This window comes from Nocardia brevicatena NBRC 12119, from assembly GCF_000308495.1.
Lineage (GTDB): Bacteria > Actinomycetota > Actinomycetes > Mycobacteriales > Mycobacteriaceae > Nocardia > Nocardia brevicatena.
This window is the reverse complement of sequence record NZ_BAFU01000058.1, coordinates 113,676-171,346: the sequence shown is the minus strand read 5'-3', so window position 1 is coordinate 171,346 and position 57,671 is coordinate 113,676. Positions and strand designations below refer to the sequence as shown.

The window sequence follows — 57,671 nt, the reverse complement described above, 5'->3', positions numbered from 1 at the left end:
AATTGGTGCGCCGCAACCGGGCGAGTGCCTCGTAGAGCGTGGTGCCGGCCAGGACGGTGGGCAGCGGTCGGATATCGGTGCGCGGAATGGGGGTGTCCGGACCCGCCGATTCGTCGGTGACCTTGTCCAGGACGTCCTTGACGTGCAGGTACCCGACCAGGGAGCCGCTGTCGGCGCGTACCGGGTACCGGGAGAACCCGGTCTCGGCCACCGCGTTCTCGATATCGCCGAGGGTCGTGCCGTCACCGCGCAGCGGGACGGTGCGGGTCTGGGACAGCGGCACCATCACCTCGCCGACGAGCCGGTCGCCGGTGCCCAGCGCCTGGGTGAGGCGGCGGTGTTCCTCCTCGTCGAGCAGGCCCTCCGAACGGGATTCGCCGATCATCTCCGCCAGCTCGTCGCTGGAGACCGTGCCCTCGAGTTCGTCCTTGGGCTCGATCCGCAGCATCCGCAGTGTCAGGTTGGCGGCCGTGTTGTACACGGCGATGAGCGGGCGGGCCAGCCGCAGCCACATCAGGTGGATCGGCACCAGCAGCAGGGCGCTGCGTTCCGGACCGGCCAGGGCGATGTTCTTCGGGATCATCTCGCCGAACAGGATGTGCAGGATCACCACGATGATCAGCGCGATGGTGAACGCCACCGGGTGCAGCAGTTGGTCGGGAATACCGAGCAGGTGGAACGGATATTCCAGCAGATGCGCCACCGCGGGCTCGCCGATACGGCCCAGCAGAATGGAGCAGATGGTGATGCCCAACTGGGCGGCCGCCAGCATCATGGACAGGTTCTGTCCGGCCCGGATCACCGTCTCGGCCTGCCGTTTGCCCTGGGCGGCCATGGCCTCGAGGCGGTCGCGGCGGGCGGAGATGAGGGCGAATTCGGCGCCGACGAAGAACGCGTTACCGGCCAGCAGGACAACGGTCAGCGCGACGGCGAGCAGGTCACCCATGATGATGCTCCCGTTCGCGGTGTGCCGGTTCCTGCCGTGCCTGTTCGGCGAGTTCCTCGGCATCCACCGGGACCAGCCGCACCCGGTCGATGCGGCGGCCGTCCATTCGGTCGACGCGGGCGAGCCAGCCACCGGGAGTGTCCGGCTGATGCCGGTCGTGCGGACGGCGCTCGGGCAGGACCACGATATCCCCGGTTCCCGGGATCCGGCCGAGCTGGTGCAGCATCAGCCCGCCCAGGGTTTCGTATTCGCCCTCGGGGGCCTCGTAGCCGGTGGCGCGGAAGAGTTCGTCGATGCGCAGCAGCCCGGAGCAGTCCCAGCCGTCGGAGACCCGACGCACATCGCGTTCCTCCTCGTCGTGCTCGTCGCGGACATCGCCGAGGATCTCCTCGATGATGTCCTCCATGGTCACCATGCCCGCGGTGCCGCCGTATTCGTCCACTACCAGCGCGACCTGCATTCCGTGGCCGCGGACTCGTTCGAGTACCTCGTCACCGTCGAGGCTGGCCGGTACCACCGGCACCGGGCGGGCGAGCTGCTGCAGGGTGACGCCGCCGCGGTGCTCCGCCGGATAGGTGAACGCCTGTTTGACGTGCACCACGCCGAGGGTGTTGTCCATATCGCCGTCGACCACCGGGAACCGGGAGTAGCCGGTGCGGGCGGCGGCGGCGAGCAGATCGGCGATGGTGTCCGACCGGTCCAGCGATTCGATCTTGACCCGCGGTGTCATCAACTCCTCGGCGCTGCGTTCGCCGAACCGCAGCGAGCGGTCCATCACCAGCGCGGTGCGCTGGTCCAGGGAGCCGCGCTGCGCGGAGGTGCGCACCAGCGAGCCGAGTTCGGCCGGGGAGCGGGCCGAACGCAGCTCCTCGGCCGGTTCCACCCCGAAGCGTCGCACCATCCAGTTGGCGGTGCCGTTGAGGAAACGGATCATCCACTTGAACACCACCGAGAACGCGACCATCGGTCCGGCCGTAACCCGGGCGGTGGCCATCGGCGCGGAGATGGCGATGTTCTTCGGGACGAGCTCGCCGTAGACCATTGACAGCGAGGTGGCCAGCACCAGCGCCAGCACCAGGGAGATCCCGGTGGCGGCGGTGTCGGACACGCCGAGTGCGATGAAGGCGGGGGACAGCAGGCGGGCCAGTACGGGTTCGGCGATATAGCCGGTGACCAGGGTGGTGATGGTGATACCGAGCTGGGCGCCGGACAGTTGGAACGACAGGGTTCGGTGGGCTTGGCGGACCGCACGGGCGCGAACGTCACCGCTGCGCGCATGCGCTTCGACGGTGCTGCGTTCCAGTGCGGTGAGCGAGAATTCGGCGGCGACGAACAACGCCGTGCCGACGGTGAGCGCCACGAACCCGATCAGGCTGAGTACGGTGAGTGCGACGGCCATATCAGCACCACCGCGCCGGCGCCGTACCCGAGTGGACGGCGGTGGCCGGAGTCGACAGGGAGTCGATCATGCCGTGGTGGGTTGCTGGGGGAGGGAAGGCGCCGGGTTTGTCACCCGGCTCGATAGATGAGCCCTCCTGAGTGGCGCCCTCGGACGCGGGTGACAACTGGTTCCTTTCGCACTGGGAGCGGGGCCGGCGGCCGCCGGCAATCCTCATGCTACCGGCTCATGCACACAGGCGCATGAGCCGGTGCGGTGGGGAGCGGCGCCGGCGGGGGGACGGCCTGGGGTCACCAGCCCTTGGGCAGCGGCCGACCCTCGGCGAAACCGGCGGTCGACTGCACGCCCAGTACCGCCATGGCGTGCAGCTCCGGCAGGGTGCGGGCACCCGCGTAGGTGCAGGCGCTGCGCACCCCCGCGCAGATGTGGTCGATGAGGTCCTCGACGCCGGGGCGTTCCGGATCGAGCCGCATCCGGGAACGGGAGATACCTTCCTCGAACAGTGCCTTGCGGGCGCGGTCGTAGGCCCGGTCGCCGGCCGTGCGGGCGGCGACGGCGCGTTTGGACGCCATGCCGAAACTCTCCTTGTAGGCATTGCCGTCGCGGTCGACCCGCAGGTCCCCGGGCGATTCGTAGGTGCCCGCGAACCACGACCCGATCATGACATTGGACGCGCCCGCGGCCAGCGCCAGTGCGACGTCGCGGGGATGGCGAACCCCGCCGTCGGCCCAGACGTGCACGCCCAGTTCCGCTGCCGCCGCGGCGCATTCCGCGACCGCCGAGAACTGCGGGCGGCCGACGCCGGTCATCATCCGGGTCGTGCACATGGCGCCCGGTCCGACTCCGACCTTGACGATATCGGCCCCGGCCTCCACCAGGTCTCGGGTTCCTTCGGCCGAGACGGTGTTGCCGGCCACCAGCGGCACTCCCAGTCCCAGGTCCCGGATGGCACGCAGGGTTTCCAGCATCTTCACCTGATGGCCGTGTGCGGTGTCGACCACCAGGACATCGGCCCCGGCGTCCACCAGCGATTTGGCCTTGTCCGGCACATCGCCGTTGATCCCGACGGCGGCGGCGATCCGCAGTTTGCCCGCGGCGTCGATGGTCGGGGCGTAGATCCCGGTCCGGACGGCACCGGTGCGGGTGAGTACCCCGGCGAGAGCGCCGTCCTCGGCGAGCAGGACCGCCAACTCGGAGTGCGCGCCGTCGAGACGGTCGAAGATCTCCTGCGGTTGCGCGGTGACCGGCGCGGTGACGAAATCGGGGGTTGCGACATCACGGAGCCGGGCGAACCGGTCCACATCGGCGCAGCCCGCTTCGGTGACCACACCTACCGGTCGGTCCTGTTCGACCACGATCACCGCGCCGTGCGCGCGTTTGTGGATCAGCGCCATGGCATCGGACACCGAATGGTCGGGTGTCAGGGTGACCGGTGTGTCGGCCGTCAGCGACCGGCTCTTGACGAACGCGATGGTCTCGGCCGCCGCGTTCAGAGGCAGATCCTGCGGGAGTACGACGATTCCGCCGCGCCGGGCAACGGTTTCGGCCATCCGGCGACCGGCGACGGCGGTCATGTTCGCCACCACGATGGGGATGGTGGTGCCGGATCCGTCGACGGTGGACAGGTCCACGTCGAACCGGGATGCCACATCCGTGCGGTTCGGGACGAGGAAGACGTCGTCGTAGGTCAGGTCGTACGGCGGCTGATGTCCGGGGAGAAATTGCACTGCTCCGATGGTAATCGGCTCCCCTCACCCGCGGGCCGGTCTCGAGCGGACGATGTCAATCGTGGGATAACCGGACGATTGGGGGCGCCGAGGGATTCGGCGCGCACCGGTCGGGAGTCGAGCACGTGAGCGCGCCGGGGAACGCCCGGTCGCGGCCACCGCGGCTCAGGTTGCGGGGCGTTTGCGGATGCGGCGGGGCGGAGCGGCGCGCCCGGTGCGGCGGTGAGGTCTTCCGGGCGTGTCGGTGGCGCGGGTGGGTGCCGACCGGGATACCCGCGATGCGGTGCCGGGTGGGGTGCGGGCGCCGGTGAGGCGGCGGAGTTCGGGGTCGTCGGGGCGTATTTCGTGCTGCTCGACCGGCATACCGGCCGAGCGGGTGAGTTCGGCGACCTCGGCGCGCTGCTCGGGGGTGACCAGGGTGACGATGGTGCCCGTGGCTCCCGCACGGGCGGTGCGGCCGGCGCGGTGCAGATAGTCCTTCGGATCGGTGGGCGGATCGACGTGGACGACCAGCGAGATGTCGTCGACGTGGATACCGCGCGCGGCGATATCGGTGGCGACCAGGACGTCCACCGAACCGTCGGCGAACGAGTCCAGGGTGCGGGTGCGTTTCCGCTGGACCTTGCCGCCGTGCAGGGCGGCGGCCGCGATACCGGTGTCGCGCAGTCGGCGGGTCAGGCGTTCGGCGCCGTATTGGGTGCGCACGAACAGCAGTGTTCGGCCGGGACGGGCCGCGATCCGGGCGACCGTCGCGAGCTTGTCCTCCGCCCGCACATACAGCAGATGGTGGGTCGCGGGCGGTGCGGTGGTGAACTGTGCTTCCGCGGTATGCGTGACGGGGTCGCGCAGGTATCGGTCGACGAGGGCCTGGACGTCCTGGTCCAGAGTGGCCGAGAACAGCAGGCGCCGGCCGTCGGCGCGGGTCAGGTCCAACAGGCGCCGAACCTGCGGCAGGAAGCCGAATTCGGCCATATGGTCGGCCTCGTCGACGGCGGTGACGCGCACCTCGTCGAGCGCCGCCGCGCCCCGATCGACCAGATCGGCCAGCCGGCCGGGTGTCGCGACGAGCAGATCCAGGCCGCGCAGCAGTCGATCGGCCTGCCGCGCCGCGGGTATTCCGCCGACCGCCGTACCCGAGCGCAGGCCCAGCGCGGTGGCGAAGGGTTCCAGGGCGCGCTCGATCTGCATCGCCAGTTCCCGCGTGGGAGCGAGGATCAGACCGCGCGGGCGGCGCGGTATCGCGGGCGCGTTGGCCAGCCGGGTCAGGATCGGCAGCCCGAAGGCGAGGGTTTTGCCGGAGCCGGTGGGTGCCCGGCCCAACACATCGCGGCCCGCGAGAGCGTCGGGGATGGTCGCCGCCTGGATCGGGAAGGCGTCGGTGATCCCTTCCCGTCGCAATGCCTGGACCAGGGGTACCGGCAGACCCAGCTCGGTGAACGGGAGACGCCCCGGCGGGGTGTCCGGCGGAGCGGGGTCAGGCACGGAACAGCCGGCTCAACTCGACCAGCCAGGGGATGGCCACGGCCAGCGTCGGCACCACGAGGATGGAGGCCGAGGCCAGATAGGCGGCGGCCGCGATCCGCGTATCGCCCACCGGACCGGCCAGCCGCTGGATGCGGATAAGGGTGCTGGGCCCGCCCACCGCCAGCGCGCCGCGCGGAGCGATGGATTTCGAACACGCCACCAGGGCGCGTGCCAGTGGTTTGGGGCCGGTCACCTTCACCGCGGAATCGTCGGCGAGCAGTTCGATGAGCAGCTTCACCGAATCCAACGCCGATTTGCTGCGGACGAACCGGGGGAAGGCCTGGTGGGCCGCGGTGAACGCCTCCAGCACCAGATCGTGCCGGGCCCGCAGATGGGAGCGTTCATGGCTGAGAATGGCGGTGAGTTCCTGCTCGTCCAGGTTGTGCAGGGTGCCCGCGCTGACCACCACCCGCTGCCGCAGACCGGGCAGACAGTAGGCGATGGGTTCGGTGGCCGCGAGCACCCGGATATCGGCGGCGCGGCGCACCGGTCCGCTCTGGTCCAACAGATCGACCAGCATGCGATGGCGGGCGCGGCGCCGTCGGGTGTGCACGCCGACCCGGACCACCGCGTAGATCAGCCGGGCGCCGACCAGCAGGGTGAGGGCGAAGACGACGACATAGGCCAGCCACAGCGGCAGACCCAGGACATCGATCTCGTCGGTGGGGCTGGTGGTCGGCCGTCCGTCGGGGCCGGGGACCAGGAGTTCGCTGGCGATCGCCAGACCGGAGCCGAACGCGCTGAGTACTGCGGCCAAGGCGATGGCCTGCCAGAGTACGAGTGCCGCGCGGGGAGTTCGATGGGTCCACTTCGCCCTGCTGAGCAATTCCGGGGCGGGCCCCGCGAGAAGCAAAGCGAGTCCGGCGAAAACCGGCGCGGTTGCGTTCATCGACTCGACTCACTGCGTTGTGCGGCCAGGGTCGGAGGTCACTTCGACGTGCCGGTGTCCTCCGTTGCTTCGAGCTTGGCGAGCGCCTCGCGGAGCGCCGCGGCTTCGTCCTTGCCGACCTGCTCCACGAAGTGCACCAGGGCCGCGGCCCGGCTGCCTGCCTCGTCGGCCTGCTGTAGGGCGTCCATCATGAGACCGGCCACCAGCTCGTCGCGGGTATGTACGGGAGCGTACCTGTGCGCACGGTCGTCGCGCTGCTGGACCACCAAGTTTTTCTTCGCCAGTCGCTGCAGCACCGTCATCACGGTGGTGTACGCGAGTTCGCGGCGTGCGGACAAGGCCTCGTGCACCTGTCGGACCGTTTGCGGTTCATCGGCCGACCACAACTGGTCCATGACCGCTTTCTCGAGTTCACCAAGACCTGCCATTCCTCGATTTTACGGGTACAACGACAGAGAGGCGTACTACAGGGTGTCGTAACCGGGTGGTAGCTGTGTGGTATTTGTCATAGCTCGCCCGTCGGCGTGTCGGGACCTCCGACGGCGCCGACGATATGCCGCGTACCGATCGGCACGATCATCGGCCGGCCCGAGACCGGATCCCGCAGAACCGAGGCGCGCAGTCCGAAGACCTCGTACAGCAGATCGGCCTCGATGATCTCGGCGGGCACGCCCTGGGCGACGATCCGGCCCGCGCGCATGACCACCAGTCGATCGCTGTAACGGATGGCCAGGTTCAGGTCGTGCAGCACCATGACCACGGTGCGGCCGAGATCGGCGTGTAGCCGGTCGACCAGATCGAGCACCTCGAGCGCGTGCGCGAGGTCCAGATAGGTGGTCGGCTCGTCGAGCAGCAGGATATCGGTGCCCTGCGCCAAGGTCATGGAAATCCAGGCGCGCTGGCGCTGCCCGCCGGACAGTTCGTCCAGCGGCCGGTCGGCCAGGTCTGCGATACCGGTCTGCTCCAGCGCGGCGAGCACCTCGGCCTCGTCGCCGGACGACCACTGCCGCAGCCAGGACTGGTGCGGATGCCGTCCGCGGGCGACCAGGTCGGCGACGGTCAGTCCCTCGGGGGCGACCGGACTCTGCGGCAGCATCCCGAGGACGCGGGCGACCTCCTTCGTCTTCAGCGACGAAATGGCCTTACCGTCCAGGACGACCCGTCCGGCACGCGGCCGCAGCAGTCGCGCCAGCGAGCGCAGCAGCGTGGATTTGCCACAACCGTTCGGACCGATCACGGTGGTCACCACACCCGGGGTGATATCCAGGTGCAGGCCGTCGACAATGGTGCGCTCACCATAGCCGAGGGTGAGGTTCTCGGCGGAGAGCCGATGGTCGAAGGGTGCCCCGGATGGCCCGGCGGACACGGCTCGTCCGGTGGTCACAGCGTTGCCTTCCGATTGATGTGCACGAGCAGCAGAAGCAGGAACGGCCCACCGGCGGCGGCGGTGACGATACCGACCGGCAGATCGACGGGAAACAGCTTCCGGGCGGCGATATCCGCGCCGACCACCACGATCGCGCCGAGCAGCGCCGACCCGATGAGCGGTTCACCGGGCGTACGCAGCAGCCTGCGGGCCAGCTGCGGCGCGAGCAGGCCGACGAAGGCGATCGGCCCGGCCACGGCGGTCGCCACCGAGACGCCCACGACCGCGGTCCCGATCAACACCACTTGCCGGCTCTGGATGCGCATACCCAGCGCGCGGGTGGTATCGGCGCCGAGCCGCAGCGCGGCGAGAGCGTGGGCCGATCCCAGGGCGACCGGTACCATGAGCGCCGTTATCACGGCAGCGGTGACAAGTGTGGAGTAGGACGTCGTGGCGAGCGACCCGGTCAGCCACTGCTGTAGGCGTGTGACCTCGGTGAGCGGCGAGCGAGCGAGCAGCCAGTTGATCCCGGACAGCAGCAGCGAGTTCGCCCCGACGCCGATGAGCACCAGCCGCAGACCGCTCGCCCCCCGATCGCCGGTCGGGTTGCGGCCCCAGGCCAGAAGGTAGATCGCCGCGGCGGTCAATAGTCCCCCCGCGATGGCGGCCAGGGGGACGCCGAGGCCGGCGGCCAGACCCGTCACCGTGCCTCCGGTACCGACCAGCACCGCCACCGCCCCCAGTCCGGCGCCCGCGCTGATACCGAGGACATCGGGGGCGGCGAGCGGGTTGTACAGTACGGACTGGGTGATGGCGCCCGCGAGTCCCAGGGCGGTGCCCACCACGACCGCGGTGAGTGCCCGCGGCAGCCGGGATTCCAGCACGATGAACCGCTGTGAGCGGGTCCCGCTCCCGGTCAGCACCTCGAGCACCTGCGCCGGCGGCAACGGGGTCTCGCCGAAAGCGATATGCAGGCAGAACAGTGTGAGCAGCGCCAGCGCCATCACCGCGACCACGGCCACCATCGTCGGACGCAGCACCAGCGATACGGGACCGAGCCGCAGTGCGGCCGGCAGTGGGGCGGTCCCCGGAGCACCCGGGGTGGTCTTGCGGAGGGAGATGGTCACGGGTTCGCCGGCTTCCGTCGCCGTACCAGGGCGATGAAGAACGGCACGCCCAGTATCGACAGCATCACCCCGGCCTGGAGTTCCGCGGGCCGGGCCACGATTCGTCCGGCGATATCGGCGATCAGCAGTACCGCCGCGCCGAACAGCGCCGAATACGGCAACAGCCATCGGTGGTCCGGTCCGGTACAGGCCCGGGCGATATGCGGAACGGCCAGGCCGAGAAACGCGATCGGTCCCACCGCGGCGGTAGCCGCGCCGCACAGCAGCACCACCGCGGTCAGGCCCACCATGCGGCTGCGGCCGATGTGTACACCGAGCCCGCGCGCCACATCCTCGCCGAGGCCGAGCAGGTTCAGTCCCGGCGCGGCGGCCAGGGCCAAGAGCATCCCCACCACCAGGAACGGTAGAACCTGCCAGAACACCGACGCGTCTCGTCCCCCTATTTCGCCGATCACCCAGAAGCGGTAACTGTCCAGCACGGTCGCGTCGAGCGCGACAATGGCATTGGTCAGGGCCTGCAGGAACGCGGTCATCGCGGCACCGGCCAGGATCAGGCTCAGCGGGCCGCCCCGGCCCGTGCCGACACCCGAGGCGGCGAAGACCGCCAGGCCCGCCAGCAGTGCTCCGGCGAAGGCGAACCAGATGTACTGGACGGGTGTGGTGAAGGCGAACAGGTACATGCTCAGCGCGGAGAGGAAACCCGCACCCGCGGTGAGACCGAGCAGTCCGCCGTCGGCGAGCGGATTGCGGGTGTAGCCCTGAATCAGCGCGCCGGTCAGCCCCAACGCCATCCCGGTGACCAACGCCAAGGCGGTACGCGGCAGGCGCAGACCGCGCACGATCTGTTCGTCCGTCGAGCGTGCCGCGCATCGGAACGGGCCGTCGGGGCAGGACAGGGCGTATTCGAGTGCCTGGTAGGCCACGGTGGGCGAGATCGTCCGGCTGCCCACCGCCACCCCGAGGATCAGCAGCGCCGACAGCACGGCGAGCAGTGCGAGACCGGTCGGGCGCCGGCGGCGCGCGGTGCCGAGGATTACCACGCGGGGCGACTCCTTGTTCGAGCGAAATACTTGCTAGGCCTGGTAAGGCTAACCTACCTTTCGGGAAGTCGCTGTGCGACTTCCCGTCCCGAGGAGGCCTTATGTCCGAACTCGCAACCCTTGCGCACCACCCGCTTCTACGAGTCGGCGTTCGGATATGCCTGTTCCCGGCTGCGCGCTGCAACCGGAGCATTCCCGGGTCCATGCCGTGGCGGCCATGGCCGACCAGGGCGAATGGCGGTGGTGGCGGTTGGCCGCCGGTCCCGAGGAGGGCGGACCGAGCTGATGTACCGCCGGTACGCCGCGGAGATGATCAATGCTCGGGCGGCGGCGGAAGTCGTTGCCATGGCGCTGATCCACGCGGTGGTCGGTCGCGTCGTCGCCCTCGTGGTCGCCGACGGACGGGCCTGAGATCCAGGGCTGGAGAACCTGTGGATTCACACCGACAACGACGGCGGTATCGACTGGGCCGGTCTGATGGACACCACGATTCGAGTGGTGGACGGTGACCGGCCGGCCGGTGCACCCAGGGTGGTGGTGCTGCCGTGTGAACAGGCGATGTCGGTGTGGCCGGCCCATCGGTGTGAACCCGCGCTGACCCTGGTGCAGGAGACCCTGGCGCGGTGCGCGGATCTGCCCGCGCGTCGTTTCTGGTCCCTGGTGGACGAATCCGTTTCCGGGGTCGCCGCGTATGTCCCCGATCTGGCCCGAACCGATGCCGTGGCCGGTATGCGGCGCGGTCAGGGCCTGTTGCCGGCATTGGAGGATCGCGGGTTGCCGGTCCGGCGAATCCAATGGTTGTCTAGTTAGGTAAGGCTGACCTATAGTATAGTTCGGCGTCGGATCGCGTGAGAGTCCCGAGGGCTGCGGTGACCCCCGAGCCGACCGCGGCGGGCTCCACTCCGGTGGAGCCCGCCCTTTTCGTAGGGCGCCCTTGCCGTTTCGTCGCGGACCCCTGCGCGGTGGGGCCCCGCCGAGGCCGGCCGGCTCGGCCTTTCGCAGGTCGTGTCATGGTTTAGGCATGACGCAACAGCAAACCCGGGCGCCGCGCTCGCCGGCCGATGTCACCCCCGAACAGCTGACCGAACTCAGCAAGGGCACGTTCAGCGATCTGATCGGTCTGCGGTTCACGGCGCTCGGCCCGGACCTGGTGCGCGGTGAATGGGTCGTTACCCCGCAACTGCACCAGCCCGCGGGGATCCAGAACGGCGGCGTCCTGTGCACCGTCGTCGAAACGCTCGCCAGTACCGGCGCCGGTGCCTGGTACGGGGACCAGGGCACCGTGGTGGGGGTGCACAACAGCACCGACTTCCTGCGTGCGGTCCGGGAGGGCACCCTGTTCGGCGAGGCGACCCCGCTGCACCGCGGCCGGTTGCAGCAGCTGTGGCAGGTGGTGATCACCGACGAGGAGGGCCGGACCGTGGCCCGCGGGCAGGTGCGGCTGCAGAACCTACCCATACGCTCCTGACCTACCGCGGGACGCGAGAGCCCGGCGCCCGGCCGACCGGTCGCCGGGCTCTCGGCCGTGCACGCATCTTTCGGTTTCGGTCACGGGCCGATCTCGACCGTGTCGCGGCAGCCTTCGCGATACCGGGCCGCGCCCCGACGGTTCAGATACCGCCGGTGGAGAGCAGACCACCGTCGACGCGGATGGTCTCACCGGTGATCCAGGACGCCTCGTCGGAGACCAGGAAACCGATCAGCCGGGCCACGTCCTCGGGCGCGCCCAACCGCTTCAGGGGGTACGTCTGCGCCGCGGTCTCTTCGTCGGCGGAATACAGCGCGTCGGCGAACTTGGTCTTCACCACACCCGGCGCCACCGCGTTCACCCGAATCCTCGGGCCCAGCTGCCAGGCGAGCTCGTCGGTGAGTCGGATGAGCGCCGCCTTGGACGCGCCGTAGGCGGCGGTGACTCCCGTCGAACGGATACCGGCCACACTGGCCACGTTCACGATCGCGCCGCCGTTATCGCGCATCCACGTCTTGTACGCCTGTTGGACATAGCCGAGCGCGGCGACGACATTCACGTCGAAGATCTTGCGCACCGCGTCCAGGTCGGCCTCCATCAGCGACCCGTATACCGGGTTGATACCGGTGTTGTTGATCAGGATGTCGAGCGAACCGAATTCGGAGACCACCCGTTCGACGGCGGCCGCGCGCGCCTCGGCGTCCCCGGAATTACCCGCCAACGCCACGACCTCACCCTGGTGACCGAGTTCACGGAGCTCCTTCGCGGCCTGTTCCAGCGGCTCCGGTTTACGTGCGGTGATCAGTACGTTGGCGCCGCGTCGCAGCAGCTCCGCGGCCACGGCGTGGCCGATTCCCCGGCTGGCGCCGGAGACCAGCGCGCTCTTGCCCAACAGATCGGTACTCATGTGCAGGCAGGTTACGGCAGTTATCGGTGTCGGCGTCCGCCGGGGCGGCGCGTGGGGCGGGGTAAAATCGGTGGTTCCGTGTCCGGCGTTCGGCCACACTGCACCGAGGCGGATGTGGGCCGCCCTTTCCCGCGGCCGCCCGCATGAGCCGGACAGCTGCCCTGCGACCATGTGCTGAGGAGACATCTGTGATCACCGCGACGGACCTCGAGGTCCGGGCCGGCATCCGTACCCTGCTGTCGGCACCGGGGCCCGCGCTGCGGGTGCAGACCGGGGACCGGATCGGGTTGGTCGGCCGCAACGGGGCGGGCAAGACCACCACCCTGCGCATCCTCGCGGGTGAGGGCGAACCCTATGCCGGGAAGATCGTCCGCTCGAGCGAGATCGGCTATCTGCCGCAGGACCCGCGTGAGGGCAACCTGGATATGCTGGCCCGCGACCGGGTGCTGTCCGCCCGTGGCCTGGACACCCTCATCCGGGATATGGAGAAGCAGCAAGCGCTGATGGCGGAGGTGGCCGACGACGCCGAGCGGGAACGCGCCGTGCGCAAGTACGGCCGGCTCGAGGAGCGTTTCTCGGCGCTCGGTGGGTATGTCGCCGAAAGCGAGGCCGCCCGGATCTGCCACAGCCTCGGCCTACCCGACCGGGTGCTGGACCAGGCGCTGCGCACCCTGTCCGGTGGCCAGCGGCGCCGAATCGAACTGGCGCGCATCCTGTTCGCCGCCTCCGACGGCAGCGGCGGCCGTTCGGACACCATCCTGCTGCTCGACGAGCCCACCAACCATCTCGACGCCGATTCGATCACCTGGCTGCGTGGCTTCCTCCAGAACCACGACGGCGGTCTCATCGTCATCAGCCACGATGTTGACCTGCTCGCCGATGTGGTCAACAAGGTGTGGTTCCTGGACGCGGTGCGTGGCGAGGTCGATGTGTACAACATGGGCTGGCACAAATACCTCGACGCCCGTGCCACCGACGAACAGCGCCGCCGCCGCGAACGCGCCAATGCCGAGAAGAAGGCCGCGGCCCTACGGGCCCAGGCGGCGAAAATGGGCGCCAAGGCCACTAAAGCCGTTGCCGCCCAGAACATGGTCAAGCGTGCCGACCGCCTGTTGGCGGAACTCGACGAGGTACGGGTGGCCGACAAGGTGGCCCGGATCAAGTTCCCGGAACCGGCCCCCTGCGGCAAGACGCCGCTGATGGCGGAGAACCTCACCAAGGTCTACGGCTCGCTGGAGATCTTCACCGGTGTGGACCTGGCCATCGACCGCGGCAGCCGGGTCGTGGTCCTCGGCCTCAACGGTGCGGGCAAGACGACACTGCTGCGGTTGCTCGCCGGGGTGGAGCAGCCCACCGGGGGACGGCTGGTTCCCGGTCACGGTCTGAAAGTGGGCTATTTCGCCCAGGAGCACGACACCCTCGACGATAACGCCACCGTGTGGGAGAACATCCGGCACGCGGCGCCCGACGCCGGGGAACAAGAACTGCGCGGGCTGCTGGGCGCGTTCATGTTCAGCGGACCCCAGTTGGAGCAGCCCGCCGGAACCCTGTCCGGCGGTGAGAAGACCCGCCTCGCGCTGGCCGGCCTGGTGTCCTCGGCGGCGAACGTCCTGCTGTTGGACGAACCCACCAACAACTTGGACCCGGTATCCCGTGAACAGGTGCTCGACGCGCTGCGCACCTATGCGGGCGCGGTCGTCCTGGTCACCCATGATCCCGGTGCGGCCGAGGCGCTGTCACCGGAACGGGTGATCCTGCTGCCGGACGGCACCGAGGACCACTGGTCGGCGGAGTACCTGGAATTGATTCAGCTCGCGTGAGTTTCGTCCGATGATTTTCCTGATATCGAACGTGACATTACTCACAAGAACTGATTGCTCATCGCTCGCCGAGTGCTTAGCCTGAGGAGGACGCTGCTCGGCGACTCGGAGGAAGCCATGGGCGACAGGCCGGCACAGAGTAAAACCACCAAAACCACACTGGGCAAGGGCACACGCGTCACGGGCAAGTCCCGCGATCGCCTGCAATCGCAGTTGAAGAAGCAATACGAGGCGGGAGCGAGCATTCGTTCGCTGGCCCGGTCCACCGGACGCTCCTACGGCTTCATCCACAATGTACTGGTGGAGTCGCACGTCCAACTCCGCAGCCGTGGTGGGGCCAACCGCCGCAAAGCGCGCTAGACCTCCCATACCGCGAGAACCGGCCGCCTCGCCACACCCGGCGGCCGCTTCCGCACGCCTGCCCACGCCGAGCACGCGGGTGCCCGGCGTACCCGGTCGATCACCATTCATCTCGGCAGTCGCGGCCACGGGCCGGACACCGTGGTGCCTCGGTGCGGGACCATCACCTCGATGGCCGCATCGTGGACCGATCACCCGGCGGTCGCGACCCGCCCGAGTCCGGACCGACGCAGCGGATCCGCGTCCACGGACTCGCGGCAAAAGGGGAGATTCCGGTAGAGCTGTACCGCCAGGTGGTACAGCACCTCCGTGCTCGGGGCCTGCCCGGGGTCTGGACCGACCGGAGCGGATTCGCGCAGGGAAGGAAGATCCGAGGTCACAAGGGCCCCGACCCGCGCCGCCGGGAAGCGGCGCAATCAAACACAGCCCGGCACTGTGCCGTCGCCCCGCACCAGCAGATTGCCAAGGCTGGTGAAGAGGGGAAGCCCCGTCTTGATCTCCAGATAGGCGAACTGTCCCTGGGGGTTGACCTCGAGGAAATAGTACTCCCCGTCCGTGCCGAGCCGGAGGTCGAGCACCCCGAATTCGAGTCCGAGCGCGCCCATCAACGTGGTGAGCGATTTGCTGACCGAGGCGGGAAGTCGAGCGGGGGTGAAATCGACGGATGTATCGAGCCGGGAATCCACTCGCCCGGCGCCCGCCTGGGAGTCGATACGAACCGTCCACGCCACGCCGTCGACCCATACCACCCGCAGATCGCACCGGGCGTCGACGAAGTCCTGGAAAGTGGTGGGCGCCGAACGGATCCCGTCGAGGTGGTCCAGGTCGGCGGCGCCGACGATTCGGGTTTCGGTGAATTCGGCGCGGCTGGTGCCGGTGCGCTTGTACACCACGGTGCCGGGCCGGGATTCGATGAAATCGCGGGCGAGCACAGGGTCATTGGTGATCAGCGTTTCCGGGATCGCGAACCCGGCCCGGGACGCCGTCTCCAATTGCACGATCTTGCGGTGCGCGGTGCGGTCGTGCCCGGGATCGTTGACCCACAGCGCGGGAATCGACCACAGCAGCCCCTGGATGAAACCGTCGCATTCGGCCTGCCGGTAGGCGTCGTCGTCGGCTCGGATACCGAGGGGCACCCGACTCGGGTGCGGGCGCCGCCACCAGACCGCTTGCACCTCGTCGAGTCCGTCCAGATGCGACAGCGATCGGGTGGTCCCCAGCGCGTCGAGTCGGAAACTTCCCGCCGCGGCGGGAAAATCGCGCAGATCGAACCGGAGCGGGTTGACGCGGTGCTGTTCTCGCAGCGTCACTGCCAGGGCGGTCGCATGCAGATCATCGGATTCGGACACAATGAGCACCGAACCCCTCGGCGCCGCGGTCATCCGGACGGCCGCTCAGTAGAGGCTGTCGCGGTTGACGCCGTCGTCGCTGCCGTCCATCGGTTTCGTCTGGCAGAAGGTGAATGTCGCGCCGGTGGCGGGGGAGTCGGCGATCCGGAGTCGGTCCGTCCATGCTTCGGTGAGCCGGCGCAGTTGATCGTCGCCGAACGCCTCCGACGGCGGCGCGGCCAGGGTCATCGGCCGGCCCACTATGTCGATGCGCAGGCGACGGGTGAAATCGGCGGTGGCGCCGGGGCGGATGTCGACCGGTACAGGTTGCCCGGGGGCGTAACTGTCGGTTTCCCGGATATCGAACGCATCGTCGCGCCGGAAGGTCCACGTTCCCTCGGTAACCCTGACACTGATATCGCGGCCGGGCCGAGCGACGAGTATGCCCTGGAGTGCGGGGGCGCGATATCTATCCGGTGCGGCGGGGAGGTGGAGGGCGTCGATCATGGTGGATTCTCCGATCTGGTCGATCTACTGGCTGTTCGCCATAATCCCCGAGTGTGATCCGGATCATATCGCGGTGTGATGTGGTCGCGGCCGATATCGACGGATTTCCGATTTCGGCATACCGATCGGTTTACCGGTATGGGTGGTAAGCGGAAATTTTCCGACGCGGTGTATTCACAATCCGAGTAACTCGGGGTTCTCGGCCAGTTCGCGGAACCGATCGGCGGGATTCGGGAGCAGTTTTCGTGCCTCGAGGTCCAAGAGACCGCCGATCACCCGTATATCGGCGGACAGGGTGCCGTCCAGTTTGCGTGTCTCCTGATGGATGCGAAAGGTTTTGCCGGTGCCCCACTTGAATTCACAGCCGATCCCCACCTCGTCACCGCCGCGCAATTCCCGCCGATAGCTGATCGTGGTCTCCAGTGTCACCGGACCGACGCGGCCGGCACGTAGTTTCTCCTGATCGATACCGGCGGCCTGCAGGCACTCCCATCGTGCGTGCTCGGCATGTTGCAGATATACCGCCTGATTGAGGTGGCCGAGGGCATCCAGTTCGTAGCCGCGGACAGTAACGGGCACGGTGAAGGTCATAGCAGGGCGAACGGCGCGTGCCCCGGCGTTGTTCCCGTTACGGTGGGGACACCGGTCCGAGAGAAAGGCCGCGATGGGCGAGCAGTGGCGGCCCATACGGTGGTGGATGCCCGGCTCAGGGGCGGCGGCGTACCGACGCCTCCACCAGATCCAGGACCGCAGAAAGGTTTTCGTTCGTATGCCCGGACGCGATCCGGGCGATCAGACCGTCCAGCACCAGGTCGAGATAGCCCAGCAGCACATCGGTCGGCACGTCGTCGCGCAGCGCCCCCGCGGCCTTGCGGCGTTCCAGCCGGGCCAGGGTGGCGGCGGTCAGCTCGGCCGAACGCTGGGTCCAGCTCGCCCGGAACTCCGGATCGGTGCGCAGCCGGCGGGCGATTTCCAGCCGGGTACCGAGCCAGTTGTAGGCCTGCGGGTCGGCCAGCATATCCCGCATGACCTGCACGATGCCCTGATTGGCGGCGACTTCGGCCATCCGTCCCGCATCCTCCTGCGCGAGGGCGAGGAACAGTGCGTCTTTGTCCCGGAAATGGTGGAAGATCGCGCCGCGGGACAGCCCGATGGCTTCCTCCAGGCGGCGCACCGTGGCGCCGTCGTACCCGAACTCGGCGAAGCAGCGGCGCGCGCCGTCGAGTATCTGCGAGCGCCGGGCGGCCAGATGATCATCGCTGACCTTGGGCATCGGTCTCCTTCAACGGATATACGAACCCCGCGCGGCGGATCACCGCGCGGGGCCCTCAGATTACGAGCGAGCAAACAAGAGGCCTGTCGGCACCCTCGCAACCCCGCCGGGAGCGAGTTCTACGGGCGATGTTCGCGCCTGTCTCGTCGCGGCGCGCCCGAAGCGCATGCGCCGTAGGCGCGAGTCTCGGGTGCGCCACGAGGAGACCTCAGGGGCGCGAACACGCGCCGCCGGAGGCGGCGCAATCAAGCACGAATCATATTCCGCAGCACATACTGAAGAATGCCGCCGTTGCGGTAGTAGTCGGCCTCGCCGGGGGTGTCGATACGCACCACCGCGTCGAACTCGACCTTCTCGCCGCTGTCCTTGGTGGCGGTCACCTTCACCGTGCGGGGCGTCGCGTCCTCGTTGAGGGCGGTGATGCCCTCGATATCGAAGACCTCGGTGCCGTCCAGCCCCAGCGACTCGGCGGATTCGCCCTCGGGGAACTGCAGCGGGATGACACCCATGCCGATCAGGTTGGAGCGGTGGATGCGCTCGAACGATTCGGTGATGACGGCCCGCACGCCCAGCAGGCGGGTGCCCTTGGCCGCCCAGTCACGCGAGGAACCCGAGCCGTACTCCTTACCGCCCAGCACGACCAGCGGAATACCGGCCTTCTGGTAGTTCTGCGCGGCGTCGTAGATGAACGTCTGCGGGCCGCCCTCCTGAGTGAAGTCGCGGGTGTAACCGCCCGAGACATCGTCGAGGAGCTGGTTGCGCAGCCGGATATTGGCGAAGGTGCCGCGGATCATCACCTCGTGGTTACCGCGCCGCGAGCCGAGGGAGTTGAAGTCCTTGCGCTCCACGCCGTGGGCCTCGAGGTAGTCGGCCGCGGGGGTGCCCGACTTGATGGCGCCGGCCGGCGAGATGTGGTCGGTGGTAACCGAATCGCCGAGCAGGGCCAGCACGCGCGCGCCCTTGATGTCCTCGACGGGGGTCGGTTCCTTGCTCATCCCGTCGAAGTACGGGGCCTTGCGGACGTAGGTCGAGTTCTCGTCCCAGGCGAAGGTATTGCCCTCGGGGGTGGGCAGGTTCTGCCAGCGCTCGTCACCCTTGAACACGTCCGCGTAGGATTTGGTGAACATGTCCTGGCTGATCGCAGACTTGATGGTGTCGTCGATCTCCTGCGACGAGGGCCAGACATCACGCAGGAACACCTCGTTGCCCTGCGGGTCCGTGCCCAGCGGCTGGGTCTCGAAGTCGAAGTCCATGGTGCCCGCCAGGGCGTAGGCGATGACCAGCGGCGGTGAGGCCAGATAGTTCATCTTCACGTCGGGGGAGATACGGCCCTCGAAGTTGCGGTTGCCGGACAGCACCGCGGTGACGGTGAGATCGTTGTCGTTGACGGCCTCGGAGATCTCCTCCGGCAGCGGACCGGTGTTGCCGATGCAGGTGGTGCAGCCGTAACCGCCGAGGTAGAAGCCGAGCTTCTCCAGGTACGGCCACAGGCCGGCCTTCTCGTAGTAGTCGGTGACGATCTGCGAGCCCGGAGCCATATTGGTCTTGACCCACGGCTTGGTCGACAGGCCCTTCTCCACCGCGTTGCGGGCCAGCAGCGCCGCACCCAACATTACCGAGGGGTTGGAGGTGTTGGTGCAGGAGGTGATGCCCGCGACGACGACCGCGCCGTGGTCGAGGATGAACTCACCGCGTTCCTCCGAGACAATCCGTACCGGTTTGGACGGCCGGCCGTCGGCATGGGTGGCCGCGGACTGGACGTCGACCGCCCCGTCGTCGGCGAAGGCCGGGGCCGGGGCCGGATCGGAGGCCGGGAAGGTCTCCTCGACCGCCTCGTCCAGCTGGGTGTGCGGGACCGGATGCTCCTCCTCCACATAGTTGTGGATGTCCTTGCGGAACGCGATCTTCGACTCGCTCAGCAGGATACGGTCCTGCGGACGCTTGGGGCCGGCGATGGACGGCACCACGGTGCCCAGGTCGAGCTCCAGGTACTCGGAGTAGGCCGGCTCTTTCGCCGGGTCGTGCCACATGCCCTGTTCCTTGGCATAGGCCTCGACGAGTGCGAGCTGCTCCTCGGACCGACCGGTCATGCGCAGGTAGTTGATGGTTTCCGCATCGATCGGGAAGATTGCCGCGGTGGAGCCGAACTCGGGGCTCATATTGCCCAGGGTCGCGCGGTTGGCGAGCGGGACCTCGGCCACACCCTGACCGTAGAACTCCACGAACTTGCCGACCACACCGTGCTTGCGCAGCATATCGGTGACGGTGAGCACCACGTCGGTGGCGGTGACGCCCGGCTGGATCTCGCCGGTCAGCTTGAATCCGACCACGCGCGGGATGAGCATCGACACCGGCTGGCCCAGCATGGCCGCCTCGGCCTCGATACCGCCGACACCCCAGCCCAGCACACCCAGCCCGTTGACCATGGTGGTGTGCGAATCGGTGCCCACGCAGGTGTCCGGGTAGGCCTGGCCGTTGCGAACCATGACGGTGCGTGCCAGGTATTCGAGGTTCACCTGGTGCACGATTCCAGTGCCCGGGGGGACGACCTTGAAGTCGTCGAACGCGCCCTGACCCCAGCGCAGGAACTGGTAGCGCTCGCCGTTACGCTGGTATTCGAGCTCGACGTTGCGCTCGAAGGCGTCGGCACGGCCGAAGACGTCGAGAATGACCGAGTGGTCGATGACCAGTTCGGCGGGGGAGAGCGGGTTGACCTTCGCGGGGTCGCCGCCGAGAGCGACGACGGCCTCGCGCATGGTGGCGAGGTCCACCACACAGGGCACGCCGGTGAAGTCCTGCATGATCACGCGCGCAGGGGTGAACTGGATCTCGACGCTGGGTTCGGCGCTGGGATCCCAGTTCGCGATGGCACGGATGTGGTCGGCGGTGATATTGGCGCCGTCCTCGGTGCGGAGCAGGTTCTCCGCGAGGACCTTCAGTGCGTAGGGGAGTTTCTCGGTGCCCGGGACGGCCGAGAGCCGGAAGATCTCGTAGGAGTTGCTTCCGACCTCGAGAGTGCCCTTGGCGCCGAAAGTATCGATACTTTTCGTCACGTCAGCTCCACTCGTCGGGTGAGGGTGCCGTCGGCGGGGCTGTGCCGACGGCTGGGTATGTCTTCGAAAGGACCACCGGCCGGTTACGTACCGGGTTTCCCGCATCTTCGACTCTAACAGTACGCTTGTCCTGTGAGACGTGCGGGGCGGCCTCGGCGCACCGTCGGCGTGGCGTGCGTCATGGTATCGGGAGCGCATCGCGTACTGTGCCTGTCGGGTTTGCCGGGGTGTGATCCGTGCCCGCGGACGCATCTTCTACGCTCACCCCGCAGTGTTGGATTCCCGTCGCCTCGCGTGTCGATGCGGCTCGACATGACCGGATGGAAAATGACCGTTTCGTACACTCGGGTTTTCGTCCCCAAGGTTGCCGGCTTGCCGCAGAATGTCGACTTGGACGACGTCCGCACGGACCTCGCGGACAACCATGTGGCGGCACCGGCCGACGTGGACCAGGACGAGGTGGCCGCCATCGTGCAGCACGCGCGGGCGCAGGGGATCGATCTCAGCGTAGTGGTCACGGAGGGCAATCCCTGGCACGACTCGGAGTTGCGTGACCTGGCCACCGAGGTGGCGAAGAGCGAGCACGGCACCGTACTGGTCCTGAGCCGGGACTGGGCGGGCACCTACAGCGACACCTTCAGCCGGGTGAAGCTCGAGGCCGCCGAGGACGCTGTCGAGTGGGTACGCCCGGTCGAAGCGGTTGCGACCAAAACCCAGACCTTCGTCGACCGGGTTGAATACGAGCCCGTGATCACCTGGACCCACATCACGATCGTCCTTCTGGCGGGGATGCTGCTGACGGTCGGTGGGCTGTACTGGGTGAAGTCGCGCCGCGCCAAGCACGAGATATGAAGCGCACCAAAATATTTCGTGGGTCCCGCCGGTGACGGCCTGATATCCTTGCCCAAGCCGCTCGGAGGGGGCGGCTTCCAGGGAGGGACAGATAACAAAGAAATTGATCGTTGCGGCCATTGTTGCCATCGGATTGATGGGTGTGTTGCCTGCCTCGGCTTCGGCAGCCGTGCACGGGCCGTTCAGAGATCGTGATGGTAAGAGTGGCAAGTACTGGTGCGAGTTCGATCATGGTGGTAACGGCCCCTGCTACGGAGACTGCTACGAACGGCCGGCGGGTAGCGGTAACTGGTACTACACCAGTAAGCCGTAATTCGCCGTGACGTATGTCTCGTGAACCGAGGCCATCTTCGATCTCTTTGTCCTATGTGCCCCGACCATGGTGTCGGGGCACATTCATTTCGGTCGCGGCAACCGTAGGGCCCGCTCGGCCGAAGGAGCGGTCTTGTTTGCCGGGCTGCTGTCGAATCCGGTTTTGCTCTCTAGTTATAAATCCGTCCAATGGGCGGGATAATTTTGCGCAACCGATAGGTAGCGTTTCTGCAATTCGGACTGTCGCATCCGCTTCGTGACCGATCCGGCCGTACCGTTCGACTGACCGTAGCTGGAAAGAGCGTTGTCCGTGCGTTGGCGGGTCGCCGAACAGTCGGTTCGTCCGATACCTGCCAGGCGAGGTAGCAATCGGAACCGCTGGAGGTGCGATGCACTGGGTTCGGCGAACAGGTCACGGTCATCCTATTTGGATAACAATATGTTTGCTGCTTTGCATCATGATTGTCTCGTCCGCTCCAACTGTCGCGGCTCCGCCACCACCTCTCCGGCCCGGCGAAGGGGATATCGCCGACGCGCAGGCACAGGTGGAGACCGGGATCGGTGCAGTCGGGGCGTTGATCAACACCGTGGCGGCGGCCGACGAACAGATTCGACAGCACGACGACGAGGTCGCCCGCACGCGCGAAGAGGTCAACAAGGCGCTGGTGGACCTGCAGAACGCGCGAGCCGCCGCCGATACCGCGGCGTCCGAGGTCGACACCACCGGGCGGTCGCTGGCCGATGCCGGAACCTCTCTCCGGCAGGCCCGCGGGGAATTCGACCGATTCGCCGCAGGCGTCTACACACAGCCGTCCGCCGATACGGTGCTCTCCTACCTCGCACCCGGCGGGCCCACCGCGGCCCTCGACCGCGCCCAGGTTCTGGGCCTGGTGACCCGGGACCGGCAGAAGGTACTCGACGACCTGCGCCGCGCGCAGATCGAACTGGGCAACGCCCACGCCGATGCCCGGCGCGCCCAGGACCTCGCCGAAGCAGCCCGCGTCACCGCCGAACAGCGCAGGACCGACGCCGAAGCGGCGATGCGGACCGCGACGGCCGAACTGGACCGCCGGACCGCCCTCCGCGACGACCTGCTGCGGCAGCGCGCCGACGCCCAGGCCCGGCTGGACGCCGCACGCAGCCAGGCGACCGGCCTGCAGCATCAGCAGACGGCTTATCTGGACTGGGAACGACAGCGCCGAGCCGAGGAAACACTCGCGGCCGCCACCGCCGCCGCCCGCGCCGCCGCCGACCACGCCTCCCAGGCCCGGGCCGCCGAGGCGGGCGCGGGGAAACCTGCACACACCCTGCTGGAGGACCAGCCGCGGCGAACCGGCAAGATCGGCGTGCAGCCCTACGACACCGGCGGCTCCGCCGAGGAATTCGACACTCCGCGAGTCACCGGGCCGGCAGCCGTCGAGATCGTGGTCGACCGCGCCCTGTCCCAGCTCGGTGTCAACTATGCCTGGGGCGGTGGCAGTGAGACCGGCCCCACGCGCGGTATCCGCGACGGTGGGGCGGCCGACAATCACGGCGACTACCGCAAGGTCGGATTCGACTGCTCCGGGCTGATGGTCTACGCCTTCGCGGGTATCGGCGTGTCGCTGCCGCACTACAGCGGTTACCAGTACAACGCGGGCGCCCGCGTTCCGGTGGCCGCACGGGAACGCGGGGACATGCTGTTCTGGGGGCCGGGCGGCAGTTCGCACGTGGCGGTGTACCTGGGTGACGGCATCATGGTGGAGGCCCCGGAATCCGGGGACGTGGTCAAGGTTTCGCCCGTCCGCGAGGCGGGCATCATGCCGTTCGCGGTGCGTATCGTCGGCTGAGCCGGCCACCGCGGTGGCCGCCGGACCACGGCCGAGCGGTTACCGTTCGCTCCGGATCTCCAGTGCCCGCGGGGCCGGGTTTTCGTCCACGGTGTCCCCGGTTGCGGCACGGAAGGCCATTACCTGGAATAGTTGTGGCAGCACGCACAGGACCGAGGCGAAAGCGGGGATGTTGGTGACTTCGACGGACGGTGTCAGCGGGGTGGATGTGGCGAAACGGCCACAGGCGTCCTCATCCGGCACCCTCGAGCGTGACGTCCAGACCCTGGAGAAGGCGATCTACGAGGTCAAGCGGGTCATCGTGGGCCAGGACCGGCTGGTCGAACGGCTGCTCGTCGGGGTGCTGGCGCGCGGGCACGTCCTGCTCGAAGGTGTCCCCGGTATCGCGAAGACGCTCGCGGTGGAAACCTTCGCCAAGGTGGTCGGCGGCACGTTCTCCCGTGTGCAGTTCACCCCCGATCTGGTGCCCACCGACCTGATCGGTACCCGGATCTATCGGCAGGGCCGCGAGGAGTTCGACACCGAACTCGGCCCGGTCGTGGCCAACTTCGTACTGGCCGACGAAATCAACCGCGCGCCCGCGAAGGTGCAGTCGGCGCTGCTCGAGGTGATGGCCGAACGGCATGTGTCGATCGGCGGCAAGACCTATCCCATGCCGGATCCGTTCCTGGTGATGGCCACGCAGAACCCGATCGAGAGCGAAGGCGTGTATCCGCTGCCGGAGGCCCAGCGCGACCGCTTCCTGTTCAAGGTGGTCGTCGACTACCCCTCGGTGGAGGAGGAGCGCGAGATCATCTACCGGATGGGTGTCACCCCGCCGGAGCCCAGGCAGATCCTGGAACCGTCCGAGCTGCTGCGGCTGCAGAAACTGGCCTCGAGCACCTTCGTGCATCACGCGCTGGTCGACTATGTGGTCCGGGTGATCTCGGCCACCCGCGCACCGGCCGAGTTCGGAATGAACGACGTCGCGGGCTGGGTGTCCTACGGCGCCTCGCCGCGCGCCAGTCTCGGCATCATCGCCGCCGCCCGGGCCGTCGCGCTGATCCGCGGCCGCGACTACGTGGTGCCACAGGATGTGGTCGAGGTGATCCCGGATGTGCTGCGCCACCGCTTGGTGCTGTCCTACGACGCGCTCGCCGACGAGATCAGCCCCGAGGACGTGATCACCAGGGTGCTGCAGACCGTCGGTATGCCGCAGGTCGCGCCGCAGGCCGTGGGGCAGGCCGCGCCCGTGGGAGACAGCAACGGCCGGGGACATGTCCCGCCGCCCGCGCCGCAGGGTCCGCCGCAAGGGCAGCAGGTTCCGCCGCCCCCGGGCCAGGTATCGCAGGCCGCCGGCAACAATCAGCCCAAGTGACCCGGCCTTCGGAATACCCCGCCTCGATGCCCGGTCACGCTCCGCCGTCGTTCCGCGGCGGCGAGCTCAGCGATCCGCGCCTGTCGGCCGCGCTGCGGACGCTCGAGCTCACCGTGCGTCGTCGTCTCGACGGGGTGCTGCACGGGGAACACCTCGGCCTGATCCCGGGCCCGGGTTCGGAGCCGGGGGAGGCGCGCGCCTATCAGCCCGGTGACGATGTGCGGCAGATGGACTGGTCGGTCACCGCCCGCACCACCCACCCGCATGTGCGGCAGATGATCGCCGACCGGGAACTGGAGACCTGGATGGTGGTCGACCTGTCGGCCAGCCTGGACTTCGGCACCGCGGCCTGTCAGAAACGCGATCTGGCCATTGCCGCCGCGGCGGCCATCACCCACCTCACCAGCGGCGGCGGCAACCGGATCGGTGCCGTCGTGGCGACCGGTGAACGGCTGGTCCGCATACCCGCGCGCGGCGGACGGGTGCACGCGCAGTCGCTGCTGCGCTCCATCGCCACCACCCCCCATGCCCGCGACGGTGTGCGCGGCGATCTGCGCGGGGCGATCGAATCGCTGCGGCGGCCCCAGCGCAAACGCGGACTCGCGGTGGTCATCAGCGATTTCCTGGGCGAGATCGATTGGCAGCGGCCGCTGCGGGCCATCTCCGGCCGACATGAACTGCTCGCGGTGGAGGTGCTCGACCCGCGTGACCTCACCCTGCCCGATCTGGGCGATGCGGTGCTGCACGACCCGGAGACCGGGCGCACCCGGGAGTTCAGCATCACTCCCACCCTGCGCGCCGACTATGCCGCCGCCGCCCGGCAGCACCGTGAGCAGGTCGCGCAGGTGTTGCGGAACTGCGCCGCGCCCGTGCTGACCCTGCAGACCGACCGGGACTGGATCGCCGATGTGGTCCGGTTCGTCGCCACCCGGCGCCACAGCCTCGGCGCCCCGACCCAGCGGGTGCCCCGCCAATGAGTATTTCGCATTTCACCGCCCCGATCTGGCTCGGCTTCCTCGCCGTCATCGTGCTGATAGCGCTGGGATATCTCTTGGTTCAGCGCCGCAAGCACAAGCACATGATGCGGTTCACCAATATGGAGCTGCTGGAGCAGGTGGCCCCGAACCGCCCCGATTTCCGGCGTCACCTGCCGATCGTGCTGTTGCTGATCGGCATGGTGTTCTCGACCATCGGCGCGGCTGCCCCCACCGCGGTGGAGAAGGTGCCGCGCAACCGGGCGACCGTCGTACTCGTGATGGACGTGTCGTTGTCGATGGAAGCGACGGATGTCCAGCCGAGCCGGCTACAGGTCGCGCAGGAGGCCGCGAAGAACTTCGCCGACGGCCTGACCCCGGGTATCAACCTGGGCCTGGTCACCTACGCGGGGACCGCGTCGGTGATGGTCAGCCCGACGACGAACCGGGAAGCGGTGAAGGCCGCCATCGACAACATCAAGTTGGCCGAGCGGACCGCGACCGGCGAAGGGATACACACCGCTTTGCAGGCCATCGACGTCCTGGGATCGGTGCTCGGCGGTGCGGAGACACCGCCGCCGGCTCGGATCGTGCTGATGTCGGACGGCAAGCAGACGGTCCCGGACTTCGACGACGTCGACAATCCCCGGCACGAATACGTCGCCGCCCGACTGGCGAAGGAGAAGGGGGTGCCGGTGTCGACGATCGCGTTCGGCACGAAATGGGGCACGGTCGACATCCCCCGCGAAGACGGCGGCACGGACCGGGTGAAGGTGGAGGTCGACGACGAGGCGATGCGTGAGATCGCACGGTTGTCGGGCGGTGAGTACTACAGCGCCGCCACCCTCCAGGAACTGTCCAACGTGTACGACACCTTGGAGCAGCAGATCGGATACGAGATGAGACGAGGCGACGCGAGCCGGCCGTGGTGGCTGCTCGGACTGACCGCCACCCTCGCGGGCGTCGTTCTGGCGATCGCGTTCCGACAGCGCCTTCCGTGATCTGTCCGCGGTGAAAAGCGTTGGGGCGGCGTCCGTTGCGGAACAAAACGGGCGCCGTCCCCGCTGTCGGCGTGTTACGTTCTCCCTGCGGCGCCGCCGAAGGTGCGGCACTTCGATGGGAGGGGTTCGATGCGTGGAGTCGTCGTTGCCGCTTCGGTGGCATCGGCCGCGCTCGCTGTCGCTGTGGCGCCGACGCCATCGGCGTCGGCTGCCGCGTGTACGGACAGAGACGCGTGTTTCCGGCCCGGTGACAACTACTCCGGTGAGATGACCTATCTGAACAATTCCCGAAGTAGGGCGAATTACTGCGTCGATCTGCCGGTACCCGCCAGGTCGGTCGCCAGTCGCGCGGGAGTGCAAATCTTGCTGAGCGAGAACCCGTGCGGGGGACCGGCGGGACAGCATCGGTACGTGAGTACCGATGAGAAGGTGCCGTCACTGGGTTTCTTCGCCCGATCGGTCAGCTGGTGCCCGTCCTGCTGATGTGGCCGTGCGCCGAGCCGATTCGGACCGGAGTCGTCACCCGCGGCTCCGGCCCGAATCGTGTCCGTCCCCGGTGATCCCGAGGGACGATCACCGCCGACATGCGTGGGAGGTCCTGATGGTCTGCGGGAAACGCGGCCGGGTAGGTTGGTCCGCATGTCGAACACAGTATCGCGCTCGGTCCTGGTGACCGGCGGTAACCGCGGTATCGGGCTCGCGGTCGCACAGCGTCTGCTCGCCGACGGCCACAAGGTGGCGGTCACCCACCGGGGTTCCGGTGTGCCGGAGGGACTGCTCGGCGTGAAATGCGATGTCACCGACTCCGAATCGGTGGATCGCGCGTTCGCCGAGGTGGAGGAGCGGCAGGGCCCGGTGGAGGTCTTGGTCGCCAATGCCGGTATCACCGAGGACACTCTGCTCATGCGGATGAGTGAGGAGCAGTTCAGCCGGGTCGTCGACGCCAATCTGACCGGCGCCTTCCGCTGCGCCAAGCGGGCCAACCGGGCCATGCTGCGGGCGCGCTGGGGCCGACTTGTCTTCCTCGGCTCAGTGGTCGGGATGGCCGGTATGGCAGGACAGGTCAACTACGCCTCCACCAAGGCCGGTCTCATCGGTATGGCGCGGTCGCTGACCCGCGAACTGGGGTCGCGTTCCATCACCGCCAATGTGGTGGCTCCCGGCTTCATCGAAACCGATATGACCAACGCCCTGGACGACAAGTACCAGGAGATGGCGGTCCAGGCCATTCCGCTGCAGCGCAAGGGAAAACCGGAGGATGTCGCCGCGGTGATCAGCTTCCTGGCCTCCGATGATTCCGGCTACGTCTCCGGTGCGGTCATCCCGGTCGACGGCGGCCTCGGCATGGGTCACTGAGCGCACCGACACACATCCAACGTCAGGAGAATCGAATACTCATGGGCGGATTGCTCGACGGCAAGACCATCCTCGTCACCGGCATCATCACCGATGCCTCCATCGCCTTCCACGCCGCCGCGATCGCGCAGGAGCAGGGCGCGAAGGTGCTCATCACCGGTATTCCGGAACGGCTGCGGCTCATCGACCGCATCGCCAAGCGCCTGCCGAAAGAGGTACCGCCCGCCATCGGGCTCGACATCACCAGCGAAGAGGACCTCGCCGCTCTGGCGGACAAGGTCCGGGAACTGGCCCCCGAGGGCCTGGACGGGGTGCTGCACTCGATCGCCTTCGCCCCGAAGACCCTCATGGGCCCGGAGGCGAAGCCCTTCCTCGACGGTCCCGGCCCGGACGCCGCCAAGGCGTTCGAGATCTCCGCGTGGAGCTATGCCTCGCTGGCCCGCGCTGTCCTGCCGGTGATGAACGAGGGTGGTTCGCTGGTCGGTATGGATTTCGATCCGCGCACCGCACTGCCGTACTACAACTGGATGGGTGTTGCCAAGGCGGCGCTGGAATCGGTGAACCGGTATGTGGCGCGTGAGGTCGGCCAGGCCAAGAAGGTCCGGTCCAATCTGATCGCGGCGGGCCCGATCAAGACCTTGGCCGCCAAGGCCATCGCCGGCACCGCTACCGATGACGCCGCCAAACTGAACCAGTTGAACGTCTACTGGGACGGTGCCTCGCCCATCGGCTGGGATGTGGACGATCCGACGGTCGTCGGCAAATCCATCGTCGCGTTGCTGTCGGACTGGCTGCCCGGTACCACCGGGTCGATCATCTACGTCGACGGCGGCGCCAGCCACAACACCTGGTTCCCGGAGAACATGCCGGTCGCCTGACCGGATACCTCCACCACAGCTGGAAGGAGATCCCCGTGGCCCGGGCGGCCGACGCACTGTTGCTGCTGTCCTTCGGCGGTCCCGAAGGACCCGACGAGGTGATGCCGTTCCTGGAGAACGTCACCCGGGGACGCGGGGTACCGCCGGAACGCCTCGCCGAAGTGGCCGAACATTATCTGCACTTCGGCGGGGTCTCCCCGATCAACGCACTCAATCGCGACATCATCGCCGCTGTCGAGCGGGAGTTGGACGTGGTCGGTCTGGACCTGCCGGTGTACTTCGGCAACCGCAACTGGCACCCCCTGGTGGAGGACACCGTCGCGCGGATGGCCGCCGACGGTGTGCGATCGGCGCTGGTGTTCCCCACCTCGGCCTGGGGCGGGTATTCCGGATGCCGCCAGTACCATGAGGACATCACGCGGGCCCGTGCCGCGGTCGGCTCCGACGCGCCGGAACTGGTGAAGCTGCGCCAGTACTTCGACCACCCGCTGTTGATCGAATCCTTCGCCGATGCCGTCCGGGGCGCGCGGGAGCGCCTGCCGGCCGATCGACGGGAGGGCACACGGTTGGTGTTCACCGCGCATTCGGTGCCGGTGGCCGCCGACGCCGCCGCCGGACCGGCCGCCGACGGAGGCCGGCTCTACAGTCGTCAGGTCGCCGACGCTGCCCGGTTGTGCGCCGCGGCAACGGGTTTCGCAGGCTACGACCTGGTCTGGCAGTCCCGCTCCGGCCCGCCGCAGGTGCCGTGGCTGGAACCGGACATCGTGGACCATCTGGAAGACCTCTCCGGTAGGGGCGTCGGTTCGGTGGTGGTGTGTCCGGTGGGTTTCGTCTCCGATCACCTCGAGGTGATCTGGGATCTCGACAACGAGGCCGCCGAGAAGGCCGCCGAACTCGGTATGGCCTTCGCCCGGGCCGCCACCCCGGGAACCGACCCCCGGTTCGCTCGGCTGGTGGTGGAATTGATCGGCGAACATATGCGCGATATACCGCCGCGCCGACTCGGCGAGGTCCCTGGCTACGGGTGCACCGTCGACGGCGCTTCCTGTAGAGCGGGATGCTGCGAACCGCTCCGTCGCGCCCCCGAGCAGTAGAGGCGTCCGGTAGTCCGTGCCGCCGGCTCGGGTGCGCCGGTATCCGAGAGGTTCGAGCGGTGTCCGCGCGTTCGTGACCCGAATGCGGAAGAACGGTCAGCGTGAGCCGGGTGTCGAGGTGTGGATGGCGATGAGCCGGGCGGCGCGGATGGCGTCCCAGAGGGGCCGCAGCAGGGATTCGTGGGCGGTGGCGGCGCTGGCGGAGGTCGGCGAGGACGCCGGTTCCCGCTGAGCGACGGTGAGGATGGCCGCCACATGGTCGGCGGTATCGAGAATCCGCTTGGCGCGCAAAGGGATCGAATCCGGATAGATATGCCGGGAATAGTCGGCGAGTTCGGCTTCGATGAGTTCCCTCGGGTCGGCGTCGCCGGTCTCGAGGCCGGTGGTGTGCAGCCGCATGAGGGCGTCGGCCGCGTCGCGCACCGCTTCGCGCATGGCGTATTCGGCCTCACCCAGCGTCATATCGGGGCCGGGAAGGGCGGGTGTCGCCGTGGTGTAGATACTCCACTGCAGGGTGTTCTCATCCACCCACTGCGGGATCAGACCGGTGCCCTCGCTCTCCGGTACACCGATCAGGATTCCTTCCCCGGCCTCGAGGGCGTCGGCGGCGAAAGCGGTGCCGACGGGCAGGCCGCGCACATCGCCGGGAACCGGCAGCACCAGCCGCAACTGCGTACCGGGCGTCGCCATGGTTTCCCGAACCATCTTGAGCAGTGCCATGACCCCGGTGTTGGGCCTATCGCCCCGAGAGGACCACGGCAGATCGGTACGGCCGCCGGTCACCGGATCGCCCGCCGCGATGGTGTGCACGGACGCCCAGGCGTGCATGGCCCCCAGCACGTCGTCGGGCGCGCTGCAGCCGGCCAGCCAGGAGCCGGCCCACACCGTGAGGGTCGCGCTGGGAGAGCACATAATCATCGAGCATAAATGCTCGCCGCTACTCGCGGACGACCTCGGGGGTCATGCGGGTTCGGTGACGAAGTCGATGAGCCGTTCCACCGCCCCCAGCAGCGGCGCCTTCAGATCCCGGAACGTGCGCACCGCCGCGTAGACCCGCTGCCAGCCGTCTTGCGGCGTGCCCCAGCCGAGCCGGCGGCAGACACCGGTCTTCCAGTCCTCTCCGTGCGGTACCGTCGGCCATTCCCGGATCCCCAGCGCGGCCGGGCGCACCGCCTGCCAGATATCGACGTATGGATGCCCGGTGACCAGGACATACGGTCCCAGCCCGGTGGTGAGGTGGGTCTCCTTCGACCCGGTCACCAGGTGGTCCACCAGCACCCCCACCCGTCGACCCGGCCCGGGCCCGAACTCGGCGAGCCGGGCACCGAGATTGTCCAGTCCCTCCAGTTGCTCGACCACCACGCCTTCCACTCGCAGATCGTGGCCCCATACCCGCTCCACCAGCGCGGCGTCGTGCACCCCCTCCACCCAGATCCGACCGGCCGCCGCGACCCGGGCCCGCAGCCCCTCCACCCGGGTCGAGCCGGACGCCGAACGGGTGGGTGCCGCCGGCGCCGGGGTCTTCGGTCGGACCAGTGTGACCGGTTCGCCGTCGATCAGGAACGCGGCCTCGCGGAGCGCGAACAGGCGCACGGCGCCGCGGGCGTCCTCGAGTTTCACGAAATCCCCGTCGTGGCTGCGGTCGAATCCCACCACCGCCCCGCAGAAACCACTGGCCGCGTCCTCCACCACGAGGTCGCGTTCGGCGATCACCTCCGGGACCGCCCGCTTCCTGGTCCGCGTATGTCCGGAAAAGATGTCGCCGTATCTGTCACCCGCACTCACGGGGCCGAAACTACTGCACCCGACGGTAGCCGGTAGCCGGCGGTGTCGCGCGGTCGGCCACGAATCGCGGCCGCAGATACTACAGTGAGGTCGTGGCCGCAGTTTTCTGGCTCGTCGCCGGCTTCGTGCTCGCGGCGGCCGAGGTGTTCGTCGGTGAGCTGACGCTGTTGATGCTCGGGGGTAGTGCCCTGATCACCGCCGGCGTCGCGTTCGCAGCCGATACCGGTCCGGTGGTCGATGCGGTGGTCTTCGCCGTCTCGGCCGTCGTGCTGTTGCTGGGTGTACGTCCGGTTCTGTTGCGGCGCTTCGGAACTCCACCGCCGACACCCACCAACGTCGACGCGCTGACCGGGAAAACGGCGCTGGTGCTGGAACCGGTGGGCGAGCACAGCGGCCGGGTGAAGCTGGGCGGTGAGGTGTGGACCGCGCGGCCGCTCGATCCGGGGGAGAAATACCCGGAGGGAACCACGGTGTACGTGATGAAGATCGACGGCGCGACCGCCGTCGTCTGGAAAGGACCGTAATGGCTGTGTTGATACTGGCGGTCGTCCTCATCCTGCTGGTAGCGGTGGTGGTCCTCAAATCGGTGGCACTGGTGCCGCAGGCCGAGGCCGCCGTCATCGAGCGCCTCGGGAGATATCAGCGGACGGTCTCGGGGCAGCTCACCTTCCTGGTGCCGTTCGCCGACCGGGTCCGCGCCAAGGTGGACCTGCGCGAGCGGGTGGTGTCGTTCCCCCCGCAGCCGGTGATCACCCAGGACAACCTCACCCTCCAGATCGACTCGGTGGTCTACTTCCAGGTGACCAATCCGCAGGCCGCGGTATACGAGATCAGCAACTACATCGCCGCCGTCGAACAACTCACCGTCACCACCCTGCGCAATGTGGTCGGCGGGATGACCCTCGAGGAAACCCTCACCTCCCGCGACCAGATCAATAGCCAACTGCGTGGTGTCCTGGACGAAGCCACCGGCCGCTGGGGCCTGCGCGTGGCCCGCGTCGAACTCAAGGCCATCGATCCGCCGCCGTCGATCCAGGAGTCGATGGAGAAGCAGATGAAGGCCGACCGGGAGAAGCGCGCCATGATCCTCACGGCGGAGGGCACCCGGGAATCGCAGATCAAAACCGCCGAGGGCTCCAAACAGGCGCAGATCCTGGCCGCCGAGGGCTCCAAGCAGTCGGCCATCCTGGCGGCCGAGGGCGAACGGCAGAGTCGGATCCTGCGCGCCCAGGGTGAACGCGCCGCCGCCTATCTGCAGGCACAAGGTCAGGCCAAGGCCATCGAAAAGGTCTTCGCCGCCATCAAATCCGGTAAACCCACCCCGGAACTGCTGGCCTACCAGTACATGCAGACCCTGCCGATGCTCGCCCGCGGCGACGCGAACAAGGTGTGGCTGGTGCCCAGCGACTTCGGCAAGGCCCTGGAAGGTTTCGCGCGAAGCCTGGGCACCCAGGGTGAAGACGGGGTGTTCCGCTACGAACCGTCCGTCGACGAGGAGGCCCCGCCCAAACCGGAGGATGATTCCGATGAGGTCGCGGACTGGTTCGACACCAGCACCGATCCGGCCGTCGAGCGCGCGGTACGGGCCGCTGAATCCGTCGCGCGCACCCCGGTGGACTCGTCCGTGCCGACCGTGGCACATACGATGAAGCCGGCGGTTCCGCCGCCGCCGATCCCGCCCCGTGACCAGCCGCTGCCGCCGTTCCCGCCGAACCAGCAGTAACGCACCGGTTCGCCGGCGGTCTTCCGGCCGGTCCGGTCGTCGACGGTGAAACCCGCCCCGAGAATTCGGGGCGGCCGAAGCCGCACGCTCGAGCCGTATCGCGGGGATAATCGGAACCCTCTGTCGGGCAATGACATCGGGGGTTCGTGAGAACACGTCGCACAGTTCTGCAGGCGGTCGCGCTCGCGCCGCTGGCCGCCGCCTGCGCACCCGATGTTCTGCTCGGCAGCCCGGACGCGGTGCGGATCGCGGTCTCCTGGAGCGGTTTCGAGCTGGCGGCGTTCCGGTCGCTGGCGGCGGTGCCGATGCTGCCGTGCCCGGTGGAGGTGGTGCCGCTGGGCGACGATATCGGGACCGCGTTCACCGCCGGCGGACGGTCGGCGCCCGATATCGTCATGCTGCCACAGGCCGGCCGGGTCCGTGACCTGGCCGAGCGCGGCAGGCTGCGGCCGCTGCCGAAATCGCTGTGGGACGACGCCCAGGGGCCCCGGTATGTCGAGCAGTGGCGTCGGCTGTGCTGGTACCGGGACACACCGTATGCGGTGCCGTTCAAGGCGGCGGCCAAATCCCTGGTGTGGTACGACCGGGAATCGTTGCCGGAACACCGGCTGAGTGATCCACGGGACTGGACCCTGTCGGACTGGGGCGACCGGATGCGTGGGCTCATCGACGCGCCGCGGAAACTGCTCGCGCTCGGGGCCGCCGACGGCTGGGTGCTCACCGATCTGTTCGAGAACCTGCTGCTTGCCGAATCGCCTGCGGTCTACGAGACGATGGGAACCGCGGGCGCCGAACGGGTCTGGGATCAACCGGCCGTCCGCGCCGCCTTCGGGCATCTCGGTGGCCTGTGGGGGCGGCGGGCCGCGCCGGCGGGCGGGATCGGTCCGGCGCTGACCCGTCAATTTCCCGACGCGGTACGCGAGGTGTTCGAACATCGGCGGGCAGCGGTGGTGGTGGCCCCCGATTTCGCGGAACCGGTGGTGCGTGGCGCGCTGCGCCGCGCCCGGCGCCGGGAGGATGTGGTGGGTGTCGCGGAATTCCCGGCGGCCGGGCCCGGTGGGTACCGCCCACGGATCGTGGGTGGGGACGTCATGGTGGTGACCGCCTCGGCGAATCCACGGGCGGATGCGGTGGTCACGGCGCTGGCGACCCCGCAGGCCCCGGTGCCGTGGATCGAGCGGACCGGCGGCTTCCTCGGACCGAATCTGCGCACCGTCGCCTGTTATTCGGCGTGGCTGGCACCCACCGCCGAGCGGTTGCCGTCCTGGCCGATCTTCGACCTGTCCGACCGTATCGGGGAGGTCGGCGGCCGGGACGGACTGTGGCGGGTGCTGACCGATTTCCTGATCGCGGTCGGCGACAGCGGCGACGATATCGGTGCCGCCACAGCCCGGGCCGTGGCCGCGCTCGACCGATTCGAACGGAGACGGCGATGACGGGTGCATCGGAGTTCCGGGCGCACGGCCTGACCCTGGAGTTGGCTACCCGCCGTATACGCGGCCCACTGGTGCCCGGCTCCCCGCCCCGCCGCGGGCTGAGCTGGTTGGCCTGCCTGCCCGCCGCCGTATTGTCGATGTTGCTGGTGGTGCCGGCCGGATGGACGCTGGTGTCGGCGGTACACGCCCGCCCCGGGATCATCGGGTGCTGCGCGGTGTTCGCCGCGTCGGTCGTCGCGCTGGTCCGGTTCGTGCGCCTGATATCGGCCGATCGCGAGGCCCGGCCACGTGCCGCATCGAGCGGCGCCGCCGCGTCCGGAGAGGCATCGGGCGGTACTGCCGCGTCCGGCGATAGCGCGACCGGTGCGGTGTCGGGCAGTGGCTCCTCGGCGGGCCGCGTCCGAACTCTGCTGTGGGCGGGGACGGTGGTGGCCGGGACCGTCGCCGGTATCGCGCTGTTCGCCCTGGGTGGCGCGCTCGGCCGCGACGGGACATGGTCGTACGTGCGGACCCTCGGATGGGTGGTGTTCGGATTCGCCCTGTTGTTCCTCGCCTTGGTGTTGGCATGGTGGAGCCGTAACGCTCGATGGCTGTGGCGGCCGCTGATCGTGCCGTTCGGTATCTCGGCCTTCGTATCGGGCGTGGCGTTCCGATTGATCTTCCAGTACTTTGCCGGCCGTCTCGGTATCGAGAGCGTGTTCGGGTACCGACTGTGGTTCGTGGCCATGCTCTGCTCGGCATTCCTGTGGACCTGGCTGGGGTTCCTCATCGGGATCTTCCGCGCCGGTATCGGCGCCATCCAGGACGATCCGGTGCGCTGGGGATACCTATGGGCCGACGGTGCGCCGACGCTGCGGCGGCTCTACGAATTGCTGCGCCCTATCGTGCTGGTGGCCGGGCTGGTGGTGGGCGTCGCCGCGGCCCGGGTCTTCGACGTGGTGCTGATCGGGGTTCCGGGTTCGATGCACTATCAGGTGGACAGCGCCACCGTGCACTGGTGGCGGCTGGCCACCGAGCCGGATCCCATGCCGGGGGAGGCAGCCGCCTACAGCGTGCCCCTGGCGATTCTGGTGGGGTTGGTCGCCTGGGTGCTGCGGACCGGTGTCCGCCGGCATCGGGTAGGTCTGGTACCGGACCCGGTCGAACCCGTCGAGACCCGGCGCGCGATCGCGGCCGGTCCCGTCACGGGGCGGATCGCGCGCACGGCGGGTATCGCCCTGGTCTCCGCGGCGGCGCTGGTGCCGCTGGTCGTTCTGGTCGTCGCCGCGCTGCGGGGCCCGCACGGTTGGAGTCCGGTGGCCCTCGCCGAGATCTGGCGCGACGAGGCGCTGCGAACTTCCCTCCAGGCCACCGCCTGGGTGGCCGCACTGGCGATGGTCGTGGTCGTCGCGGCGGCGGCGCCGTTGGCACACCGACTCGCCGGCCTGCACCCCGGACACGCCCTGTCGGGCGGGATCGTCACCGTCCTCGTGGTGTTCGCGGTGTTGCCCGTGCAGAGCTACCTGGGACCGCTGGACGCGCTGATCGACAAATACGGGCTGTCCGGCACCCGGATACCGCTCATTCTGGTGCATGCCGCCGCCGGACTGCCGATCGCGGTGCTGATCCTGCGCGGGGCGCTGCTGTCGCCGCCGGACAGTGCGGCGGCCGACGCGCTGCGTGGTCCCGCCCCACCCGGCGTCATCGCGCGTCGGATCCTGACCACCGCCGGGCCCGCTCTCGGGGCCGTTGCGGTACTGGAGTTCGTGCAGGTGTGGAACGATTTCGTGGTCGGTCTGCTGGCCAGCGGCGCCGGCTCGTCCCCGTGGTCGCTGCTGCTGTGGGGGGAGGCCCGGCAGTTCGGTGAGAACGCCGCCCAACTGGCCGCCGGCTCCCTCGCCGCGGCCGTGCTGCCGGTGCTGTTGGTATTGGCCACGTGGCGGCGGTGGTTGCTGCCCGGGCTGACCGGGGGAGCGCTGCGATGAGCGGTCCCGCGTCCAGGCCGACGTTTCTGGAAGGGCTGCTGGCCGGTTCATCGGTATTGGCCACGGCGCTGCTGCTGGAGCTGGCCCGCAATCTGGTGGTGAACTCGTTCAGCGAGAGCGCCGCGCTGCAGGTGCTCGGCAGTACGCTGCGGTGGCTATCGGTGTTGATCGTGGCGGTGTCCATGGTCTACGCCGGATACCAGTTCCTGAACGGTCGACGCGAACAGACAAGTCTCGCGCGCCGTCTGGGACTACTGGCCGATCTGGAGGAGCTCGGTCTGCCGGTTGAGGAGGCGGCGCCGCGCCCCCTGGCGCCGGACCCGGAGTCGGCGCCGAATCTCGAACGCCATTGGATCGCGGCCACACTGCGCGAACTGCCGGTGACGGAATTCGATACCGCGACCCTGCTGGCGGTCCTGACAGCGATCCTGGACGCACCGACGCTTCTGCCGCTCGAGGTACCTCCTCGGGGCCGGTCGCAGCGGCGCATCGCCACGGTGCTGCTCGAAGAGTTGGAGCAGGCGGGGATCCTGGCCCGGCACGGCGTCCAGCGATATCGCCTCTCGCGGATCCCGGTCGAACCTCGCTGTGCCGAGGTGGTCGCCGATAAGCGCTGGCAGGCCGCGTTGCCTGCGCTGCTGCGCCATTGTGCCGACCGTGCCTGCGGGTGGGCGGTCGCGCTGGACACCGCGCCGTATGCGGAGAGCGCGCGCCGCTGGTTCACTGCGGAGGAACCGTATCTGTGTCGGTTGGTGAAGAAATGCGCCGACCTCGCGGTCCCCGTCTCGGTGACCGCGGCCGCGGAGCTGGTCAGGATCTCCGATGCTCTGGACAGCTGGTATGCCCGCACCGGTCGGCCGGAGAACGAGAACCAGGTGGCGGAGTCGCTGCAGAATATCCGTGGTCTCGACACGCTGGTGCTCAGCCGCGATCTGGCCAGGCTGCGTGCCGGCCTCCTGCGCGAGAGGCCCTGTCGGTACCGCCCGCGCAGGCTGTCCACCGGACTGGCCGCGCGGTGGGAACACCGTGTGGCGGTGGAGTTGCTCGCCGGGACGTCCGCCCATGTGGACGAGGCGGTGGACCGACTGGAATCCGCCTGGTCGCTGTTGCCCCGCGAGGATATCGCGGGCGAGGTGTGCATTCTGATCAATCTCGCCGTGGCCCATATCCGCCAGGGCCGTCTCGACGCCGCCCGGGACCGTCTGGAATTGGCCGAAGTCCGGACCCGTGGCGGGCACGACCCGGGTGGGCGAGCGCAGGCCCACGAGCTGACGGGTGTGGTGTGGTGGGTGCGCGGCGAGCCGCGTCGGGCGCTGCGCTCGTGGCAACGGGCACTGACCTGTTACCGGGACCTCGCCGACGACCTCGGTACCGCGCGCTGCCTGCGGCACCTCGGTTCGGCGATTGTTCTGGTCCCCGAACACGGTGATCTGCTGCTCGGTGCCGATCCGCCCCCCGACACCGATGAGGTGCTGCGCCGGGCCCGGGGTTGGCTGGTGGAGGCGCAGCGCCGTCGGCCGGGTGCCTCCCGTGCGGACGTATACACCGAACGAGCCGGTGGGGCGCATGTTTCGCGCCGACCCCGTCGGACTCGTCCGAATCGCCTGATCGTTCCGGACGGTTACCGCGCTGTGCCCAGCCCGCTGTTCCGGTGGCCGCTGCCCGCGCCGGACCGACCGGCCGAGGATCCCTCCTGACGATCCGACTCAGCGCTCGATGCGGGCCGGTATGCGAGGTTTCGGTTCCTCGACCGGTTTCCAACGCTGGTCGACGACCAAACCGAGCAGACCGACGGCGATACAGGCGATCGAGACCGCGACCATGGCCGGATGGGTACCGCCGGTGAGCGCGTCGGCGAGGATCACGGTGGCCACGGTGCCGGGCATGATCCCGACGACGGTGGCCGCCACATACGGCCAGAACCGCACCGACGACAGTGCGCAGCAGTAGTTCACCACCGAGAACGGTGCGAAGGCGATGAGCCGCAGCGATCCCACCGCCAGCCAGCCGCGCCGCGCCAACCGGTCGTCGATGCCCCGCACGGCCGGGTGGTTCAGCCGCGCCCTGACCCGCTCATGGTCCAGCGTCCGCACCAGCAGGAACGCCAGAACCGCGCTGATGGTCGTGGCGCCGGCGGCGATGGCGAGCCCCAATACCGGGCCGAACAGTATCCCGGAGCTGACGGTGAACACGGTACGCGGGACCGGCGCCACCGTGATCAAGGTGTGGGCGATGAAGAACAGCAGCGGGAAGGCGGGCCCCACGGTCTGGGCCCACTCCTGGATCTGGCGGGGGTTCGGCAGCGGGAACACGAGCGCGGCCGCGCAGACCACCACCGCACCGAACAGCAGTAGGGCGATACGTCGGTCACGGATCAGTTTGGGCACCGGCCGAGGTTACCCGCCGGTAGTGGCGGGTAGGGGGAGATGGTGTGACGTCGGCCGCTAGCATCGGAGGAAACGGGCTGAATGCTCGTTAACCAAAGTATTCGCTGAGCTGGGCGGATGCGAAGGTACCTGCGTACAAAACGGTGCGCTCGTACTGGAACGAGAATGAGGGAAACAGGGTATGGCGATTGCTTCAGAGCCCGCGGCCGGAGCGGACCCCGGTTCGTCCGCGGTGCCCGAATACCCCGCCTGGCGCAAGGGCGTGGCGGGCGTACTGGCCAAGGCCCGCAAGGTCGATGCCGCCGAACTCGGTGCGGAGCCGGAAAAGCTGCTGAACCAGACCACCTACGACGGGCTGACCATCGCCCCGCTGTACACCCGTCGCGATGAGCTGCCCGAACAGCCGCTGCCCGGCGCGTATCCGTTCGTCCGTGGCGGTTCGGCCACTCGGGATGTGCACCGTGGCTGGTATGTCAGCGCTCGGATCGGCGCCGAGAATGCCGCGGCGGCCAACCAAGAGATCCTGTCCGGGCTGGAGAACGGCCTGAGCGCGATCTGGCTGGGTGTCGGCGACCACGGGGTGCCGGTAGCGGACCTGCCCGCGGCGCTGTCCGGTCTGCTGTTCGAACTGGCGCCGCTGACCCTGTACGCCGGGACCGCGGTGCGTGAGGCCGCGACAGCGATTTTCGAGGTCCTCGACGGTTACGGCGCTCGAGAACGCACCGATATCCGCATCGGGTTGGGTGCCGCCCCGCTGACCGACCGGTTCGCCGGGATCGAGAATATCGATCTCGCGGACGCGGTATCCCTGGCCGCGCGGTCCGCTGCCCGGGCCGAGAGCGTGCGGGCGATCACCGTGGACGGTACCGTCTTCCACGATGCCGGCGCCGCCGATATCCAGGAATTGGGTGCGGCCGTGGCCGCCGGTCTGGAGTACCTGCGCGCATTGACGGGACAGATGCCGGCGGCTCGGGCGCTGCGGCAGGTGGAGTTCCGTTTCGCCGCCACCGACGACCAGTTCGCGACCGTCGCCAAATTCCGTGCCGCCCGGCAGTTGTGGGCCCGGGTCGCGCATGTCTGTGGTGCCTCCTCCGAGGGTGCGGCACCACAGCACGCGGTGACCTCGGCGGCCATGATGAGCCGCCGCGACCCCTGGGTGAACCTGCTGCGTACCACCCTGGCCGCCTTCGGTGCCGGTGTCGGCGGTGCCGACACCGTGACCGTGCTCCCGTTCGATTCCGCGCTTCCCCCAGGCGAACTCGGCGTATCGCGGACGTTCTCGGAGCGGATGGCGCGTAACACCCAGCTGCTGCTGCTCGAGGAATCCCACCTCGGACACGTCCAGGATCCAGGGGCGGGCTCCTGGTATGTAGAGAGCCTCACCGCCGAGATGGCGGCCGCGGCATGGGAGTTCATGCAGGAGATCGAGGCCGCCGGCGGTTATCGGGCGGCGCTGGAGTCCGGCATGCCGGCCGAGCGTATCGCTGCGACCAAGACCGCGCGGGAGACCGATATCGCCCACCGCAAGACCGCGGTCACCGGTGTGAACGAATTCCCGAATCCGAGTGAGCCGCCGCTGTCGGAGACCGCCCGCGCCGCGGGCCCCGGTAACGGCTACGGCGCCGCGTTCGAGGCGCTGCGTGATCGCTCCGATGCCTATCTGGCGCGGCACGGCACCCGTCCCCAAGCGCTGTTGGTGCCGTTGGGCAAGGTGGCCGAGCACAATGCGCGGGTGACCTTCATCGCCAACCTGCTGGCCTCAGGCGGTATCGAATCCATCAACCCGGGCCCGCTGGAAGGTGACGGAATCACCGCCGCCGCCAAGGAATCCGGTGCGCGGATCGCGGTGCTGTGCGGTACGGACGCCCGCTATGCCACCGAGGCCGGACCCGCGGTGCAGCTGCTGCGTGCCGCCGGCGTGGAGGCCGTGCTGGTTGCGGGTCAGGCCAAGGCACTCGCCGATGTGGACCCGGCACGGCATCCGGACGGATACCTGACGGCGCGGATCGACGCGGTCGCCGCGCTGAGCGACCTGCTGGAGAAGGTGGGAGCCTGATGACGACACAGCGAATCGAGCATCTGATCGGCAGCTTCGCCGATGTGCCGTTGACCGATCGGACCCCCGAGCCCGCCGCGGTCGACACCGCGGGGGTGGATGCCTTCCTGAAGGCGTCGGCCGCGGCCAACAACTACACCCCCGAACAACTGGTGTGGTCGACTCCCGAGGGTATCGATGTCCCGCCGGTCTTCACCAAGGCCGACCGGGACGCAATCGCCGCGGCCGGCTTTCCGCTGGACAGCGTCCCCGGTACCGCCCCGTTCGTGCGCGGGCCCTACCCCACGATGTACGTGAACCAGCCGTGGACCATCCGCCAGTACGCGGGCTTCTCCACCGCCGCCGACTCCAACGCCTTCTACCGTCGTAACCTTCAGGCGGGTCAGAAGGGCCTGTCGGTGGCGTTCGACCTGGCCACCCACCGCGGCTACGACTCCGACCATCCACGGGTGCAGGGCGATGTCGGTATGGCCGGTGTGGCCATCGACTCCATTCTGGACATGCGCCAACTCTTCGACCACATCCCGCTGGACCAGGTCAGCGTCTCCATGACGATGAACGGCGCTGTCCTGCCGATTCTCGCGCTGTATGTGGTGGCCGCCGAGGAGCAGGGCGTGGCTCCCGAGCAGCTGGTCGGAACCATTCAGAACGACATTCTGAAGGAGTTCATGGTCCGCAACACCTATATCTACCCGCCGAAGCCGTCGATGCGGATCATCTCCGATATCTTCGCCTACACCAGTGCGAAGATGCCGAAGTTCAACTCGATCTCCATTTCCGGCTACCACATCCAGGAAGCGGGTGCGACCGCCGACCTGGAGCTCGCCTACACCCTCGCCGACGGCGTGGAATATATTCGCGCCGGTATCGACGCGGGGATGGAGATCGACAAGTTCGCGCCGCGGCTGTCGTTCTTCTGGGCGATCGGCATGAACTTCTTCATGGAGGTCGCGAAACTGCGCGCGGGCCGGCTGCTGTGGAGCGAGCTGGTGGCGAAGTTCGATCCGAAGAACCCGAAATCGCTGTCCCTGCGCACCCATTCGCAGACCTCGGGCTGGTCGCTGACCGCTCAGGACGCCTATAACAATGTGGCGCGCACCTGTATCGAGGCGATGGCCGCGACCCAGGGCCACACCCAGTCGCTGCACACCAACGCCCTCGACGAGGCCCTGGCGCTGCCGACGGACTTCTCCGCCCGCATCGCCCGCAATACCCAGCTGCTCATCCAGCAGGAGTCGCGCACCACCCGGCCGATCGATCCATGGGGCGGCTCCTATTACGTGGAATGGCTCACCCACCACCTCGCCGAACGCGCCCGCGCGCATATCGCCGAGGTGGAGGCGCACGGCGGTATGGCCCAGGCGATCAGTGAGGGTATCCCGAAGCTGCGCATCGAGGAGGCCGCTGCCCGCACCCAGGCCCGCATCGATACCGGTCAGCAGCCGGTGATCGGCGTGAACAAGTACCAGGTGGCCGAGGATCACGAGATCGAGGTCCTCAAGGTCGAGAATTCCCGGGTGCGTGCCGAACAGATCGAGAAGCTGCGCCGGCTGCGCGCCGAACGCGACCAGGACGCGGTGGACCGCGCGCTGGCCGCGCTCACCCGGGCCGCGGCCGCCACCGAGGGGGGAATGGAGAACAACCTCCTCGCCCTGGCCATCGATGCGGCCCGTGCCAAGGCCACCGTCGGCGAGATCTCCGATGCCCTGGAGAAGGTGTACGGCCGGCACCAGGCCGAGATCCGTACCCTGTCGGGTGTGTATCGCGACGAGGCAGGCAAGGTCACCAATATCGCCACCGCGAGCCGCCTGGTCGAGGAGTTCGCCGAAGCGGAGGGCCGCCGCCCCCGCATCCTGGTGGCCAAGATGGGCCAGGACGGCCACGATCGCGGTCAGAAGGTGATCGCCACCGCTTTCGCCGATCTCGGTTTCGACGTCGATGTGGGCCCGCTGTTCCAGACCCCGGAAGAAGTGGCGCGCCAGGCCGCGGACAACGATGTGCACGTCGTGGGTGTGTCCTCGCTGGCGGCCGGCCACCTCACACTGGTACCCGCCCTGCGGCAGGCACTGGCCGATGTCGGCAGGCCCGACATCATGGTCATCGTCGGCGGCGTCATCCCACCCGGTGACTTCGAGGAGCTGTATGCGGCGGGCGCGGCGGCGATCTTCCCGCCCGGCACGGTGATCGCCGACGCGGCCATCGACCTGTTGCGCAAACTCGGCGCCGAACTGGGCCACGACCTGGGCGCCGCGGGAGCGAGCGCGCAGGAATGACCCGGGAATGAACAAGCGCGTCATTGATGTCGACGCGCTCGCGCAGGCGGTCGGCTCCGGCGAGCGGGCCGCCCTGGCGCGGGCGATCACCCTGGTCGAATCCACCCGGGCCGACCACCGTGAGCTGGCCCAACAGTTGCTGCTGCAGCTCACCCCCGCCCGGGGGGAGGTGCTGTCGAATCGGGTCGGGATCACCGGGGTGCCCGGTGTCGGGAAATCCACCTTCATCGATTCGATGGGGATGTATCTGATCGGGCAGGGGCACCGGGTGGCGGTCTTGGCCGTGGACCCGTCGTCCACCCGCACCGGCGGGTCCATCCTCGGCGACAAGACCCGGATGGCGCGGCTGGCGGTGGAACCGAACGCCTACATCCGGCCTTCACCCACCGCCGGCACTCTCGGCGGTGTCGCCAAGGCCACCCGCGAAACCATCGTGCTGCTGGAGGCCGCCGGTTACGACGTGATCCTCGTGGAAACGGTCGGCGTTGGGCAGTCCGAGGTGACCGTCGCCAATATGGTGGACGTCTTCTGCTTCCTCACCCTCGCCCGTACCGGCGATCAGCTCCAGGGCATCAAGAAAGGTGTGCTCGAGCTCGCTGACCTGGTCGCGGTGAACAAGGCCGACGGCAAACACGAGGTCGAGGCCAAGGCCGCCGCCCGGGAACTATCGGGTGCGCTGCGGTTGATTCATCCGCACGACGCGCTGTGGCGGCCGCCGGTGCTCACCATGAGCGGTCTGGAGGGGGTGGGCCTGGAGAAATTCTGGTCTACCGTGCTGGAACACCGTCGGGTGCTCACCGACGCCGGGGAATTCGACGAGAAGCGCCGTCGCCAGCAGGTGGACTGGACCTGGACGATGGTGCACGACCAGTTGCTGCGCCGGTTGGGGGACAACCCGAAGGTCAAGGCCATACGCGGCAACGTGGAGCGGCAGGTCCGCGAAGGGACGCTCACCGCAGCCTTGGCCGCGGAACAACTTCTGGACGCCTTCGACAGTTGAGCCCGTGCGATCCCGGCCGGCTCGGGAACCTGCTTCCGAGCTCTTCGGTGTTCCGGATCGGGTGTTGTCGGCCCGGCGCGGTGCCGATGTGGCCGAGATTCCTGGTTCGGGGTCGGACAGGGTGTCCTGCCCACTTCACTCCAGGGCGCTCGGTCGTCCGCGGCCTGTTCGTTTCGGTTGTCCGGTTTCGTCCCGAGGGTGAGGTCGAGCAGACGGTCGACAGCACGACCGGGTCCGGGCATAGATTGCGGGTTCCACGCACCCGGCCGGTTCCATTCATCGACGAGGCTCTCCGGTGCAAGGTGGCGAACCGTGGGTCGACGGTCTACTTCCGCTTGGGGAGCAGTGCGCGCTGTTCGGAAATTAAATGTCACTACTTGGATATGCGCATCTAACTATTTAAATTCCCACATATAGGGAAACAGCCGAAAACGATACGACAAAGAGATGCTCAGGCGACTCCGAACAGTGTCGCGGCATTGCCGTAACAGACCGCCCGCAGCCACTCGTCTCCGAGATCGAGCCGTTCCAGCGCCGCGACGGCGTGGTGGTACGGGTGGGGGATATTCGGGAAATCGCTGCCGAACAGAATCCGTTCGCCCAGGTCGCGTAGTCGGGGTCGATCGGCCGATGGGAAAGGGACATCCTCCTCGGTGAAATCGGTGAACACCATGGTGGTATCGAGCAGGACGTTTCGATACCGCTCGGCCAGTTCGAAGAACTCCGTGTACTCCGGCATGCCCATATGCGCCACGATCAGCCGCAGCCGCGGGAACCGACGGAGCACCTCGGCGATCGGCCCCGGACCGGTGAACGTTCCGGGTGCCGGGCCGGAGCCGCAGTGCACGATCACCGGCACACCCGCGTCCTCCAGCGCCCCCCAGACCGGGTCGAGCAGCGGGTTCCGCGGATCGTAGTCGCCGACCTGGATATGCGCCTTGAAGATCCGTGCACCCTCCGACAGCGCCGTGTCCACATAGGCCACCGCCTCCGGTTCCGGATAGAAGGTGGCGGTGTGCAGACAGTCGGGTACCCGTGCGGCGAATTCGGCGGTCCATCCGTTCAGCCATTCCGCCATCCGCGGTTTGTGCGGATACACCAGCGAGGAGAAGGCGCGTACGCCGAAGCCGCGCAGCGTTTCCAAGCGCACCGCTTCATCGTCACGGTAGGTGATCGGCCACGGCCGCCCCGTCAGCGGGCCCGCCGAGTCGAAATACGCCCACACCTTGCGCATCACCCGTTCGGGCATGAAATGCGTGTGCACGTCGATGATCCCCGGCAGCCCCAGGCGTTCGCGGAAGTTCGTCAGATACACGTGGTCGTCGCCCATCACGCCTCCCGTGGTCTCGCCAGGTCACGCAGGTCGGTATCGCGGGGCGCCCGGGAGACCTGTGCCCCCGGGCTCGACGCGGCCGGGCACCCGTCGCGGTGATGCGGGGCGGGTGCTTCGAGGGGATAGAGGGCGCGGGCGAAATCGCCGATTCGGGTGATCATTCGGTCGAAGAAGAGTTCCGGATCGGTACCCACCACGATCTCGGCATTGGGTTCGCGGCCCCACATTCCGGCCCAGTCCGCGACGGTGGTGGCCCGGGTGATCGTGCCGGCCAGTTCGACATCCACCGTGGCGGAACGCGTGTGGGCAAGGGCCGGATCGAGGGCGACCGCCGCGGCGAACGGGTCGTGCATATGCGCCAGATAGCCCAGGTCGTAGGAGTGGTGGAAGTCGAAGTAGAACCGCACCGCATCGGTCAGATACCGCACGATGGGATTGCTTGCCGTCGACCGGGTGTTCGGCGGGCAGTCGGGTGACAGTATCTCGTGTGGAACGCTGCCCGCGCGCCGGGCGAGCCGGAGCAGATGCTCGGGGCGCATCTCGATGGTTTCGGTGATATCGAGCGCGCAGACCAGCGGCCGCCGGTCCGCCGGTGCGGTGGAGAAGGCATCGAAAACCGCTTTCGCGGCCTCGGGGTCCACGTGTACGTTCCATTCATTGGTGGGGGTGGTGTTGCCGGGATGGTTGAACGCCCCGCCCATGACGACCAGTCGGCGCAACAGCAGCGGTAGCCGTGGTTCCTCCCGGAGCGCGAGTGCGAGGTTGGTGAGCGGGCCGGTGCACAGTCCGACGATCTGTCCGGGGCGTTCCCGCACCAGATCTACCCACATGCGGGCCGCGGACCGGTCCGATACCCGCCGCGTCGGCGCCGGGAGTTCCGCGTATCCGACACCGTGCGGTCCGTGTGTGTCCTCGGTGGTGCGCAGGGGCACGGCCAGCGGCCGGGCCGCCCCGAGCGCCACCTCGATCTCGGGTGCCCGGCACAGTTCGAGCCACGCCAGGTTGTTCACCGCGACCTGCGCGGCGCCCACGTTCCCCGCGGTGGACGCTATTCCGACGATCTCGGCTTCCGGGCTCGCCAGGAGATAGAGCAGGGCCAGGGAATCGTCCACCCCGGTATCGACGTCCACGATGATCTGCCTGCGCACCCTGCGAGCCTATCCGGGACCTGCGGCGAAGTTGTCGGCCGGTGGGTCACCGTCGATCCGTGCCGGTGGGTCCGAGAACTCCGCCCGGGTCGGGTTCTGTGCCGGCTCGTCCCGAATACCGTGCGACCTCGCGCATTGCTCGACCGGGTCGCGGGGAGGTGTTCAGCCCCTGGTGGGCCAGTGGTGCTCGGCGGCGCGGGAACGCCGGAGCGGTTGCTGGTTCGGCTCGTTCGCCTCGGTGATTCCCAGATGTAGCAGCATGCCCACGGTGATCAGACTGACGGTCACGATCAGCGGCGTCAGCAGCTGCGCCGCCCCGGCGCCCGACGGGGTGTGCGACTGTCCGCTGTGATGGGCGTGCATGGCGAACATGCCGGTGTAATGCATTCCGGCGACCGCGATACCCATGACCAGCGCCGCTCCGATGGTGGCGAGCGTGCCGCGCACGTGCAGGGTGAACCAGAGCGCGGCGATCGACGCGACCACGGCAATCACCAGCGAGAGGATGACGATCTGCCCGTCGTAGCCGATCACCGCATCGGTTTTCATGGCATACATACCGGAGTAGTGCATGACGCCCACTCCCGCGCCGGCGATGGTGCCGCCGAGCAGCAGCGCGGAGACGCCGAGCGCTCGCTGTTGGGTCAGGGCCAGTCCGACCCACACCACGAGCATGGCGACGATCGCGCTGAATATGGTGACGGGCACGTCATAACGGATCGAGGCCCCATTGATCCGGAAACCGAGCATCGCCACGAAATGCATGACCCAGATACCGGTACCGCCGATGGCGACCGCGGCGGCGATGAGCCAGCCGTTTCGGGGGGAACCGTCCCGGACGCGGGCCATGCAGCGCAGGCCGAGCAACGATCCGGTGAACGACATGATGTAGGCGACCACGGGCGTCAGCCACCCGTGACTTAAGTGGTCGATCTCCAGCACGTAACCTCCAAGCTGGATGGATGCTCGCCTGCCGGAGGGTGAAGTGAGCATCTCGAAATAATGAACATGCAGCTAGTGAATTTAGAGTAGGTAACTAGTTCAAAACAAGGGGTTGACAGAAACGGTGGTGACTCACCTATAGCGCGCGTAACACCGCTTTCCGCGTGGTCGAATCCCCCTCTTGGAATTCATCCCCCGGCAATCGATTCGCACACATACCGCGAGCCCGTCGAGGGGTCGGACGCGGTCGACGCGAACTCGACGACCTGGTCGGCATGTTCGTCGGTACCCTCACCGTCCTCTGATGGCGGGTCCGGTACCCGACTCGGGGTTCCGGTAGTAGTCGCGCGGAAAACAACGAAGTTGCCTGGACCAGCGGTGATGGCGGGTTCGGGCTGCGGGGCGTCGTGTTTGGTGCTCGGCTTGGCTGCCGATGAGGTTGGTCGGTGTGCTGGAGGTCGGGTTTCGTGGCGACGTGGATGTTCGCGGACGAGGAGTTGGCGCGGCTGCGCGGGTTTCCGGAGGTCGGCCGCGAGGAGTTGTTCCGGTTCTTCACGCTGAGCCCGGCCGATGTTGTGTTCGTCGCGCCGGTGCGGGGGCGTGGACCGGCTGGGTTTGTCGGTGGCGTTGTGCACGTTGCCGTGGTTGGGGTTCGTGCCGGACAAGGTGGCGGCCGCGCCGCCGGTAGTGGTGGCGCGGTTGGTGGAGCAGTTGAACGTTGATGCGGCGCTGATCGGTTCGTATGGTCGGCGGGCGCAGACGCGTTCCGAGCATCTGCGGCTGGTCGCCTGGTATCTGGGCTGGCGTTCGGCGGGTGCGATGGAGTTGAAGGAGCTGGACGAGTTCTTGTTGGTGCGGGCGATGGAGCATGATTCGCCGACGTTGTTGTTCCGGTTGGGGTGTGAGTATCTGCTCTCGGCGTGGAGTTGGACGGCTTGCTGGTCACCGATGCTTCGATACGGATGTCACGGTTGCGGTGGCTGGCGACCGGCCCTGTGGAGGCATCCGCGGCCGCAGTGCGCAACGAGGTCGAGAAGCTGGGGTTTGTGCGCGGCCTGGGCGCGGACGCCCTCGATCTGTCGGTGCTGCCCGCCGAGCGTCGTCGGTTCCTGGCCATGCTGGGCCGCCGCCTGACTCCGCAGGCTCTGGAACGTCGTGATCCGGAGCGTCGGTATCCGATCTTGTTGACGGTGCTGGCGCAGTCGGGGACCGATGTGCTCGATGAGGTGGTGGCGCTGTTCGATCAGGAGCAGGCCCGCAGCCCGGAGTTGAAACGCAATCTGATCGCGGTGCTGCTGGCCTATTCCACGAATCTGGGGCTCATGCGGATGGCGGAGGCGTCCGGCATCTCCTACGACATCCTCGCCTGGACGTCGGAGTGGTACGTGCGGGAGGAGACGCTGCGCGCGGCGAACCTGGCGATCATCGGCTACCACCAGAGGCTGCCGCTGACCATGGTGTTCGGGACCGGCACTCTGTCGTCCTCGGACGGGCAGCGGTTCCCCACCCGCGGCAAATCCACCACCGCCCGCGCGGTGAACCTGTGGTTCGCCGAGGAGGGCCTGTCGACCTACACTCATGTGACCGATCAGCACACCACCTACGGCACCAAGGTGATCGTCACCACCCGCCGCGAAGCCCACTACGTGCTGGATGAAATCCTCGGCAACGCGACCGATCTGCCGATCACCGAGCACGCGACCGACACTCACAGGGTCACCCTGGTGAACTTCGCGCTGTTCGATCTGCTCGGGATGCAGCTGTCCCCGTGCATCCGGGACCTGGGCAAGATCACCTTGCACCGACCGGTGCCGCGCGCCGAGGCCGACATGCGGTTCCCGCACGCTGAGCCGTTGCTGACCCGCAAACTGAATCTGGATTTGATCGCCGAACACTACGACGACCTGATCAGATTGGCCGGGTCGCTGAAGTTCGGGCATGCCACCGCGTCGCTGCTGGTCGGCAAGCTGTCGGCGTCGGGCCGGCAGAACGCTCTGGCGGCGGCGCTCAAGGAGTACGGCGCGATGCGCCGCACCATCTACGCCTGCCGGTACCTGACCGACCCGGACTACCGGCGCAGGATCTCGCGCCAGCTCAATAAGGGCGAATCCATCCACGCCCTCAAACGCGGCCTCATCTACGCCCACGAAGGCGCCTTCCGGGCCCGTCACCCGGAAGCCCAGACCGAGCAGGCCTGGTGTTTGACCCTGGCCACGAATGCGGTGATCGCCTGGACGACAGATCGCGGTCGAGCAGATACGCCGTCAGGGCCGCCGCATCGATGCCGATGTGCTGGCTCACATCTCGCCTGCGCACAGCGAGAACATCAACTTCTTCGGCGCGATCGAGTTCTTCGGCGCGATCGAGGTCGATATCGACGCCGAGCTCGCCGCGCTCGGTCCGACCGGGTACCGGCCGCTGCAGGCCTGCGACACCCTGTTCTGATCGCCGCACGCGGCCCGCGGGTGCGCCTCAGGTGCGGGCGGGCAGCAACTCGGCGACGAGTTCTTCGACGAGACTGCGGGTCTCGTCGCGGATTGCACACACCTTCAACTGCGTGGTGTTGTGGAAAACCGTCTACATGGGCCGAGCGTCCGCCGTGCTTCGCCCGCAGAAGCATCCGGTGCTCGACGCGGACGTGGCACGGTTGTCGCCGTTCATACGCACCCCACATCGGCATCGACGGGCATTACGGCTTCTACCTGCCCGACCTGGGCGGGACACGCCGCTACGTGATCCCGACGCCCGCGACGAACGAGTGTCGTTGTCGGTGCCGGTGGCGATACGAGGTGGTCGATGCCGAGGAGCCTCACCACCGGGTAGCGGCGGGCAGGGCAAGGCGCCGTGGTCGGCCGTGACGGTGGGTCCCGGGGCGGTTCATGGTCTCGGAGGGTTGGCGATGGTGCCTGCGGCCTTGCGCATCTGTGCTTCGGCGCGGGCTGTGTGGGTGGCGGGGTCGATCACCAGCAGTCGTAGGCGCCGATCGTGCGGACCGAAGACATACATCACCTGGGGCGGCTGGTCGGGAAGCGGACCGGAAACCTCGATCCCGTCGGGAGCGTCGATGGCCCGTTGGGTCAGGCTCAGCGAATTCCAGTCGAAGGTGATCCGGATGGTCGCGCCCAGTCGCGTGGTGAGCGCGGACACCAGGTCGTGCAGTTCGGTGGTGAGGTTGTCGGTTCTGGGCCACCAGGCGCCGTCGATGTCCTCGGAGCGCTCGTCACGGTCGCGCAGCAGCAGTCGTGGTGTGCGGGTCGGCGTGTCGAACGGTTGTCCACCACCGGCGGTGGCCTGGAATCGCCCCAGACCGCGGTCGGCGGCGGCACCGCCCCTGCCCCGCGGCGGGTTCTGTGTCATATCCGTCCTCCCGCAGGGGTCGGGTATCCCGCAAAGGATGGGAGATGGTCCGTGTCCGGGTCCACTGGCGCGCCATGGCCGCCTTCGTCATCCCAGCGGCGCAGCGCGGTCGCGTTCTGACTGCGATCGAGGACAGCCCGGGTGTCGGCTGCCACCAGTTCGTCGGCGGTGAGTTCATTTCCCGGTCGGGATGCCGCGGACAGCAGCGCTTGGGCGGAGACGGTCTCGGTGCCCGCGGGGATCACCAGGAGAACGAGCCGGGTCCGATCCAGTCCCAGGACGCAGAGCGTGTGGGTGGGCAGATGTCGGTAGCCGTCCAAATGAACCGAACGTCCGCCGAGCGTCGTGCGTCTCGGCGCCGCTTGCCAGGCGTCCATGTTGTACATGACGCGGTCGATGGTGCCTGTCTGTCCGATGAACAGCGCCTCCAGCTCGACCAGTTCGGCGACCAGGTCACGTGTGCGGGGCCACCAGGCCCCGTCCACTACCCCGGGGCGGGGCGCTCGCGGTGTCGGCGACCGCCGCGATGCCGGCGGACCGCTGCGAAGGGAAAGCCGTGCGGAACGGTCCGGCAGGATCCGCTCATGTTGTAGCGTCATCACGACGCTCCTGACCGGGACCGCATAGCGGCCCCTTTCATTCGCCGGGTGACGACGAGACCACCGATGGTCTCGTACGAAAAGCCCCCGACACTCTCAGCCTACCCTCCGGGTACATACCGGCCCGACGTGCACGCATGTACGGTGACCTGCGGCACCACACAGGCACCTCGCCGTGTCGGATAATCTCTCCGCAGGCCGAACCCTTCCGAACCGCTCCCCTTCGACGGATGAACATCGCCATCGGGGTATGTGTCCGCGCGGCGCCGAGGATGGTTACCGAGTCGCAGCACTGAGCGGCGTGGTCGAGTCTCGACACGGGGGAAGACCGGGCGTTGACTGGGGTAGGTCCGTACTCCCCAGGCCTTGGAGGCCGTCATGATCATCATTTTGGGGCTCGTCGTTCTGCTCGCCGCCGTGATCATCGGTGTGGTCGGGGTGCTGGGCAACGCCGGGGCCGCTCATGCGTTGACCGACAACTTCACCGTGCTGGGGTACCACGTCACCGGTTCGACCGGGGCACTATTCCTCTCCGGCATCGTCGTCGGTGCGGTCGCCGCGTTCGGCCTGGGTCTGCTGCTTGCCAGTGCACGGTGGACCTCGCGCCGCGGTCGCCTCGCCCGCCGCGAACTGAAACAATCCCGCCTCGAGACCGCCGCAGCGAGGCAGGACCGCGACCGACTCACCGCTGCACCGACCGATACCACCGTCGCGCCGACGGCCCACGGGTCGCCCTACGGCAGCCCCCGAACCTGGCGTCATCCGTTCGGCAATCGATCCGCCGGATCGACCACCGCCCCACATTGATAGACCACGAGACCGTGCGGGAGCCGAGTTCCTGCCATCGCCGTTCCCCTCGACCGACCACACCCGAGCCGCTCAATACAATAGCGAGGGTGCCGGTCGGCAATGCTCGACAGGCCCGCTCCTCGCGTCCGACTCGTACCTGTACCTGCTTGCCGTGTCGCCGAGCAAAAGTATGGAGGATCGATCGCATGGTCGGACTCATCGATCTGGTTCAGACCCTTACCGCGCCGCACCCGCTCGACCGGTACCTGGAGCTGGTGCGCCCGACCTTCACGCTGCGCGATATGCGCGCCCAGATCACAGATGTGTGCCGCTCGGTTCCCGGCTCGGTGACTTTTGTCCTGCGTCCGACACGGCAGTGGCGCGGGCATCTGGCCGGCCAGTTCGTGCGGCTCGGTGTGCTGATCGACGGTGTCAAACACACTCGCTGCTATTCACCGGTGAACTCCCAGGCACGCGGTGACCGGCGTATCGAGCTCACCGTCAAGGCACACCCGAACGGGCTCGTGTCGCAATACCTTTATCATCATGCGGCGCCCGGAATGGTGGTCGACCTTGCCCCGGCGGCGGGGGTGTTCCATCTGCCCGATCCGCGCCCGGAGCGGGTTGTGCTGATCAGCGGCGGTAGCGGCATCACCCCGGTGCTGTCCATGCTGCGGACGCTGGCCGACGAGAACCATGTCGGTGAGGTGCTGTTCTTACACTATGCGCGCTCGCCGCAGGTGGTGCCGTATCGGGCCGAGCTCGAAACACTCACGCAGCGGCATGCCGGCCTCCGCATCGAACTGCGCTACACCCAGCAGGCCACCAGGCAGCGGACTGCCTCCGACACCGCCGCACCGCGGACCTGCGCGGCCACCGCCCCCAGCCGCTTCGGATACGACGAGCTGGAGCGGGTGGCGCCGTGGTTCGCCCAGGCGCAGACCTACGTGTGTGGCCCGCCGTCGCTGATGTCGGCGGTGCGTACTGTCTACGAGGCCGAGCAGCTCGACGACCGGCTGCACACCGAGGAATTCACGGTGACCGCGGCCCCCACGGACCCGACGGATGCCAGAGGGGAGGTGACCTTCTTCGGCAGCGGCGTCACCGCCGAGAACACCGGCGCCACCCTGCTCGAACAGGCCGAATCCGCCGGCCTCACCCCGACATACGGCTGCCGCATGGGGATCTGCTTGTCCTGCACCGTCATCCGCCGCTCGGGCTGTACCCGCAATATCCGCACCGGTGAGCTCGACAGCGACCCGGACCGGCCCATCCAGCTCTGCATCAATGCTCCGGTCGGCGACGTGGATGTCGCAATCTGAGAAGGGAGTGCCCCATGGTCATGCGGACCGAAACGAAGGACGGACCGGTCGCGCTGTCCGCCGAACAGGTGACAGAACTCGGCCGTGCACTGGACGAATTGCGCGACCGTATCACCGCCGACCTGGGTGAGCGCGATCGCGAATACATCTACTCGATCATCACCACACAACGCGGTCTCGAGATCACCGGCCGCGGCCTGATGTATCTCGGCTTCCTGCCACCGTTCTGGCTGGCAGGCGTCGCGGCACTGAGCATGTCCAAGATCCTGGACAACATGGAGATCGGCCACAACGTCATGCACGGTCAGTGGGACTGGATGCGCGAACCCGGGCTGAACTCCCGTGTATTCGAATGGGACAACGTCTGCCCCGCGGACCAGTGGAAGCATTCGCACAACTACGTACACCACACCTTCACCAATATCCACGGCCGCGACCGCGATATCGGGTACGGCGTGTTACGCATCGACGAGGCTCAGAAGTGGCATCCGTACTATCTGGGCAACCCGATGTATGCGTTCCTGGGAATGCTGCTGTTCGAATGGGGCGTGATGCTGCACGACCTGGAGTTCGACAACATCATCCAAGGCAAACGCACATGGTGGGATATCAAGCGGTTGCTCGAGGGCCAGTGGCGCAAGGCGCGTAAACAAATCCTCAAGGACTACGTCGTCTTCCCGCTGCTCAGCGGCCCACTGATGCTGTCCACCCTGGCCGGGAACGCCACCGCCAATCTGGTCCGCAACATCTGGGCCCACTCGATCATCTTCTGCGGCCACTTCCCTTCCGGGGTACAAACATTCACCCAGGAAGAAACCGAGAACGAAACCCGCGGCGAATGGTATGTGCGGCAGATGCTGGGCTCGTCGAACATCACCGGCGGCAAGTTGTTTCACATCATGGCGGGCAACCTGTCACATCAGATCGAGCACCATCTGTTCCCCGACCTGCCCGCCAACCGTTATTCGGAAATCGCGCCCGAGGTGCACTCGCTGTGCCAAAAGTATGGCCTGCCCTACAACACCGGTCCCCTGGGCAGACAGATCGGGTCGGTGTGGCTCAAGATCTTCCGCCTCGCACTGCCACCATGGCCGGCCAGGAAAACGCCGGAACCAGGTGTTGTCGTGATGCGGAACCAGAAGGACGACGAAACGGCCTCCGAAGGATCGGCGCCTTCGAAAGCAACACAGATCTGAGCCGGGAATCGACCTCGTCCGGGACACGACACATCGGCCGTTCCGGTCGCATGTGCTGCTCTACGAGCGCGAACTCGACACGGCCGACCGCATCACCCTCGACGGCGGCCGATCACAGCGGGTCGGTCGGGCGCACCCGACCGACCCGATTCTCCTGTTCCGGTATTAGGAGAGGAGACTCGAGGGATGAATCGTAGATACCGGCCACCGCCGAGCCTGTTCAGTCATCTCGAGGAACCCGCCGTCACCTCTTTACCGGCCGGTGCGGGCGTGGTGTGCTCTCCGGTGTTCAGCAGCGTCGTATCGGGTGCCGCGGCGGCGGATGATGCCGCGGTGACGGACGGGGATGATCGGTGAACCCGAAGGCCCGGGCCTGGGATCTCGGGTACACGACCGGTTGGCGGCTGGTGCGCGCCCTACCGCGGCGGTGGGCAATGCGCCTGTTCGACCTCGCGGCCCGCGACAGTGGCCCGCTCCGATTGCGGCGCAACCTGGCGCGGGTACTGCATCGCCACACAGCCGGCCGATCGGCGCATGCCGCCACCGGTGTGGACCGCCGATCACACCGCCGACGGCTCGCCCGTGAGCACGCTCACAGCATCCCGCCGCACTGACCGGACGCCCCACTCTATTCGCCGTTGCGTCTCGTATACGTCGAGACCGGTCGCCGCATCTGCGTGTAGGCTCGACGGTATTCGGCGGCAACACGCGCGCTGACCAGCAGAGGTCGCGCCGCCCCGGGTTACCGATCCGGCCCTTTCCTGGCCGTGACAGGAGCGTCCGATGACGCCACAATCGATCAATGTGCCTTCGGCACCGCTTGGTCGCACACCTACTCTCACCCCACGATTACGTCTGCGTCCGGATCCCAGCGGCTATATCGATGCGGCCTGGTGGCCCCGATCGAGCAACCTGACTACCGAGCTCCCCGACCTGATCACCACGCTCGGACTGCGGACAGGGCCGATATGGCGCATCGTCTACGACCCACGTGCCTGGTCACCCACCGACCGGCACCTCGTCGTGGCCGACCGCACCATACAGCTCGACCCGTATCCGTTCGAACTGTTCGGCACCATGTACATATGCGGGAGCGGTGGTGCCGTGCTAGTGGTGCAGGCCATACCCGCCGGTGCCGACGCGGCCTTCGCGCGATCCGCGCTCGCAGCGGCCGGGGACCTGCCGGATCCGATCTGGGACCACGGCGACTGTCATGAGCCATGACTCCGCGTCACGCCCCATAACCAACCATGCCGCGATGGGCGCCGCGACCACGTCCTCTCGCAACCGGCAGCCTTTTCTCTTCCCGACCCGTACCCCTCGCCTGCTCCTGCGCCGCCGCGACGCCGAACCGGCACCGGTCGATGGGGCCTGGTGGCCACGGACACGGAACCTCACCACCGAACTGCACGAGCTGATCAGCGCCCTCTCCTCCCGGCTCGGACCCCTCGCCCGCATCGGATTCGACTGGAACGCGAACAGCCGCGCACAACGCCGCATCGAAGACGACGACGGCATACCCACCCCCAGCCCAGAACCCGACCGGCCACCCGATGTCATGCAACTGGTCGCAACCGACGGCACCAGCGTGTCCCTGCTGATCGTCCCGTCCGACACCGATCTGCGTCTTGCCGGTGAACGGATGCGGCAAGCAGTGGCATAACCCTCCCATGTCCCCACCCACGGGGGGAGTGTCGGGATCGGCTGCAGCCGCCATGGCCGGGGTTCTCGATCAGCACCGGCTTCAGCGGCGGCTCGGCGATCGCGAAAGTTCACATACCCCGGCTTGCGCTTGGCCGGCTCCGTGCCGAACAAGGTCGAGTAGAAGGTGACGGCCTGGTCGAATCCGAGCGGCGCGGGATGAACGTCGTCCACCGGGCACGCCGTGACGCCCTCGCCGCCCTGTGTCCGGTGCTCGATCCCCACTGCTGCACCTGAACCGGATCCGCCGCTTGCCACGGATAACGGCCTGTT

The 57,671-nt window shown here is 67.9% G+C and carries 51 protein-coding genes and 3 pseudogenes (1 of these 54 only partly in view); 31 read left to right on the top strand and 23 right to left on the bottom strand.

What is annotated here, in order from left to right; translation table 11 throughout:
* From ON20_RS15320 to ON20_RS15280, 9 genes are all read right to left on the bottom strand, one after another.
* Positions 1–946: the 5' portion of a hemolysin family protein gene (locus tag ON20_RS15320; RefSeq protein ID WP_040836220.1), read on the bottom strand. Its footprint begins 119 nt before the window's first position; 946 of the gene's 1,065 nt are visible here — the first part of the coding sequence; its start codon is at positions 944–946; its stop codon lies beyond the left edge, outside the window.
* Positions 939–2,345 (bottom strand): hemolysin family protein, encoded by a 1,407-nt coding sequence (locus ON20_RS15315; RefSeq protein ID WP_040836218.1) that lies wholly within the window; start codon positions 2,343–2,345, stop codon positions 939–941. The genes ON20_RS15320 and ON20_RS15315 overlap by 8 nt, the downstream gene beginning before the upstream one ends.
* A gap of 290 nt (positions 2,346–2,635) precedes the next feature.
* Complete coding sequence (locus ON20_RS15310; RefSeq protein ID WP_040836216.1) at positions 2,636–4,072, bottom strand: GuaB1 family IMP dehydrogenase-related protein; 1,437 nt, start codon at positions 4,070–4,072, stop codon at positions 2,636–2,638.
* A gap of 165 nt (positions 4,073–4,237) precedes the next feature.
* The gene (locus ON20_RS15305) at positions 4,238–5,554 is read right to left on the bottom strand and encodes a DEAD/DEAH box helicase (RefSeq protein ID WP_051162529.1); all 1,317 of its coding nucleotides are present in this window, start codon (positions 5,552–5,554) and stop codon (positions 4,238–4,240) included.
* Complete coding sequence (locus ON20_RS15300; protein WP_040836214.1) at positions 5,547–6,485, bottom strand: M56 family metallopeptidase; 939 nt, start codon at positions 6,483–6,485, stop codon at positions 5,547–5,549. Before ON20_RS15300 ends, ON20_RS15305 begins: the two co-directional genes overlap by 8 nt.
* A gap of 38 nt (positions 6,486–6,523) precedes the next feature.
* Positions 6,524–6,913, bottom strand: a complete 390-nt coding sequence (locus ON20_RS15295; RefSeq protein ID WP_040836213.1) for a BlaI/MecI/CopY family transcriptional regulator — start codon at positions 6,911–6,913, stop codon at positions 6,524–6,526.
* 77 nt (positions 6,914–6,990) lie between these two features.
* A complete protein-coding gene (locus ON20_RS15290; protein ID WP_040836280.1) occupies positions 6,991–7,851 on the bottom strand; it encodes an ABC transporter ATP-binding protein in 861 nt (286 codons plus the stop codon).
* Between the two features lie 14 nt (positions 7,852–7,865).
* The gene (locus ON20_RS15285; protein WP_040836211.1) at positions 7,866–8,978 is read right to left on the bottom strand and encodes a FecCD family ABC transporter permease; all 1,113 of its coding nucleotides are present in this window, start codon (positions 8,976–8,978) and stop codon (positions 7,866–7,868) included.
* Positions 8,975–10,018: a FecCD family ABC transporter permease gene (locus ON20_RS15280; protein ID WP_040836209.1), complete on the bottom strand. Its 1,044-nt coding sequence runs from the start codon at positions 10,016–10,018 to the stop codon at positions 8,975–8,977. Before ON20_RS15280 ends, ON20_RS15285 begins: the two co-directional genes overlap by 4 nt.
* 157 nt (positions 10,019–10,175) lie before the next feature.
* Between ON20_RS15280 and ON20_RS39920 the strand changes: the two genes are divergently transcribed.
* From ON20_RS39920 to ON20_RS15270, 4 genes are all read left to right on the top strand, one after another.
* Entirely contained in the window at positions 10,176–10,304 is a 129-nt protein-coding gene (locus ON20_RS39920; RefSeq protein ID WP_281032879.1) for a hypothetical protein, read from the top strand.
* Positions 10,304–10,429 (top strand): hypothetical protein, encoded by a 126-nt coding sequence (locus ON20_RS39915; RefSeq protein ID WP_281032878.1) that lies wholly within the window; start codon positions 10,304–10,306, stop codon positions 10,427–10,429. The genes ON20_RS39920 and ON20_RS39915 overlap by 1 nt, the downstream gene beginning before the upstream one ends.
* Positions 10,430–10,495: 66 nt before the next feature.
* Entirely contained in the window at positions 10,496–10,828 is a 333-nt protein-coding gene (locus ON20_RS38945; RefSeq protein ID WP_245547251.1) for a hypothetical protein, read from the top strand.
* Between the two features lie 211 nt (positions 10,829–11,039).
* A complete protein-coding gene (locus ON20_RS15270) occupies positions 11,040–11,486 on the top strand; it encodes a PaaI family thioesterase (protein WP_040836207.1) in 447 nt (148 codons plus the stop codon).
* 142 nt (positions 11,487–11,628) lie between these two features.
* On the opposite strand, the gene ON20_RS15265 is transcribed toward ON20_RS15270, so the two are convergent.
* On the bottom strand, positions 11,629–12,393 hold the full coding sequence (locus ON20_RS15265) for an SDR family oxidoreductase (protein WP_040836205.1): 765 nt from the start codon (positions 12,391–12,393) through the stop codon (positions 11,629–11,631).
* Positions 12,394–12,581: 188 nt separating this feature from the next.
* Between ON20_RS15265 and ON20_RS15260 the strand changes: the two genes are divergently transcribed.
* Together ON20_RS15260 and ON20_RS15255 are read left to right on the top strand one after the other, a co-directional pair.
* Positions 12,582–14,213, top strand: a complete 1,632-nt coding sequence (locus ON20_RS15260; RefSeq protein ID WP_040836203.1) for an ABC-F family ATP-binding cassette domain-containing protein — start codon at positions 12,582–12,584, stop codon at positions 14,211–14,213.
* A 117-nt stretch (positions 14,214–14,330) separates the two neighbouring features.
* Positions 14,331–14,573, top strand: coding sequence for a helix-turn-helix domain-containing protein (locus ON20_RS15255; RefSeq protein WP_051133097.1), 243 nt, complete (start codon positions 14,331–14,333; stop codon positions 14,571–14,573).
* Between the two features lie 416 nt (positions 14,574–14,989).
* On the opposite strand, the gene ON20_RS15245 is transcribed toward ON20_RS15255, so the two are convergent.
* The 5 genes from ON20_RS15245 to ON20_RS15225 form a co-directional block, all read right to left on the bottom strand.
* Complete coding sequence (locus ON20_RS15245) at positions 14,990–15,922, bottom strand: MvdC/MvdD family ATP grasp protein (protein ID WP_245547250.1); 933 nt, start codon at positions 15,920–15,922, stop codon at positions 14,990–14,992.
* A 45-nt stretch (positions 15,923–15,967) separates the two neighbouring features.
* Positions 15,968–16,408 carry a hypothetical protein gene (locus tag ON20_RS15240; protein WP_040836196.1) on the bottom strand — a complete coding sequence of 147 codons (441 nt, stop codon included), beginning with the start codon at positions 16,406–16,408 and terminating at the stop codon, positions 15,968–15,970.
* A 174-nt stretch (positions 16,409–16,582) separates the two neighbouring features.
* The gene (locus tag ON20_RS15235; RefSeq protein ID WP_245547249.1) at positions 16,583–16,987 is read right to left on the bottom strand and encodes an acyl-CoA thioesterase; all 405 of its coding nucleotides are present in this window, start codon (positions 16,985–16,987) and stop codon (positions 16,583–16,585) included.
* A gap of 127 nt (positions 16,988–17,114) precedes the next feature.
* Positions 17,115–17,681: a TetR/AcrR family transcriptional regulator gene (locus ON20_RS15230; protein WP_040836192.1), complete on the bottom strand. Its 567-nt coding sequence runs from the start codon at positions 17,679–17,681 to the stop codon at positions 17,115–17,117.
* 245 nt (positions 17,682–17,926) lie between these two features.
* The gene (locus tag ON20_RS15225) at positions 17,927–20,734 is read right to left on the bottom strand and encodes an aconitate hydratase (protein ID WP_040836190.1); all 2,808 of its coding nucleotides are present in this window, start codon (positions 20,732–20,734) and stop codon (positions 17,927–17,929) included.
* 327 nt (positions 20,735–21,061) lie between these two features.
* Here ON20_RS15225 and ON20_RS15220 point away from each other — a divergent pair, with 327 nt between their 5' ends.
* The 8 genes from ON20_RS15220 (at position 21,062) to ON20_RS15185 (ending at position 30,387) form a co-directional block, all read left to right on the top strand.
* A complete protein-coding gene (locus tag ON20_RS15220) occupies positions 21,062–21,586 on the top strand; it encodes an Rv1476 family membrane protein (RefSeq protein WP_040836279.1) in 525 nt (174 codons plus the stop codon).
* A 770-nt stretch (positions 21,587–22,356) separates the two neighbouring features.
* Positions 22,357–23,727, top strand: coding sequence for an NlpC/P60 family protein (locus tag ON20_RS15215; RefSeq protein ID WP_281032877.1), 1,371 nt, complete (start codon positions 22,357–22,359; stop codon positions 23,725–23,727).
* A gap of 169 nt (positions 23,728–23,896) precedes the next feature.
* Positions 23,897–25,084, top strand: a complete 1,188-nt coding sequence (locus ON20_RS15210) for an AAA family ATPase (RefSeq protein ID WP_040836187.1) — start codon at positions 23,897–23,899, stop codon at positions 25,082–25,084.
* 26 nt (positions 25,085–25,110) lie between these two features.
* The gene (locus ON20_RS15205) at positions 25,111–26,061 is read left to right on the top strand and encodes a DUF58 domain-containing protein (RefSeq protein ID WP_040836185.1); all 951 of its coding nucleotides are present in this window, start codon (positions 25,111–25,113) and stop codon (positions 26,059–26,061) included.
* Positions 26,058–27,059: a VWA domain-containing protein gene (locus ON20_RS15200; RefSeq protein WP_040836184.1), complete on the top strand. Its 1,002-nt coding sequence runs from the start codon at positions 26,058–26,060 to the stop codon at positions 27,057–27,059. Before ON20_RS15205 ends, ON20_RS15200 begins: the two co-directional genes overlap by 4 nt.
* Before the next feature lie 639 nt (positions 27,060–27,698).
* Positions 27,699–28,415, top strand: coding sequence for a 3-oxoacyl-ACP reductase FabG1 (gene fabG1 / locus ON20_RS15195; RefSeq protein WP_040836182.1), 717 nt, complete (start codon positions 27,699–27,701; stop codon positions 28,413–28,415).
* Between the two features lie 41 nt (positions 28,416–28,456).
* Positions 28,457–29,293, top strand: a complete 837-nt coding sequence (inhA, locus tag ON20_RS15190; RefSeq protein ID WP_040836180.1) for an NADH-dependent enoyl-ACP reductase InhA — start codon at positions 28,457–28,459, stop codon at positions 29,291–29,293.
* A 35-nt stretch (positions 29,294–29,328) separates the two neighbouring features.
* Entirely contained in the window at positions 29,329–30,387 is a 1,059-nt protein-coding gene (locus tag ON20_RS15185; protein WP_051162527.1) for a ferrochelatase, read from the top strand.
* Positions 30,388–30,483: 96 nt separating this feature from the next.
* Here ON20_RS15185 and ON20_RS15180 read toward each other — a convergent pair whose 3' ends face one another.
* Both ON20_RS15180 and ON20_RS15175 read right to left on the bottom strand, forming a co-directional pair.
* Positions 30,484–31,299: an Rv1486c family protein gene (locus ON20_RS15180; protein WP_040836177.1), complete on the bottom strand. Its 816-nt coding sequence runs from the start codon at positions 31,297–31,299 to the stop codon at positions 30,484–30,486.
* A 48-nt stretch (positions 31,300–31,347) separates the two neighbouring features.
* A complete protein-coding gene (locus ON20_RS15175) occupies positions 31,348–32,172 on the bottom strand; it encodes a DUF3097 domain-containing protein (RefSeq protein WP_040836176.1) in 825 nt (274 codons plus the stop codon).
* A gap of 92 nt (positions 32,173–32,264) precedes the next feature.
* Here ON20_RS15175 and ON20_RS15170 point away from each other — a divergent pair, with 92 nt between their 5' ends.
* The 5 genes from ON20_RS15170 (at position 32,265) to ON20_RS15150 (ending at position 38,992) form a co-directional block, all read left to right on the top strand.
* Positions 32,265–32,696, top strand: a complete 432-nt coding sequence (locus tag ON20_RS15170; RefSeq protein ID WP_040836175.1) for an NfeD family protein — start codon at positions 32,265–32,267, stop codon at positions 32,694–32,696.
* Positions 32,696–33,895, top strand: coding sequence for an SPFH domain-containing protein (locus ON20_RS15165; protein ID WP_051162525.1), 1,200 nt, complete (start codon positions 32,696–32,698; stop codon positions 33,893–33,895). Before ON20_RS15170 ends, ON20_RS15165 begins: the two co-directional genes overlap by 1 nt.
* Before the next feature lie 146 nt (positions 33,896–34,041).
* Positions 34,042–35,331, top strand: coding sequence for an ABC transporter substrate-binding protein (locus ON20_RS15160; RefSeq protein ID WP_040836174.1), 1,290 nt, complete (start codon positions 34,042–34,044; stop codon positions 35,329–35,331).
* Positions 35,328–37,295: a hypothetical protein gene (locus ON20_RS15155; protein ID WP_051162523.1), complete on the top strand. Its 1,968-nt coding sequence runs from the start codon at positions 35,328–35,330 to the stop codon at positions 37,293–37,295. The genes ON20_RS15160 and ON20_RS15155 overlap by 4 nt, the downstream gene beginning before the upstream one ends.
* Entirely contained in the window at positions 37,292–38,992 is a 1,701-nt protein-coding gene (locus tag ON20_RS15150; RefSeq protein ID WP_040836173.1) for a hypothetical protein, read from the top strand. The genes ON20_RS15155 and ON20_RS15150 overlap by 4 nt, the downstream gene beginning before the upstream one ends.
* A 9-nt stretch (positions 38,993–39,001) precedes the next feature.
* Here the strand turns inward: ON20_RS15150 and ON20_RS15145 are convergent, their stop codons facing one another.
* Positions 39,002–39,682: a TVP38/TMEM64 family protein gene (locus ON20_RS15145; protein ID WP_051162521.1), complete on the bottom strand. Its 681-nt coding sequence runs from the start codon at positions 39,680–39,682 to the stop codon at positions 39,002–39,004.
* A 181-nt stretch (positions 39,683–39,863) separates the two neighbouring features.
* Here ON20_RS15145 and ON20_RS15140 point away from each other — a divergent pair, with 181 nt between their 5' ends.
* Genes ON20_RS15140 through meaB form a run of 3 tightly spaced genes read left to right on the top strand, consistent with a single transcriptional unit; the run spans position 39,864 to position 45,011 of the window.
* Entirely contained in the window at positions 39,864–41,738 is a 1,875-nt protein-coding gene (locus ON20_RS15140; protein WP_040836172.1) for a methylmalonyl-CoA mutase family protein, read from the top strand.
* Complete coding sequence (gene scpA / locus ON20_RS15135) at positions 41,738–44,011, top strand: methylmalonyl-CoA mutase (protein ID WP_040836171.1); 2,274 nt, start codon at positions 41,738–41,740, stop codon at positions 44,009–44,011. The genes ON20_RS15140 and scpA overlap by 1 nt, the downstream gene beginning before the upstream one ends.
* Before the next feature lie 7 nt (positions 44,012–44,018).
* On the top strand, positions 44,019–45,011 hold the full coding sequence (gene meaB, locus ON20_RS15130; RefSeq protein ID WP_040836170.1) for a methylmalonyl Co-A mutase-associated GTPase MeaB: 993 nt from the start codon (positions 44,019–44,021) through the stop codon (positions 45,009–45,011).
* Between the two features lie 451 nt (positions 45,012–45,462).
* On the opposite strand, the gene ON20_RS15125 is transcribed toward meaB, so the two are convergent.
* The 3 genes from ON20_RS15125 to ON20_RS15115 form a co-directional block, all read right to left on the bottom strand.
* A complete protein-coding gene (locus tag ON20_RS15125; RefSeq protein ID WP_040836168.1) occupies positions 45,463–46,341 on the bottom strand; it encodes an amidohydrolase family protein in 879 nt (292 codons plus the stop codon).
* Positions 46,341–47,492: a nucleoside hydrolase gene (locus tag ON20_RS15120; RefSeq protein ID WP_083864933.1), complete on the bottom strand. Its 1,152-nt coding sequence runs from the start codon at positions 47,490–47,492 to the stop codon at positions 46,341–46,343. The genes ON20_RS15125 and ON20_RS15120 overlap by 1 nt, the downstream gene beginning before the upstream one ends.
* A gap of 162 nt (positions 47,493–47,654) precedes the next feature.
* Entirely contained in the window at positions 47,655–48,485 is an 831-nt protein-coding gene (locus ON20_RS15115; protein WP_245547248.1) for an MHYT domain-containing protein, read from the bottom strand.
* Positions 48,486–49,004: 519 nt separating this feature from the next.
* Here ON20_RS15115 and ON20_RS40280 point away from each other — a divergent pair.
* Positions 49,005–50,879 (top strand): annotated as a pseudogene (locus ON20_RS40280) (Tn3 family transposase).
* A 432-nt stretch (positions 50,880–51,311) separates the two neighbouring features.
* On the opposite strand, the gene ON20_RS15105 reads toward ON20_RS40280, so the two are convergent.
* Positions 51,312–51,791 (bottom strand): DUF5994 family protein, encoded by a 480-nt coding sequence (locus tag ON20_RS15105; RefSeq protein WP_051162519.1) that lies wholly within the window; start codon positions 51,789–51,791, stop codon positions 51,312–51,314.
* Positions 51,788–52,390: a DUF5994 family protein gene (locus ON20_RS37640; protein WP_174361890.1), complete on the bottom strand. Its 603-nt coding sequence runs from the start codon at positions 52,388–52,390 to the stop codon at positions 51,788–51,790. Before ON20_RS37640 ends, ON20_RS15105 begins: the two co-directional genes overlap by 4 nt.
* A 378-nt stretch (positions 52,391–52,768) precedes the next feature.
* Between ON20_RS37640 and ON20_RS15095 the strand changes: the two genes are divergently transcribed.
* From ON20_RS15095 to ON20_RS38935, 8 genes and pseudogenes are all read left to right on the top strand, one after another.
* A complete protein-coding gene (locus ON20_RS15095; protein ID WP_040836165.1) occupies positions 52,769–53,197 on the top strand; it encodes a hypothetical protein in 429 nt (142 codons plus the stop codon).
* A gap of 188 nt (positions 53,198–53,385) precedes the next feature.
* The gene (locus tag ON20_RS15090; RefSeq protein WP_083864932.1) at positions 53,386–54,501 is read left to right on the top strand and encodes a ferredoxin reductase; all 1,116 of its coding nucleotides are present in this window, start codon (positions 53,386–53,388) and stop codon (positions 54,499–54,501) included.
* Between the two features lie 14 nt (positions 54,502–54,515).
* Positions 54,516–55,697, top strand: a complete 1,182-nt coding sequence (locus tag ON20_RS15085; protein ID WP_051162513.1) for a fatty acid desaturase family protein — start codon at positions 54,516–54,518, stop codon at positions 55,695–55,697.
* Between the two features lie 186 nt (positions 55,698–55,883).
* Positions 55,884–56,054, top strand: a complete 171-nt coding sequence (locus tag ON20_RS36470) for a hypothetical protein (protein WP_157228863.1) — start codon at positions 55,884–55,886, stop codon at positions 56,052–56,054.
* A pseudogene (locus ON20_RS36465) lies at positions 56,051–56,203 on the top strand (phosphatidylinositol mannoside acyltransferase); the annotation flags it as partial. The gene ON20_RS36470 and the pseudogene ON20_RS36465, both read left to right, overlap by 4 nt.
* Before the next feature lie 277 nt (positions 56,204–56,480).
* The gene (locus ON20_RS15075; RefSeq protein ID WP_051162511.1) at positions 56,481–56,921 is read left to right on the top strand and encodes a DUF5994 family protein; all 441 of its coding nucleotides are present in this window, start codon (positions 56,481–56,483) and stop codon (positions 56,919–56,921) included.
* A complete protein-coding gene (locus ON20_RS15070; RefSeq protein WP_040836163.1) occupies positions 56,911–57,360 on the top strand; it encodes a DUF5994 family protein in 450 nt (149 codons plus the stop codon). The genes ON20_RS15075 and ON20_RS15070 overlap by 11 nt, the downstream gene beginning before the upstream one ends.
* Before the next feature lie 170 nt (positions 57,361–57,530).
* Positions 57,531–57,635 (top strand): annotated as a pseudogene (locus ON20_RS38935) (Rv2640c family ArsR-like transcriptional regulator); the annotation flags it as partial.
* Between the last annotated feature and the right edge of the window lie 36 nt (positions 57,636–57,671).

What these genes read in the sequence shown, in the direction of transcription:
- ON20_RS15090 (WP_083864932.1), top strand. Translation starts at nt 53,386, where the DNA reads ATGGTCGGACTCATCGATCTGGTTCAGACCCTTACCGCGCCGCACCCG.
- ON20_RS15095 (WP_040836165.1), top strand. Translation starts at nt 52,769, where the DNA reads ATGATCATCATTTTGGGGCTCGTCGTTCTGCTCGCCGCCGTGATCATC.
- ON20_RS15255 (WP_051133097.1), top strand. Translation starts at nt 14,331, where the DNA reads ATGGGCGACAGGCCGGCACAGAGTAAAACCACCAAAACCACACTGGGC.
- ON20_RS15105 (WP_051162519.1), bottom strand. Translation starts at nt 51,791, where the DNA reads ATGACACAGAACCCGCCGCGGGGCAGGGGCGGTGCCGCCGCCGACCGC.
- ON20_RS15230 (WP_040836192.1), bottom strand. Translation starts at nt 17,681, where the DNA reads ATGCCCAAGGTCAGCGATGATCATCTGGCCGCCCGGCGCTCGCAGATA.
- fabG1 (WP_040836182.1), top strand. Translation starts at nt 27,699, where the DNA reads ATGTCGAACACAGTATCGCGCTCGGTCCTGGTGACCGGCGGTAACCGC.
- ON20_RS15210 (WP_040836187.1), top strand. Translation starts at nt 23,897, where the DNA reads ATGTTGGTGACTTCGACGGACGGTGTCAGCGGGGTGGATGTGGCGAAA.
- ON20_RS15125 (WP_040836168.1), bottom strand. Translation starts at nt 46,341, where the DNA reads ATGGGCGACGACCACGTGTATCTGACGAACTTCCGCGAACGCCTGGGG.
- meaB (WP_040836170.1), top strand. Translation starts at nt 44,019, where the DNA reads ATGAACAAGCGCGTCATTGATGTCGACGCGCTCGCGCAGGCGGTCGGC.
- ON20_RS15115 (WP_245547248.1), bottom strand. Translation starts at nt 48,485, where the DNA reads ATGCTCACTTCACCCTCCGGCAGGCGAGCATCCATCCAGCTTGGAGGT.
- ON20_RS15140 (WP_040836172.1), top strand. Translation starts at nt 39,864, where the DNA reads ATGGCGATTGCTTCAGAGCCCGCGGCCGGAGCGGACCCCGGTTCGTCC.
- ON20_RS36470 (WP_157228863.1), top strand. Translation starts at nt 55,884, where the DNA reads ATGAATCGTAGATACCGGCCACCGCCGAGCCTGTTCAGTCATCTCGAG.
- ON20_RS15205 (WP_040836185.1), top strand. Translation starts at nt 25,111, where the DNA reads ATGCCCGGTCACGCTCCGCCGTCGTTCCGCGGCGGCGAGCTCAGCGAT.
- ON20_RS15200 (WP_040836184.1), top strand. Translation starts at nt 26,058, where the DNA reads ATGAGTATTTCGCATTTCACCGCCCCGATCTGGCTCGGCTTCCTCGCC.
- ON20_RS15180 (WP_040836177.1), bottom strand. Translation starts at nt 31,299, where the DNA reads ATGTGCTCTCCCAGCGCGACCCTCACGGTGTGGGCCGGCTCCTGGCTG.
- inhA (WP_040836180.1), top strand. Translation starts at nt 28,457, where the DNA reads ATGGGCGGATTGCTCGACGGCAAGACCATCCTCGTCACCGGCATCATC.
- ON20_RS15270 (WP_040836207.1), top strand. Translation starts at nt 11,040, where the DNA reads ATGACGCAACAGCAAACCCGGGCGCCGCGCTCGCCGGCCGATGTCACC.
- ON20_RS38945 (WP_245547251.1), top strand. Translation starts at nt 10,496, where the DNA reads ATGGACACCACGATTCGAGTGGTGGACGGTGACCGGCCGGCCGGTGCA.
- ON20_RS15300 (WP_040836214.1), bottom strand. Translation starts at nt 6,485, where the DNA reads ATGAACGCAACCGCGCCGGTTTTCGCCGGACTCGCTTTGCTTCTCGCG.
- scpA (WP_040836171.1), top strand. Translation starts at nt 41,738, where the DNA reads ATGACGACACAGCGAATCGAGCATCTGATCGGCAGCTTCGCCGATGTG.
- ON20_RS15265 (WP_040836205.1), bottom strand. Translation starts at nt 12,393, where the DNA reads ATGAGTACCGATCTGTTGGGCAAGAGCGCGCTGGTCTCCGGCGCCAGC.
- ON20_RS15295 (WP_040836213.1), bottom strand. Translation starts at nt 6,913, where the DNA reads ATGGCAGGTCTTGGTGAACTCGAGAAAGCGGTCATGGACCAGTTGTGG.
- ON20_RS37640 (WP_174361890.1), bottom strand. Translation starts at nt 52,390, where the DNA reads ATGACGCTACAACATGAGCGGATCCTGCCGGACCGTTCCGCACGGCTT.
- ON20_RS15070 (WP_040836163.1), top strand. Translation starts at nt 56,911, where the DNA reads ATGAGCCATGACTCCGCGTCACGCCCCATAACCAACCATGCCGCGATG.
- ON20_RS15085 (WP_051162513.1), top strand. Translation starts at nt 54,516, where the DNA reads ATGGTCATGCGGACCGAAACGAAGGACGGACCGGTCGCGCTGTCCGCC.
- ON20_RS15165 (WP_051162525.1), top strand. Translation starts at nt 32,696, where the DNA reads ATGGCTGTGTTGATACTGGCGGTCGTCCTCATCCTGCTGGTAGCGGTG.
- ON20_RS15155 (WP_051162523.1), top strand. Translation starts at nt 35,328, where the DNA reads ATGACGGGTGCATCGGAGTTCCGGGCGCACGGCCTGACCCTGGAGTTG.
- ON20_RS15215 (WP_281032877.1), top strand. Translation starts at nt 22,357, where the DNA reads ATGATTGTCTCGTCCGCTCCAACTGTCGCGGCTCCGCCACCACCTCTC.
- ON20_RS39915 (WP_281032878.1), top strand. Translation starts at nt 10,304, where the DNA reads ATGTACCGCCGGTACGCCGCGGAGATGATCAATGCTCGGGCGGCGGCG.
- ON20_RS15220 (WP_040836279.1), top strand. Translation starts at nt 21,062, where the DNA reads ATGACCGTTTCGTACACTCGGGTTTTCGTCCCCAAGGTTGCCGGCTTG.
- ON20_RS39920 (WP_281032879.1), top strand. Translation starts at nt 10,176, where the DNA reads ATGCCTGTTCCCGGCTGCGCGCTGCAACCGGAGCATTCCCGGGTCCAT.
- ON20_RS15075 (WP_051162511.1), top strand. Translation starts at nt 56,481, where the DNA reads ATGACGCCACAATCGATCAATGTGCCTTCGGCACCGCTTGGTCGCACA.
- ON20_RS15150 (WP_040836173.1), top strand. Translation starts at nt 37,292, where the DNA reads ATGAGCGGTCCCGCGTCCAGGCCGACGTTTCTGGAAGGGCTGCTGGCC.
- ON20_RS15240 (WP_040836196.1), bottom strand. Translation starts at nt 16,408, where the DNA reads ATGATCGACGCCCTCCACCTCCCCGCCGCACCGGATAGATATCGCGCC.
- ON20_RS15315 (WP_040836218.1), bottom strand. Translation starts at nt 2,345, where the DNA reads ATGGCCGTCGCACTCACCGTACTCAGCCTGATCGGGTTCGTGGCGCTC.